The 57,671-nt window shown below is 61.0% G+C and carries 46 protein-coding genes (1 of these 46 only partly in view); 21 read left to right on the forward strand and 25 right to left on the reverse strand.

Annotation, left to right across the window (positions count from 1 at the left end; all coding sequences use genetic code 11):
• The 8 genes from lysA to OOT55_RS13625 all read right to left on the reverse strand — a co-directional run.
• Positions 1–1,012 carry the 5' portion of a diaminopimelate decarboxylase gene (lysA, locus tag OOT55_RS13590; protein WP_265366392.1) on the reverse strand. Its footprint begins 242 nt before the window's first position, so only the first 1,012 of its 1,254 coding nucleotides appear in the window; its start codon is at positions 1,010–1,012; its stop codon lies off the left edge, out of view.
• 20 nt (positions 1,013–1,032) lie between these two features.
• Complete coding sequence (gene lptM, locus OOT55_RS17870; protein ID WP_416140960.1) at positions 1,033–1,188, reverse strand: LPS translocon maturation chaperone LptM; 156 nt, start codon at positions 1,186–1,188, stop codon at positions 1,033–1,035.
• Between the two features lie 86 nt (positions 1,189–1,274).
• Complete coding sequence (locus OOT55_RS13600) at positions 1,275–2,279, reverse strand: alpha/beta fold hydrolase (RefSeq protein WP_265366393.1); 1,005 nt, start codon at positions 2,277–2,279, stop codon at positions 1,275–1,277.
• A 115-nt stretch (positions 2,280–2,394) separates the two neighbouring features.
• Complete coding sequence (locus tag OOT55_RS13605; protein WP_265366394.1) at positions 2,395–2,958, reverse strand: gluconate 2-dehydrogenase subunit 3 family protein; 564 nt, start codon at positions 2,956–2,958, stop codon at positions 2,395–2,397.
• The gene (locus OOT55_RS13610) at positions 2,958–4,643 is read right to left on the reverse strand and encodes a GMC oxidoreductase (RefSeq protein WP_265366395.1); all 1,686 of its coding nucleotides are present in this window, start codon (positions 4,641–4,643) and stop codon (positions 2,958–2,960) included. Before OOT55_RS13610 ends, OOT55_RS13605 begins: the two co-directional genes overlap by 1 nt.
• A 198-nt stretch (positions 4,644–4,841) precedes the next feature.
• The gene (locus OOT55_RS13615) at positions 4,842–7,700 is read right to left on the reverse strand and encodes a class I adenylate cyclase (protein ID WP_265366396.1); all 2,859 of its coding nucleotides are present in this window, start codon (positions 7,698–7,700) and stop codon (positions 4,842–4,844) included.
• Positions 7,700–9,454, reverse strand: a complete 1,755-nt coding sequence (locus OOT55_RS13620) for a response regulator (RefSeq protein ID WP_265366397.1) — start codon at positions 9,452–9,454, stop codon at positions 7,700–7,702. Before OOT55_RS13620 ends, OOT55_RS13615 begins: the two co-directional genes overlap by 1 nt.
• 658 nt (positions 9,455–10,112) lie before the next feature.
• Positions 10,113–11,378: an IS110 family transposase gene (locus tag OOT55_RS13625; RefSeq protein ID WP_265365638.1), complete on the reverse strand. Its 1,266-nt coding sequence runs from the start codon at positions 11,376–11,378 to the stop codon at positions 10,113–10,115.
• Positions 11,379–11,473: 95 nt separating this feature from the next.
• Between OOT55_RS13625 and OOT55_RS13630 the strand changes: the two genes are divergently transcribed.
• The 5 genes from OOT55_RS13630 (at position 11,474) to OOT55_RS13650 (ending at position 17,464) form a co-directional block, all read left to right on the forward strand.
• Positions 11,474–12,928: an SLC13 family permease gene (locus tag OOT55_RS13630; protein ID WP_265368834.1), complete on the forward strand. Its 1,455-nt coding sequence runs from the start codon at positions 11,474–11,476 to the stop codon at positions 12,926–12,928.
• 203 nt (positions 12,929–13,131) lie between these two features.
• Entirely contained in the window at positions 13,132–13,830 is a 699-nt protein-coding gene (locus tag OOT55_RS13635) for an ABC transporter ATP-binding protein (RefSeq protein WP_265366398.1), read from the forward strand.
• 15 nt (positions 13,831–13,845) lie between these two features.
• Positions 13,846–15,081, forward strand: a complete 1,236-nt coding sequence (locus tag OOT55_RS13640) for an ABC transporter permease (protein WP_265366399.1) — start codon at positions 13,846–13,848, stop codon at positions 15,079–15,081.
• A 6-nt stretch (positions 15,082–15,087) separates the two neighbouring features.
• Positions 15,088–16,353 carry an ABC transporter permease gene (locus OOT55_RS13645; RefSeq protein ID WP_265366400.1) on the forward strand — a complete coding sequence of 422 codons (1,266 nt, stop codon included), beginning with the start codon at positions 15,088–15,090 and terminating at the stop codon, positions 16,351–16,353.
• 34 nt (positions 16,354–16,387) lie between these two features.
• Complete coding sequence (locus tag OOT55_RS13650; protein WP_265366401.1) at positions 16,388–17,464, forward strand: efflux RND transporter periplasmic adaptor subunit; 1,077 nt, start codon at positions 16,388–16,390, stop codon at positions 17,462–17,464.
• A gap of 61 nt (positions 17,465–17,525) precedes the next feature.
• On the opposite strand, the gene argH is transcribed toward OOT55_RS13650, so the two are convergent.
• Positions 17,526–18,932 (reverse strand): argininosuccinate lyase, encoded by a 1,407-nt coding sequence (gene argH / locus OOT55_RS13655; RefSeq protein WP_265366402.1) that lies wholly within the window; start codon positions 18,930–18,932, stop codon positions 17,526–17,528.
• A 132-nt stretch (positions 18,933–19,064) separates the two neighbouring features.
• Between argH and OOT55_RS13660 the strand changes: the two genes are divergently transcribed.
• Entirely contained in the window at positions 19,065–20,117 is a 1,053-nt protein-coding gene (locus tag OOT55_RS13660; protein WP_265366403.1) for a sensor histidine kinase, read from the forward strand.
• Positions 20,118–20,120: 3 nt separating this feature from the next.
• Positions 20,121–20,855: a LytR/AlgR family response regulator transcription factor gene (locus OOT55_RS13665; RefSeq protein ID WP_265366404.1), complete on the forward strand. Its 735-nt coding sequence runs from the start codon at positions 20,121–20,123 to the stop codon at positions 20,853–20,855.
• Here the strand turns inward: OOT55_RS13665 and OOT55_RS13670 are convergent.
• Positions 20,852–21,748, reverse strand: coding sequence for a hypothetical protein (locus OOT55_RS13670; RefSeq protein ID WP_265366405.1), 897 nt, complete (start codon positions 21,746–21,748; stop codon positions 20,852–20,854). The two genes, OOT55_RS13665 and OOT55_RS13670, sit on opposite strands and share 4 nt — an antisense overlap.
• A gap of 228 nt (positions 21,749–21,976) precedes the next feature.
• On the opposite strand from OOT55_RS13670, the gene hemC reads away from it, so the two are divergent.
• From hemC to OOT55_RS13710, 8 genes are all read left to right on the forward strand, one after another.
• The gene (gene hemC / locus OOT55_RS13675) at positions 21,977–22,912 is read left to right on the forward strand and encodes a hydroxymethylbilane synthase (RefSeq protein ID WP_265366406.1); all 936 of its coding nucleotides are present in this window, start codon (positions 21,977–21,979) and stop codon (positions 22,910–22,912) included.
• On the forward strand, positions 22,909–23,763 hold the full coding sequence (locus OOT55_RS13680; protein WP_265366407.1) for a uroporphyrinogen-III synthase: 855 nt from the start codon (positions 22,909–22,911) through the stop codon (positions 23,761–23,763). The genes hemC and OOT55_RS13680 overlap by 4 nt, the downstream gene beginning before the upstream one ends.
• Positions 23,756–24,970, forward strand: a complete 1,215-nt coding sequence (locus tag OOT55_RS13685) for a uroporphyrinogen-III C-methyltransferase (protein WP_265366408.1) — start codon at positions 23,756–23,758, stop codon at positions 24,968–24,970. Before OOT55_RS13680 ends, OOT55_RS13685 begins: the two co-directional genes overlap by 8 nt.
• Complete coding sequence (locus tag OOT55_RS13690; protein WP_265366409.1) at positions 24,967–26,226, forward strand: heme biosynthesis HemY N-terminal domain-containing protein; 1,260 nt, start codon at positions 24,967–24,969, stop codon at positions 26,224–26,226. Before OOT55_RS13685 ends, OOT55_RS13690 begins: the two co-directional genes overlap by 4 nt.
• Before the next feature lie 89 nt (positions 26,227–26,315).
• Positions 26,316–28,415 carry a di-heme-cytochrome C peroxidase gene (locus OOT55_RS13695; protein WP_265366410.1) on the forward strand — a complete coding sequence of 700 codons (2,100 nt, stop codon included), beginning with the start codon at positions 26,316–26,318 and terminating at the stop codon, positions 28,413–28,415.
• 279 nt (positions 28,416–28,694) lie between these two features.
• Positions 28,695–29,849 (forward strand): serine hydrolase domain-containing protein, encoded by a 1,155-nt coding sequence (locus OOT55_RS13700; protein ID WP_265366411.1) that lies wholly within the window; start codon positions 28,695–28,697, stop codon positions 29,847–29,849.
• Entirely contained in the window at positions 29,846–30,988 is a 1,143-nt protein-coding gene (locus tag OOT55_RS13705) for a GNAT family N-acetyltransferase (RefSeq protein WP_265366412.1), read from the forward strand. The genes OOT55_RS13700 and OOT55_RS13705 overlap by 4 nt, the downstream gene beginning before the upstream one ends.
• 66 nt (positions 30,989–31,054) lie before the next feature.
• Positions 31,055–31,915, forward strand: coding sequence for a CPBP family intramembrane glutamic endopeptidase (locus OOT55_RS13710; RefSeq protein ID WP_265366413.1), 861 nt, complete (start codon positions 31,055–31,057; stop codon positions 31,913–31,915).
• Here OOT55_RS13710 and OOT55_RS13715 read toward each other — a convergent pair.
• From OOT55_RS13715 to OOT55_RS13735, 5 genes are all read right to left on the reverse strand, one after another.
• A complete protein-coding gene (locus tag OOT55_RS13715) occupies positions 31,897–34,338 on the reverse strand; it encodes an EAL domain-containing protein (protein ID WP_265366414.1) in 2,442 nt (813 codons plus the stop codon). The genes OOT55_RS13710 and OOT55_RS13715 overlap by 19 nt on opposite strands.
• A gap of 88 nt (positions 34,339–34,426) precedes the next feature.
• Entirely contained in the window at positions 34,427–35,245 is an 819-nt protein-coding gene (locus tag OOT55_RS13720) for a response regulator (RefSeq protein WP_265366415.1), read from the reverse strand.
• A gap of 212 nt (positions 35,246–35,457) precedes the next feature.
• Positions 35,458–35,844: a TfoX/Sxy family protein gene (locus OOT55_RS13725; protein ID WP_265366416.1), complete on the reverse strand. Its 387-nt coding sequence runs from the start codon at positions 35,842–35,844 to the stop codon at positions 35,458–35,460.
• 149 nt (positions 35,845–35,993) lie between these two features.
• Positions 35,994–36,767, reverse strand: a complete 774-nt coding sequence (gene yaaA, locus OOT55_RS13730; RefSeq protein WP_265366417.1) for a peroxide stress protein YaaA — start codon at positions 36,765–36,767, stop codon at positions 35,994–35,996.
• 72 nt (positions 36,768–36,839) lie between these two features.
• Positions 36,840–37,325 carry a DUF4265 domain-containing protein gene (locus OOT55_RS13735; protein WP_265366418.1) on the reverse strand — a complete coding sequence of 162 codons (486 nt, stop codon included), beginning with the start codon at positions 37,323–37,325 and terminating at the stop codon, positions 36,840–36,842.
• 88 nt (positions 37,326–37,413) lie between these two features.
• On the opposite strand from OOT55_RS13735, the gene OOT55_RS13740 reads away from it, so the two are divergent.
• The 6 genes from OOT55_RS13740 (at position 37,414) to OOT55_RS13765 (ending at position 42,524) form a co-directional block, all read left to right on the forward strand.
• Entirely contained in the window at positions 37,414–38,700 is a 1,287-nt protein-coding gene (locus tag OOT55_RS13740; RefSeq protein ID WP_265366419.1) for a M48 family metalloprotease, read from the forward strand.
• A gap of 87 nt (positions 38,701–38,787) precedes the next feature.
• Complete coding sequence (locus OOT55_RS13745; RefSeq protein WP_265366420.1) at positions 38,788–39,372, forward strand: TRAP transporter small permease subunit; 585 nt, start codon at positions 38,788–38,790, stop codon at positions 39,370–39,372.
• Positions 39,366–40,736 carry a TRAP transporter large permease gene (locus tag OOT55_RS13750; RefSeq protein ID WP_416140961.1) on the forward strand — a complete coding sequence of 457 codons (1,371 nt, stop codon included), beginning with the start codon at positions 39,366–39,368 and terminating at the stop codon, positions 40,734–40,736. Before OOT55_RS13745 ends, OOT55_RS13750 begins: the two co-directional genes overlap by 7 nt.
• Before the next feature lie 44 nt (positions 40,737–40,780).
• A complete protein-coding gene (locus OOT55_RS13755) occupies positions 40,781–41,173 on the forward strand; it encodes an acyl-CoA thioesterase (protein WP_265366421.1) in 393 nt (130 codons plus the stop codon).
• 166 nt (positions 41,174–41,339) lie between these two features.
• Positions 41,340–41,906 carry a cytochrome b gene (locus OOT55_RS13760; RefSeq protein ID WP_265366422.1) on the forward strand — a complete coding sequence of 189 codons (567 nt, stop codon included), beginning with the start codon at positions 41,340–41,342 and terminating at the stop codon, positions 41,904–41,906.
• Between the two features lie 36 nt (positions 41,907–41,942).
• A complete protein-coding gene (locus tag OOT55_RS13765; RefSeq protein WP_265366423.1) occupies positions 41,943–42,524 on the forward strand; it encodes a YceI family protein in 582 nt (193 codons plus the stop codon).
• Between the two features lie 62 nt (positions 42,525–42,586).
• Here the strand turns inward: OOT55_RS13765 and OOT55_RS13770 are convergent, their stop codons facing one another.
• The 10 genes from OOT55_RS13770 to OOT55_RS13815 form a co-directional block, all read right to left on the reverse strand.
• Complete coding sequence (locus tag OOT55_RS13770) at positions 42,587–43,393, reverse strand: MipA/OmpV family protein (protein ID WP_265366424.1); 807 nt, start codon at positions 43,391–43,393, stop codon at positions 42,587–42,589.
• A gap of 31 nt (positions 43,394–43,424) precedes the next feature.
• Positions 43,425–44,600, reverse strand: coding sequence for a TRAP transporter substrate-binding protein (locus OOT55_RS13775; protein ID WP_265366425.1), 1,176 nt, complete (start codon positions 44,598–44,600; stop codon positions 43,425–43,427).
• 46 nt (positions 44,601–44,646) lie between these two features.
• On the reverse strand, positions 44,647–46,845 hold the full coding sequence (gene uvrD, locus OOT55_RS13780; RefSeq protein ID WP_265366426.1) for a DNA helicase II: 2,199 nt from the start codon (positions 46,843–46,845) through the stop codon (positions 44,647–44,649).
• A gap of 147 nt (positions 46,846–46,992) precedes the next feature.
• Positions 46,993–48,447: a cryptochrome/deoxyribodipyrimidine photo-lyase family protein gene (locus tag OOT55_RS13785; RefSeq protein WP_265366427.1), complete on the reverse strand. Its 1,455-nt coding sequence runs from the start codon at positions 48,445–48,447 to the stop codon at positions 46,993–46,995.
• A gap of 9 nt (positions 48,448–48,456) precedes the next feature.
• Positions 48,457–49,785, reverse strand: a complete 1,329-nt coding sequence (locus OOT55_RS13790; protein ID WP_265366428.1) for a DASH family cryptochrome — start codon at positions 49,783–49,785, stop codon at positions 48,457–48,459.
• 42 nt (positions 49,786–49,827) lie between these two features.
• Entirely contained in the window at positions 49,828–50,793 is a 966-nt protein-coding gene (locus OOT55_RS13795) for a sensor domain-containing diguanylate cyclase (RefSeq protein WP_265366429.1), read from the reverse strand.
• Positions 50,790–51,812: a response regulator gene (locus OOT55_RS17790; RefSeq protein WP_322113812.1), complete on the reverse strand. Its 1,023-nt coding sequence runs from the start codon at positions 51,810–51,812 to the stop codon at positions 50,790–50,792. The genes OOT55_RS13795 and OOT55_RS17790 overlap by 4 nt, the downstream gene beginning before the upstream one ends.
• 120 nt (positions 51,813–51,932) lie before the next feature.
• On the reverse strand, positions 51,933–55,421 hold the full coding sequence (locus OOT55_RS13805; RefSeq protein WP_265366430.1) for a HEAT repeat domain-containing protein: 3,489 nt from the start codon (positions 55,419–55,421) through the stop codon (positions 51,933–51,935).
• A gap of 169 nt (positions 55,422–55,590) precedes the next feature.
• Positions 55,591–56,358 carry a TlyA family RNA methyltransferase gene (locus OOT55_RS13810; RefSeq protein ID WP_265366431.1) on the reverse strand — a complete coding sequence of 256 codons (768 nt, stop codon included), beginning with the start codon at positions 56,356–56,358 and terminating at the stop codon, positions 55,591–55,593.
• Position 56,359: 1 nt separating this feature from the next.
• Positions 56,360–57,409, reverse strand: coding sequence for a metal-dependent hydrolase (locus tag OOT55_RS13815; RefSeq protein WP_265366432.1), 1,050 nt, complete (start codon positions 57,407–57,409; stop codon positions 56,360–56,362).
• Positions 57,410–57,671 lie beyond the last annotated feature (262 nt).

The following is a 57,671-nucleotide window of genomic DNA, read 5'->3' on the forward strand; positions in this document are numbered from 1 at the left end:
CCAGGTCCCAGGTTTTTACCTCACCCCCATGCTCCCGCACCGGCACAATGTTCTGCCACGCCTGGTACAGGGAAGGACGGATGTTGTCGTTCATGGCCCCGTCAATGATGGCAAAGTTCTTGTGCTCGGTGGGCTTGAGGTAGAGCACCCGGGTCAGCATGACGCCGGCATTGGCGGCAATGGAGCGGCCCGGTTCAAACATCAGGCTGAGTTTGCGATCGCCGAGTCTGGCCTTGATCGCGTCCATATAGTCACTGACCGGCGGTGGGGATTCGTCCCGATAGGTCACTCCCAGGCCACCGCCCAAGTCCAGATGATGGATGTGGATGCCTTCACCCGCCAGCTCGTCGACCAGCACCAACAGGCGATCCAGCGCGTCCATAAACGGGGCGAGCTGAGTCAGCTGGGAGCCGATGTGGCAGTCCAGCCCCTGCACGGACAACCCGGGCAGCTCTGCGGCGCGACGGTAGACCGCCGGAGCGCGCTCAATATCGATGCCGAACTTGTTTTCTTTCAGCCCGGTGGAGATATAGGGGTGAGTCTGGGCGTCCACATCCGGGTTGACCCGCAGGGAGATATTGGCGGTTTTGCCAAGCTCACTGGCCACCTGTGAGAGCTGCTCCAGCTCCGCCTCGGATTCGACATTGAAGCAGAAGATCCCGGCGTTGAGCGCCCGGGTCATTTCCTCGCGGGTTTTACCCACCCCGGAGAACACCACCCGCCTGGGGTCGCCACCGGCGCGCAGAACCCGCTCCAGCTCGCCACCGGAGACAATATCGAACCCGGCGCCCAATCGGGCCAGCAGGTTCAGCACCGCCAGGTTGGAGTTGGCCTTGATGGCATAGCACACCATACCCGGGTGATCACCCAGGGCCTGGGCGTAGGCCAGGTAGTGCCGGGTAAAGGCGGCGCGGCTGTAGACGTAGGTGGGCGTGCCGAACTGCTCGGCGATGCGGGCCAGGGGGACGTCTTCCACAAACAGTTCGCCGTCACGGCGTTCAAAAGGCTGCATATCGGGTCTCAAATCGGGGGTTATTCGCTCTGGCTGCCTTCCGGCGCGGGTTGCTCGTTCCGGGGTTCACCGGAGTCGGCATCTTCGGGCAAGTAGAGGGGGCCTTTCTGACCACAGGCTGCCAGCCATAAGGTGGACAGCAATACCGCACTCAAGGTGGCGTAACGGGGGGTCATGGGCACTCCTGCAGGGCTCGGGCGAAACAAGGCGGGCAGTATAACCCCGGGGTAGTCGGGGCTCAACAAAGCCCCCCAACGGGGGGTCAGGGTGCCGGGAAGATTTTGTCGAGTTTGGCCGCATAGCGCTCGAAGGCTTCGAACTGCGGCATGTGCCCAATACCGTCCAGCTCGTGGAGGGTGGCGTCCGGGATTGTGTCCGCCGCCGACTTACCCAATCGGTCGTAACGCCCCAGCTCATAGTCCACACCCGGTTTTTTCCACCCGCGCCCGGGGCCGGTGGTATCGCGAGTACCAATGATCAGGTGAGTGGGTACGGCAATCTGGTCAAATTCGTTGACCACCGCCCCGGTGAAAATCAGGTCGTAAGTGAGGGCATTGTTCCAGGCAATACGCTCCCAGTTCGGCCCATTGAGCCAACCAGCGTGTATCTGGATAAGCGCCTCGTAGGCATCGGACCACTTGCCATCGTAATAATGTTTGCGCTGATAGGCCCGAACCTGGTCGATGGTCTTGTCCTGCTCATTGGCGTAAAAAAATGCCGGATCCCGATATTCAACGTAGCGCAGATAATCCTCCAGACCAACCGGATTGACCAGGACGAGTTGTTCGGCGCTGTCGGGGTATTGGAGTGCAAAGCGGATGGCCAGCATGCCGCCCATGGAGTGGCCCATCACCACAAGCTGTTCCAGTTCGAGCGAGTCTGCCAGCTCGCGAGTGTTGGCCGCCAGAGCTTCGAAGGAGAACTGGTAGTGCTCGGGTTTGGAGGATTTCCCAAAACCAACCTGGTCCGGCATCAGTACCCCGTAACCTTTTTTCTGTAGATGACGGGCGGTTCTTTCCCAATAGTCGGCGGCGAAATTTTTCCCGTGTAACAGCAACACCGTAGGCCGGTCCGGTTCCCCCGGTAAATGCATGTAGGCCATTTCCAGTCGCTGGCGCTGGCTGTCAAAGGCGAAGGTGTGAACCTCGAAGGGGTAGGGGTAGCCGGTCAGCCGGGCATCGTATGCCGGGGCCTGATCGTCGGCCAGGGCATGGCCGGCCGCCGTAATGACTATGGCGGTAATCAGGCAATGGATCCAGCGGTACATGAGGCGACTCCTTGAAGGCCGGGGTGAAGCTATGACCTTAAAGGGATTCGGGAGAGGGAGCAACGGTGGATGACGGGCTATCGTCCTTATCCATCCACCGTTACCTGACCCTGAATCAGGTCGCCCAGGCCCGATCACCTTCCTCGTAAGGCATGCAACCGTCGTAGCGGCCCGGAATGGCGATGTAGCGCAGCACCTGGGTGGCCCCCACCTGGGAGGTGAAGAAACCGAACAGGGTCAGCTGCTTCATCATGGTGAAGTAGTGCGGCGGGGTGGTGCCGGCGGCGGCCACCGCTTTGGCCTCGGCATCCAGCGCCCGGATGAATTCGGTGCGCTGCTCGCCGCTCAGGTTCATGAAGTCGCGGCCGTACTGCTCGTTGGCCGCGGCGTTCAATTGATCCATGCCGCTGTGGAAGATCGCCTGCTCGGCCTCGGTGTAGCAGTCCCGGACAAACACGGTCATGAACTGGCCCACTTCGGCGTCTTTGGCCCCCGGAGTGTCGGTGCGCGGCAGGATGGTTTCCGCCACTTCATCGAGCAGGAACACGTCCTGTTCGGTGAAGCTCAGGCTCGGGGCCGCCTCCTCTTTGGAGGCGCAGCCGGCAAGGACCCCGGTACTGCCGATCATGGCGGTACCGGTGGCGGCGGTGATCAGTTTGAGGAGTTCACGTCGATTCATCACAGATTCCCCTTCTTCAGTTCATTCACCGCGTGGTCCACGGCCCGGGCGGTCAGCGCCATATAGGTCAGGGACGGGTTCACACAGGAGGCGGAGGTCATGCAGGCGCCGTCGGTGACGTAGACGTTGGGTGCGTCCCACACCTGGTTGTGGGCGTTGAGCACCGAGGTTTTCGGATCGCGGCCCATGCGGGCGGTGCCCATTTCGTGAATACCCATGCCCGGAGCATAGCCCCAATCGCCGCCCTGAACATTTTTCACGCCCGCGGCTTCAAGCATGTCCACCGCGTCCTGAATCATGTCCTTACGCATTTTTTTCTCGTTGTCCTTGATCTCGACGTTCATTGCCAGCACCGGCAGACCCCAGGCGTCGGTGACGCTGTGGTTCAGAGAGATCCGGTTATCGTGGTAGGGCAGGATTTCGCCGAAGGCGGTCATGCCGATCGTCCAGGCACCCGGTTCGCTGAGTGTCTGCTTGAGATCGGCACCAATCTCCAGCTCGGCCACATCCCGATTCCAGTTCTGGCGACTGGCGGAACCCTGGTAACCAAAACCGCGCACGTAGTCGCGTCGATCATCGCCGACGTTGCGGAAGCGCGGCACATAGAAACCGGCGGGGCGTCGGCCGTAATAGTATTTGTCATCGTAGCCTTCCACTACGCCGCTGGCGCCGGCCCGGAAATGGTGGTCCATGACATTGTGGCCCAGCTCGCCGGAGCTGCTGCCCAGCCCGCCGTCCCAGACATCCCGGGCGGAGTTCATCAAAATCCAGGTGGAGTTGAAGGCCGAGGCGTTCAGGAACACCACATCCGCAGTGTACTCGTAGGTCTGGTTGTTTTCGGTGTCGATCACCTCCACGCCCTTGGCCCGCTTCTTGTCCTTGTCATAGAGGATTTCCTTCACCAGCGAGAAGGGCCGCAGGGTCAGGTTGCCGGTTTTCATGGCCGCCGGCAGGGTGGAAGACTGGGTGCTGAAGTAGGCGCCGAAGGGACAGCCCAGCCAGCACTTGTTGCGGTACTGGCAGTTGACTCGGCCCTGCTCGGGCTTGGGTTCGGTGATGTTGGCGGTGCGACTGTGGATCATGTGCCGCTTGCCGCCGAATGCCTTCTCGATACGCGCCGCCACGTCTTTTTCCACACAGTTGAGCGGAATCGGGGGCAGGAACTGGCCATCGGGCAGGATATCCAGGCCCTCCCGGGTTCCGGCGATGCCGGCGAACTTCTCGACATAGTCGTACCAGGGGGCGATGTCGTTGTAGCGGATCGGCCAGTCGATCGCGATGCCTTCTTTGGCATTGGCTTCAAAGTCCGCCGGCGCCAGGCGGTAGCTCTGGCGACCCCACAGCAGGGAGCGACCGCCCACGTGGTAGCCGCGGAACCAGTCGAAGCGCTTTTCTTCCACATAGGGGTTTTTCTGCTCATCCGCCCACATACCGAAGGTGGATTCGTTGAGCGGGTAGTCCCGGCTGAGGACCGGGTAATTTTCGATCATTTCCTGGGTCGGCTTATCCCGGTGCGGATAGTCCCAGACTTCCTTGGTGGCGTTCTTGTAATCCTTGACGTGTTCGATATTCCGACCGCGCTCCAGCAGGAGCACTTTCAGGCCTTTTTCGGTCAGCTCTTTGGCGGCCCAGCCGCCGCTGATGCCGGAGCCGACCACAATTGCGTCGTAGTGGTTGTCTGCCATAATTACATCTCTGTCTCGTTATATTATTGACCCGGCGGATCAAACATCGCTAATACGAATTGCCGATCTGAGCGATTCGGTGACTCTGCGTGAGTACCCCGCAGGGGAGGGCCGTCGTACTTGTATGACGAGCCCCCGCGTAGCCTACCCTGCGCCCGCGAAAATTTCCACGGGCCTCACGGTTCTTAACATAAACGTTTACAGATCCAGCAACGCCCCATTGAGCCGCTGCTCCAGTTGGGCCTTGATGTCCAGGTAGTGGCTGAGCTGAAGTCCCAGTTGCGGTGCCAGCAGATCCCGGCACTGGCTGAGATCCAGGTCGGTGATGTAGCAGGGATAGCGCTCTTTGGCACGACGCATGGACAGGATGTAGCGCGCCACTTCGATGAACAGCTCGTCCCCGTAATCCAGCGCGGAGAACTCCCGGTCATTGCAGTACACGGTGTACAGAATATCGCCATCTGGCGCCGGCTCGGCAATCACCTGAATGTTGGTGAAGGTCAACCGGCTGAGGTCTCCGGCACTGGCCCGCTCCTCCAGGTAGCCGCGTCCCTGGTCCACCCGGCCACACAACTCGAACAACCGGACCGGCGGATTGGGCGAATCGCCGCCCTGATCGGGGCTCGCGCTCTGGCGGGCCACGACGGAGCGCAGAAAATGATGCAGGGGCCGCAGTAGCGTGGTGTGGCTGAAAAACGATAGCCGGATCACCAGCAGAGATCCCAGCTCATCAATCAGCGTCACCTCGGCCTCCTCTCCCTGCACCTGATAAAACAGATAGACCCCCGGCTCGCGAGCCTGGTCGGCCATCAATTTCAGAGGACGATTTTTCAGCGCGTGCCGATCGACCACGATGGGGCTGTATTCCAGTTGCGCGTTGGTCAGCCTGTCGATCAGGGCATCGTAGCTGCCATAGCGGGTGACGTGGGGTTGCTGCTGCAGAAACTGGATCAGCACATAGCCTTCGGCGGTCTCCAGCACATAGCGGCTACTGGCCGGACGGGTGCCGGAGTAATAACAGCCGACCAGGTCTTGCCATAGCTCTTCCAGACGCTGAACCACCAGACTCCCCTGTGAGCCCAGACAACGGATCGTCACCTCCGGCGGAGCCAGCCCCCGCCCCGGAGGCGCCAGACGCAGGTAGTACTGAAGGCCGTTGATCAGCGCATCGGCGTCATAGTGACGGCACAACACCTCGCGCCAGCTATTGATCTGGACCAGATCCAGGGTCAGCACCAGATTGTCGCGCAGGCCGCTGAAATCAAGCGCATCCCGTTGGGCGCTGAGCATCTGCAGGCCCCGTTCGTGAAGATTGGCCTGGGGTTCGACGCCCAGATTGAACAGCAACAGCAGGCGTTCCGCGCGAGCGGCCCGCTGAAAAGGCTCGTGGGCCCGGGTCACCAGCGGCAATGGCAGCCACTGATGCAGCCATTGCCAGAGCTGCTGGCGCTGGGGGGCCGTCAGGCTGATCCGCTCGCCCTGCACATCAAACCAGGCACCGGCGCCGAGCACGCCATTGCCATAGGTCCACAGCAGCAGCTCCCCCAGATAGCGCGCCCGTTTGAGCGGCGCACCGTCCGGCTGGCCTTCACGGCTGCGAAACACGGCCCAGAAGCGGGATCCTTCGGGGGTTGCCTCAGGCTCTTCGACAAAGATCAGCGCCGGCTCGGCGATGTCCTGGGAGATATCGGGGTTGAGCCATTCCACCTTGCCCGCCTTGCGCTCAAACGCCGCGTGCAACTTGCGCCCCAACACCATCAATTCATCGTCGCTGATTCGGGTTTCGGAGGACTCCTTGCTGATGGCATTGATCAGTCGGTAACTGGCACTGAGTTCCGCGACCAACTGGCGTCGCTCCTCCATCACATCCGGCACCTTCCAGTGTCGACGCTGATCCAGCCGCTCCAGTTCGGTGCGGCTCCATCCCCACTCTGCCACCATTTGCTCGAGCTGCTCCCGCTGCCAGGATTTGCGCCCGCTACGGGGCGGGCGCGTCAGCGGTTTGTCCACTTTGAAATACAGGCAGCGCCGGGCCAGGTTGAGGCGCTCTTGCGCACCACCCGCTTCGGTCAGGTACTGCTCCAGGCGCCGATAGATCATCACATAGGCATCGAGGCGGTCCGGATGAGGGGTGTGCTGATAGACCGCCTCCTTGAAGGCAAGCGCCAGCGGGCGCCGGTCCCGCCCACGCAGGTAGGCCTCCAGAAGCATCAGTTTCAACACCGATTTGTGGGGGGATTCAATGCCTTTATACAGATGCCAGATGCCCGCACCCACAAATTCATCGGTGGGAATGTCCGGCAGGCCACCGAAGTCGATCACCTCATCGGCTCGCAGGAACCGCTGCCCGAGCAGAGTCTGGGTATAGGCGGTGTACTCGCGCTCACAGGCACTCGGGACAAACCACCACAGAGGCAGTTTGCCCCCCAACCACAGGGCGGTACGGTAGAACTCATCCAGCAAGAGAAACCGTTGGGCTGAGCCACTGCCTTCGGTGCTGAGCTGACCGAGTTGACCCGTGCGGAACGGGTCGGGCTCCATCAGAAAAAAGTGTACCTCCAGGCGTACCTGCTGTTCCGCCCAGAGAGACAGCTGGCGACACTTGCGCCGGAGCTGATCGCGCGCCTCTCGCTCCAGGCCCGGTCGGTGGCACACCCAGACGTCCAGGTCGCTGCCTTCGCTTTGGGCGATGGTACCGACGCTGCCCATGACAAAGAGCGCATCAATGTCACAGGTATGAGCGCTGACATCCCGCTGATAATGAAAACTGCGGGTCAGCCCGCGCGCGCGGCGCACCTGATCCCGCTCGGGTTCATAGTGACTCAGACCGGCGGGGGTGGCGCCCGAGACGTAGCCGGGGAGCATGGGGTGATTGACGTGAAACAGCAGGGGCAACAGAACGACCAGATCCTGCTGTCGGTCGCTCAGTCCTTCGAGCATGCGTTGATGGCGCGCCCGATTGAGATCGAGAAAGCGCTGTCTGAGCCGTTTGAGCTGTTTCCGGTCGAGCCCGCCATCGCTATGATCAAGCTCAATGACGTCTGAGCGTAGGCCCATCACTTTCCCTGGGGTGTGGTTGCCGCCTGAACCACCTCGAACAGGGTCTGGTAGAGCAGGGCCGGTTTGATGGGTTTACTGATGTAATCGTTCATGCCCTCGGCCAGGCAGCGTTCGCGGTCGCCCCGCAGTGCCTGGGCGGTCAGGGCCACAATGGGGATGTCCGGCCTCTGATCGCCGGCGCGAATCCGTCGGGTCGCTTCATAGCCATCCATTTCCGGCATTTCCAGGTCCATCAAGATGACATCAAAATAATCGACGTCCCGATAAAAGTGATCCAGGGCCTCTCGCCCGGTCGCCGCCAACGTGACCTCGACGCCACGCTTGCGCAGAATGCCCTGGGCAACCTGCTGGTTCACTCGATTGTCCTCCGCCAGCAACACTTTCAGCCCATCCAGCGAAACCTCGGCAGCGGACGCTGCCGCCTCGGCCCGATCGTCCAGACGACCGCTGAATAATTGACTCAGGGCATCGAACAGGCGCGACTCGCTGACCGGTTTATTCAGGAATCCGTCGACCAACTCGGCGTTCTGCTCGCCGTCAAAGATTTCATCGCGATGATAAGATGAGATCAGCAGGACCTGCGGTGTGTGGACCAGCGCGGGGTCGGACTTGAGTGCTTCGGTGGCTTCCAGGCCGTTAACCAGCGGCATCTGATAATCCATCAGCACCAGGTCGTAAGGTCGGCCGGCCCGCTCGGCCGTGCGCAGTTGCTGGATCGCTTCGTCGGCGGACGCGGCGCAGTCGGCGCGAAGCTGCATACTGTGCAGGGTTCGCGCAATGATCTCCCGAGCCAGAGCGTTATCGTCGACGATCAGGGCGCGAAGGTGCTCGAACTGGTCGGGGCGTTCTTTCAGTGTCCGGGCCCCGATCTGGCTGTGTTCAAACCAGGCGGTAAAGCTGATCCGGCAGCCCCGGCCCGGCTCGGTATGAATGTCCAACCGGCCCTGCATGAGCTTGATCAGGTGATAACAGATGGTCAACCCGGTGCTGGTGGCCAGACCCACTTGCCGGGGAAAGTCGCCCCGGGCCATGGCCTCGAAACTCGCTTCCAGCGCCGCCACCTGTTCCGGGCTCATCCCCACACCGAAATCGGTGATGCAGAATTTGAGCTCAACCCCCTCTGGAGCCGCTTTGATCTGGCGGACGCTGAGCAATACCTGATCACTGGTGGAGTACTGCATGGCGTTATTGACCAGATGGCTCAGTATCTGACTCAGGCGGGCGGTATCGCCCCTGAGAAAGCGGGGCACGTCCGGGTGAAGGTCATAGGTGATATCCACCTGCCGGTGGATGGCGCTGACCTCGAATAACCGGGCCAGCTTTTCGAACACCTGCTCCAGATCGAAATGAGCGGATTCCAGCACGATTTTGCCGGTTTCAATCTTGGAAAAATCGAGCACCTGATTGATGATATGAAGCAGCGAGTCGGCCGCCGCGCCCATGCTGTCCAGATAGCTGCGCTGCTGGTCATCCAGCGGCGTATCGCCCAGCAAGTGGCCCAGACCGATGATGGCGTTCATGGGTGTGCGGATTTCGTGGCTCATGCGGGCCAGAAACTCACTTTTGGTGCGGTTGGCCAGGTCAGCCTGGGTCTTGGCGGCAATCAGGGCGTCCTGGGCGCTGGAGAGCATATCCGGTGCCTGCGAGCGAGCACCGTCGGGCTCTGAGGAAGCCACTCGGGCTTTCAGCTCTGCCAGTTCCTTCTCCAGCGCGCGGATGCGCTGTTGCACAGAGGGGTCATGTGTCGCCATTACCAAGGCACCGCTGGCTATTATCGGATAGGGCGGCGCCAGCGCCTGCGCGCTTCAGACGGCCCGAAGCGCCTACAGGGTATATACTTCGAGAGCCGTCGGCGGTCTGCTGTCGCCCGAAAAGCCCGCCCAGACTACGCTGGAAACGGGACCACAGCCTCTAAGGCTAGTGCATTTTTGACGCTATGCCAAAGAAAAAATCAATGTCCGGTTATCACCACTCAAAGAGGCCCGTCTTGCCCGATATCCGACCTCTCATAACTCAGTCAAGTCCCTTTATTTAATCATTTTACCTGCCTGTTGGGCACACGAGTCTGCTGGCATTGCCTGAGTCGTTGACGCACATGCCGGTGGTACTCGTGTGTTTAGCCTGTGTGCCAGCTCGAAGGCCTCCCGGATGAACGTCCATGGGGTCAACCGAACCTCTCGCATCGGATGTCCGCCTGGCGGCATCAACTCAGTTACCTTGGGTATCGCGTTCCATGGATCATCCCGCGGGCTGCCTCTTGACTACTTAGGAGCCTCAAGACTGGGCTAGAGGTCGGATCGAAGGTCAGCCCGAAGGAAGACTCGTTGCCAGCGTGTTACGGCTGGATTAACTCATTGCTCGCTCCTGTTGCTCGTCTCTGTTCGTCCTCATCGGTCGACTCGGTGGTGCTTATGCCACTTCGGCCCGGGGTGGCTCGGCAAAGAGCTTGGCCGGATCGAACCGCTTGCCTTGAGCCACATGCCACAGCGCCTTGGCCAGCTTGCGCATCAGCGCGATGATCAGTTTGCCCTTGGGGCCTCGGTGTCGGGCCAGCTTGGCGTCATACCAGGCTCTGGCCGGGCCTGATTGACGTATCAGGCGAAGGGCGGCGAAGTACAGGTAGTGGCGCACCACCCCGGGCCCTCGCTTGGTCAGCTTCAGCTGCCCTTTGTGTTTGCCGCTGGAGCGCTCTTTGAGGTTCAGCCCCGCCGCTTTCAGATAGCTGGCCGCACGCGGGTAGTCATTGGCCGAACCCAGGGCACAGTAAAGCACCACCGCGCTGTTATGGCCCAGTGCCTCGGCCATCCAGGCCAGCTCCCGGGTGTGCTCGACGTGCTCGGACAGCGCTCGCTCCAGCTCGCGGGACTGCGCCCGTGTGTCCAGCATCTCCTGGGCCAGGGCCCGGATGAGTTCGTGTTCGGTCTCGACCACCGGCACGCCCAAGGTCGTGGCGGCACTGCGCAGCAGGCCTTCGCGCTTGGACGTCTTAAGCATGTGCCCACCGACTCGGCGCAGCAGTCGGTCCGCCTGCTCCGGCTGTGCCGTCACCCGAACCGGGTCGCCGTACTCGGCCAGCAGGTGCAGCAAGCTGGCGCTCTGCAATGTCAGCCAGCACAGCGCCTCCGGCCAGTGCCGGGCCAACAACGCTTCGAGCCGATTCAGTGCCCGCTGGTGGCGCTCCTGTACCTGCTCCAGCCGATTCAGTAAGGCTCGCAGAGCTCGACGCGCTTCACTCGGCTCGCGCCAGCGCTGACTGATGCCATCCAGGTGCAGCCGGCCGATCAGGTAAGCCGCCTTGGCGTCGTGCAGGCTCGGGACCCCGTCATACACTTCAGCGGCGTCGTGCACCCGCTTGGGGCTGACCCGGTAGATTTCGGCACCCAGAGCTCTCAACTGGTAGCGCAAGGCGTCGCCATAGGTACCGGTCGGCTCCATGACCGCCTCCAGGCGCTGAGCCTTGAGGTTCGCCAGTTCCCGCAGCAGGGCCGGGCTCTGTTGCGGATGCTCCCAGCGGATGGTCTTCAGAACCGTCCGGTCCGGCTTCATCAGCGCCACGTAGAAGTCCTTCTTGGCCACATCAATCGCCAGAATCAACCGCTCGCCCGCCGTCTGCTCACGCAGTTGATCCCAGTTCACCTTCTGGAAATTTTGGGCACGATAGTTATACTTGCGCATAAGGGGACACCTCCAATGCTCTCGGTTCTTCGCACCTTGCTGTTACAGCAAGTTACCGAGTTATGAGGGTCCCCTTTCTTTTTTCTACCTTATAACTGACTGCTCAGGGGAAATGGCTCAGTTTACTGCTCGGGACCGCCGGTGTGCTGTTGGTGACCCTGGTTCCAGCCCCCGGCGATCTCTCCACTGACGCCTGGCGCGCTCTGGGGCTGGCATGGCTGATGGCCGTGTTCTGGATCGCCGAAACACTGCCTCTGGCCGTCACCGCGCTGCTGCCCATCGTGCTCGGGCCTCTGCTCGGCCTGACCAACCCGGGGGTCGTGACCCGTGACTATGCCCACCCGCTGATCTTCCTGTTTCTCGGCGGGTTTGTGCTGGGCCTGGCCATGGAACGCTGGCGCCTGCACGAACGAATTGCCCTGTGGATACTATCCGCCATGGGCGGCACGCCAGCCCGGGAGCTGGCGGGTTTCATGCTGGCCACCGCCTTTTTGAGTATGTGGGTCAGCAATACCGCCACCGCCATCATGATGCTGCCCATCGCGCTCTCCGTCATTCAGGTGAAAGGCGTCGACGATGCCCGCTCGGGGAATCCCTACGCGGTGGCGCTGCTGCTGGCGATTGCCTACTCCGCCAGTATCGGCGGTATTGCCACCTTGATCGGCACCCCGCCCAACGCCTTGCTGGCTGCCTACCTGTCCGAGCAACATGGCATTGAGCTGGGGTTTGGTGAGTGGATGATCATCGGCCTGCCCATCAGCCTCGCCATGCTGGCCGCTGCCTGGCTGTGGTTGGCTCACGTTGTGGCCAAGGGGCGGACAGCGGGCACTGGCAACGCGGAACATCATCCGGCAGACCACAGCCTATTCCGGCAGCGCCTGGCCGAGCTCGGGCCCATGACACCGATGGAACGGCGGGTCGCGGGGGTGTTTGTCGTGACTGCGGCCGCCTGGATCTTTCAGCCCCTGCTGGCCCGGTTACTCCCCGACAGCGCGCTGACCGACACCAGCATTGCCATCGCCTGTGCCATCGGATTGCACGTACTCCCCGCCGGCGATGGAAAAGGCTCACGCCTGATCGATTGGGAGACCAGCCAGAAACTGCCCTGGGGGGTATTGCTGCTGTTTGGCGGCGGGTTGGCGCTGGCCGGCATCATCCAGGACTCGGGATTGGCCGAGGCGATTGCCTCGGGTCTGGAGGCACTGGACCGTTGGTCCCCGGCCCTCATTGTTCTGACCGTGACCGCAACCATCATCTTCCTGACCGAAATCACCAGCAACACCGCCACCGCGGCGGCTTTTCTGCCCTTGCTCGGCGCGCTGGCCATCGCTCTCGGCCTACCGGTCGAGGCGCTGGCGGTACCCGCGGCCATCGCCGCCAGCTGTGCCTTCATGTTGCCGGTAGCCACCCCGCCAAATGCCATCGTGTTTGGCTCCAATCAACTGTCGATAAGACAGATGGCGTCCGCCGGGCTGGCGCTCAATCTGATCGGTATCGTTCTGGTGGCGGCGCTCGGCACGGCGCTGATTCACTGGCGGTTGTTCCACTGACGCTCACTGGTTACCGAACCCAAAAAGGGATATAGTCGCGCTGACCGGATGACAATAATTAACCTCGTCTGAATCCAAACCCGTTGCTGCCAGCGTCCCGGCATTCAGCGAGACGGGTGTGCCAACCGCCAGCCTTCCAGGGCGGTTGGCATAGCGACTTCAGTACGGGCTACTCAGCCAGGAAGCCACTAACGGACAGCGTCATGATCAAACTCGACAATATCCACAAGTATTACGCCACCGGCGATCAGCGCCTGCATGTGCTCAAGGGCATCAACCTGCACATTCGCGAAGGCGAGCTGGTGTCGATCATGGGCTCCTCGGGCTCCGGAAAATCCACCCTGTTGAACATTCTGGGCATTCTCGATACCCACGACGAAGGCGATTACTTTCTCGCCGGGCGAGAGATTCGCCACCTGAAGCAGAAAACCGCCGCACAACTGCGTAATCAACTGCTCGGTTTCATTTTTCAGTCTTTCAACCTTCTGCCCTTCAAGAACGCTCTGGAGAACGTGGCCCTGCCACTGTACTACCAGAATGTCGGGCGCAAGGAGCGCAACCGGACCGCCGCCCGCTACCTGGAGATGGTGGGGCTGAGTGACCGCGCCCTGCATATGCCCAATGAGCTTTCCGGCGGCCAGAAGCAGCGCGTGGCCATTGCCCGCGCACTGGTCACCCAGCCCAAGGTCATTCTTGCCGACGAGCCCACCGGCGCACTGGACAGCAAAACGACCGAAGACATCATGGCGCTGATCAAGGAAGTGCACAGCCTGGGCAACACCATCATCATCGTCACCCATGAACAGGATGTGGCCAACCAGACCGAACGGCAGATTGTGCTCAAAGACGGCCAGATCATTACTGCCGCCGCTCTGCACAGATCGGCCCTGGAAAACGCGTAAGCGGCGGGGCGACACATGGACGGATTACAGGAAATTCTCTATACCCTCCGCCAGAACAAGCTTCGCACGGCGCTCACCGCCTTTGGGGTGTTCTGGGGCATTTTCATGCTGATCCTGTTGCTCGGCGCCGGGCGGGGCATGCAGAACGGGGTGTACGACAGCTTCGGCACCGACGTGCGCGATTTTATCGTGATCTGGTCCGGTGAGACCTCAGTGGCCCATCAGGGCATGTCGGTGGGTCGGCGCATTCAGCTCACCACCGCCGATCTCACGGAGATCAAACGCCAGATTCCGGGCGTGGGGTTTATCGCTTCGGAGAACCGAATCAACAACGCCAGTATTCGCGCGGGCAACAAAACCGGCAGCTTTTCCCTGCACGGCATTCCCGATGATTTTTTCCGGATCAAGGGCGTGGAGCCTTTTGATTTTGGCCGCGAGTTGAACCGCTTGGACCAGGCGCAGCTGCGCAAGTCGTGCCTGCTCGGACGCACCGTGGTCGAACGGTTGTTCGGCCCGGGAACAGATCCGGTCGGTCAGGAAGTCACTGTCAACAATGTGGTGCTGACCGTGGTGGGTGTGTTCTACGACCGGAACAATCGCGGGCAGGATTCGGAGCGCATTTATATCGCCGATACCACTTACCGCACGGTCTTTGGCGGCGGCGACAACATTCAGACGCTGTGGCTTCGGCCGGCACCGGGGCACGACGGCGTTCAGGTGGAGCAGCAGGTAATCGAGTTGCTGAAGCAGCGGCATCAGGTGGCCGACGAGGACCGGCGGGCGATTCAGTCTTTCAACATGGCGGGCCCCGCCAAAATGGTCAGCGGGCTTTTCCTGGCGATCAATGCCTTCATCTGGTTTGTCGGGCTGGGCACGCTCACCGCCGGTATTGTGGGTGTGAGCAACATCATGATCATTACGGTAAAAGAGCGCACCCGGGAAATCGGCATTCGCAAAGCCCTGGGCGCAACGCCGTTCAATATTGTGAAAACCCTGCTGCTGGAATCCATTCTGGTCACCAGCATCGCCGGCTATGCCGGGCTGGTCTTGGGCGTGGGCCTGATCGAACTGATGGCCTTTGGGCTGCGCTCGGTGGGCGCCAACCTGCCGTTCTTTCAGAACCCAGAAGTCAATTTCCAGGCGGCGATCACCGCCATCGTACTGCTGGTGATTGTGGGTGCCCTGGCGGGTCTGGTGCCGGCACTGAAAGCGGCCCGGATCATGCCCATTGAAGCCATGCGCGCGGAGTAGCCACCAGTGATTATCGATACCCAAAAGTGGCAGGAAATTTTTATCACCCTGCGCCAGCACAAACTGCGCACCGGGCTCACCGCCTTCGGGGTGTTCTGGGGCATTTTTATGCTGACCGTGCTGCTCGGCGCGGGCAGGGGACTCGAGAACGGCGTCATGGAAGGCTTCCGCGGCGTGCCCAATGCGGTTTGGATCTGGTCTCAGGGCCGCACTCAGGTGCCCTATCAGGGTATGCCCATCGGCCGCCAGATTATGCTGCGGCCCGACGATCTTCCGGCGATTCGCGACAATATTCCCACCGTCGATCGTCTCTACCCCCAGAATAGTGTGGGTATCTGGGGCGGCTCACCGGCCTACACCGTGTACGAGCAGAACAGTGGCAGTTTTTCCGTGCAGGGCGCCATGGCCGGTATGGCCGGAATTTATCGGCAGCGGGTGGTCGAAGGGCGCTACCTGAACACGCTCGACGACCGGGAACGGCGCAAAGTGGTGATCATCGGCCAACGGGTCAAGGACCAACTGTTCGCTCCGGGCGAAACCGCCGTCGGACAGTATCTGACCATCGATGGCATCAGCTTCCAGGTGGTGGGTGTGTACGCCAGCACCTCGACCGAACCCGACAGCAGCGAGGAAGAGCGCATTTACATGCCCAACGATACGCTGCGTCAGACCTTCAATCAGACCAGCTGGATCGGCAGCATGGTGGTGATTCCAAAACCGGGCGTTCACGCCGCCGACGTCGAGCAGCAGGTCAAAGCATTTTTGCACGAACGCAAGCAGGTGGCGCCCGATGATGTCGGCGTGCTGGGCAGCTTCAACCTGCAGACCGAGTTCGACAAGTTGAACGGACTGTTTACCGGTATTCAGGTATTCAGTTGGGTTGTGGCCATCGGCACGATCATGGCCGGTGCTCTGGGTGTGGGCAATATCATGTTGATCGTGGTCCGGGAGCGCACCCGGGAAATCGGGTTGCGCAAGGCGCTGGGCGCTACGCCAACATCCATCGTGGCCATGATCGTGCAGGAGTCCATCTTCATCACCGCGGTGGCCGGCTACACCGGTCTGGTGGCCGGCGTCCTGCTGCTGGAAGGCATCAACGCTCTGCTCGCGGCGACCGGCGGCCGGGCCGGTATGTTCAGCAATCCGGAAGTGGATTTCACCACGGCACTGATGGCGTTGGCCGTGTTGATCATTTCCGGAGTGATTGCGGCGCTGCTACCCGCCGCCAAGGCGGCCAGTGTCAACCCGATCGTGGCCCTTCAGGACGAGTAATTTTCACAGTTTGCTTCACAACGAGATCGTTACCATGAAAAAGGTATTCACAGTTCTTCTGCTCGGTTTTATCGCTCTGGTGTTTATCAGCACGGCGGTGTTTCTGTACAACAAATCCCAGGCCAAGCCGGTGGTATACGACACCGATACGCCTGTGATCATGGACATTGTCCAGAAAACCGTGGCCACTGGCCGGGTGGTTCCCCGCAAGGAGGTCAACGTGACCTCCCAGGTCTCAGGCGTGGTGGATACGGTGTATGTCACCGCCGGACAGAATGTTCGCAAGGGCGATCTGATTTCGCGCATCACCCTGGCCCCCAGCATGGTGATGCTGAACAACGCCGAGTCCCAGCTCGACTCCGCACGGATCAGCCTGGCCAACGCCGAAGAGGAACTCGAACGCCAGCGCCGCCTGTTTGAGAGCGGGCTGATTCCCGCCTCGGAGTTCAGCCGGTTCCAGTTGGACTACGAGCTCAAGCGCGAAGCGGTTCGCTCGGCGGAGAATCACTTGCTGTTGATCAGCGAAGGCGCCACCAGCGATTCCGATCTGGTATCCAACGTGATCCGGGCACCGGTCGATGGCATGATCCTGGATATTCCCAACAGGGAAGGGGCCTTCATTGTCGAATCCAGCACCTACGGCGCCGGCACGCCGGTCGCCGTGATGGCTGACATGAGCGATATGATTTTCGAGGGTAAGGTGGATGAAGCGGAGGTCGGGAAAATCGAAGAAGGTATGTCACTGATCCTGCACGTTGGTGCGCTACAGGATGAGACCTTTGCCGCCACACTTGAGCACATTGCCCCGAAAGGCGAGGAAGATCAGGGCACCATCAAATTCGAAATCCGCGCCGCCGTGACCCTGGAAGACCAGGTGTTTCTACGAGCCAACTACAGTGCCAATGCGGATATTGTTCTGGCCGAGCGCAAAGACGTGTTGGCCATCAATGAAGGCAACCTGATCATTGAAGGCGATGAGTATTTTGTCGAAGTCGAAACCGCCGATCAGGTGTTTGAAAAACGCCCCGTCGAGGTGGGTCTGTCCAACGGTATCCACATCGAAATCGTCGAGGGTTTAAAGCAGGACGAAAAGATCAAGAAACAGTCCTGATCCACGTAAAGGCAGCAGCCGTCGGGTTACGCGCAGCGCGCTAACCCGACACTGAGCTCAATCAGCTCTGCAAGGTAGCGCGCGCTCGCTGGACTGCGGCGCGCACCTGATCCGGGGCGGTGCCGCCGATGTGGTTGCGGGCCGCCACGGAGCCTTCCAGGGTCAGCACGTCAAACACATCCTGCTCGATGGTATCGGAGAACTGCTGCAGTTCCTCCAGCGTCATTTCCGACAGATCCTTGCCGGTTTTCAGGCCGTAGGCCACGGACTTGCCCACCACTTCGTGCGCGTCACGGAACGGAGTACCCTTGCGCACCAGGTAGTCCGCCAGGTCGGTGGCGGTGGAGAAACCGCGCTTGGCCGCCTCATACATATTGTCTTTACGCGACTCGATGGCCGGAATCATATCGGCGAACGCACGCAGGCAATCACGGACGGTGTCGACGGCGTCGAACAGCGGTTCTTTGTCTTCCTGGTTGTCCTTGTTGTAAGCCAGAGGCTGGGACTTCATCAGGGTCAGCAGGCTGATCAGATGGCCGTTGACCCGGCCGGTTTTACCGCGCACCAGTTCGGGCACATCGGGGTTTTTCTTCTGCGGCATGATGGAAGAGCCGGTACAGAAGCGATCGGGCAGATCGATAAAACCGAACTGGGCCGAGGTCCACAACACCAGCTCTTCACTGGCACGGGACAGGTGGGTCATCAGAATGCTGGCGAAACTGCAGAACTCGATGGCGAAGTCCCGGTCGCTGACCGAGTCCAGGGAGTTTTCGGTGGGCTTGTCAAAGCCCAGCAGCTCGGCGGTCATGGCCCGATCGATGGGGTAGGTGGTACCGGCCAGCGCGGCGGCGCCCAGGGGCGACTGATTCAGGCGGGCCCGGCAGTCGCGCAGGCGGCCGTGATCGCGCTGGAGCATTTCGAACCAGGCCAGCAGGTGATGGCCAAAAGTGACCGGCTGGGCGGTCTGCAGGTGGGTGAAGCCGGGCATGATGGTGTCGGCTTCGCGCTCGGCCAGATCCAGCAGGCCGGTCTGCAGACGGCTCAGCTCGCCGCTGATCACATCAATGGCATCGCGCAGGTAGAGACGAATGTCGGTAGCTACCTGATCGTTGCGTGAGCGGCCGGTGTGCAGCTTTTTGCCGGCAATGCCAATGCGCTTGGTCAGGGCCGCCTCGATGTTCATATGCACATCTTCCAGGCTCACGGACCACTCAAATTTGCCCGCTTCGATATCGGCACGAACCCCCTCCAGGCCCTCAATAATCAGGTCCCGCTCGGCTTCGGTCAGCACCCCAACCTTGGCAAGCATGGTGGCATGGGCGATGGAGCCCTTGATGTCCTGAGCGTAGAGGCGATAATCAAAACCGACGGAGGCGGTAAAACGCTCCACAAAGGCATCGGTGGGCTCGGAGAAGCGACCGCCCCAGGACTGGTTGGTCGACTCGGTGTTTTGATCACTCTGGCTCATGAAGACACTCGCTGTAATTGGACGTAGATAATAATTGGTTCACAAATTGGGCGCGTAAATCGCCCCAGGACGCGCAAAACGCGTAGGATAGCGGCACGAAAGGCGCACAGTATAACGTAATCGAGGCCTACTTTGACGGATCACCCAACAGCCAGACCCGCCTCCGGCGAGAGCACAAGCTTCCTGCCCAACCTGTGTGCACCCCAGGCGGTGCTGCTGCTGGTGTTGGTGGCGGAGCTGCTGGCGGTGTTGCTGGCCATGATCAACCGGGGCTTGGCCCAGCTCAGTTGGGATTCCATCGCCCTGTACTCCTTTCTGGTGCAGTGGATCGTGCTGGTTAGCGCGGTTCTGCTGTGCCGCCTGCAACCACGCCTGAACCGCTGTACCCCAGTGCGGGCCGGCGCTCTCAGCTACGGGCTGGTGCTGGCCGTGACGGTCATTTTCTCCCTGCTCGGGCAGTGGCTCTTGCAGGCCTTTCTGGGTGCCGAGCTTCGGCTCGACGGCTGGCAACTGGCGGAAAATCTGCTGGCCGCCGCCATTCTGGCGGGCATCGGCTTGCGTTACCTGTATCTGCAGCAGCAGCTGCGCAACCAACAGCAGGCCGAGCTGAGCGCCCGGATTCAGGCCCTGCAATCGCGCATTCGTCCCCATTTTCTGTTCAACAGCCTCAACAGCATCGCCAGTCTGATTGCCACGGCGCCGGACCGGGCCGAGCGGGCCGTGGAGGATCTGGCCGGCCTGTTTCGCGCCAGCCTGGCCGAACCGGCCCTGATTCCCCTGAACCGGGAGTTGGCGCTGTGCCGGGGCTATCTGGCCATGGAGCAATTGCGCCTGGGAGACCGATTGCGGGTGGATTGGCATCTGGACGAGCTGCCAGAGAGCACGCCCATACCCGCCCTGTTGCTACAACCGCTATTGGAGAACGCCGTTTTCCACGGCATTGAGCCGCGCCCGGAAGGGGGCGACATCCAGATTCAGATCGCCCGCTCCGGCGACCAGTTGGCAATCCGGATTGACAACCCGCTACCCGCCGACCGCCACCCGGAGCGGGCCCGGCAGACCAACCGCATGGCGCTGGATAATGTCCGCCACCGCCTGCAGGCGCACTTTGGGCCGGCGGCGCGCTTGTCCGAGCGCCGCGAAGGCGGTAGGTTTACCCTGATCATCACTTACCCGACGGAGTGACCCATGGATGTCCTGATTGTCGACGATGAACCCTTGGCCCGCGAGCGTTTGGCTCGCATGGTCGAGCAGTTGGAGGGCTACGCCGTGGTGGCCCAGGCCGGCGACTGTGCCTCGGCCCTGGCGGCCATTGCCCACCACGACCCGGACGTGGTTCTGCTGGATGTCCGCATGCCGGGCGACGACGGCGTCACCGCCGCACACCGGATCGGCGAGCTCGAGGACCCACCGGCGGTCATTTTCTGCACCGCCTTCGACGAGTATGCCCTGGATGCGTTCGGGACCCGGGCCGTGGGCTATTTACTCAAACCGGTGCGCGCCGAGCAATTGCTGGAAGTACTGGAAAAAGCCCGCATGCCCAACAAGCTCCAGAAGCGGGCCCAACAGCACCGTCACCCGGCCGACAGAGAACGCACCCATATCAGCGCCAAAACGCCCCGCGGCGTCGAGCTGATTCCGCTCGATAGCGTGCGCTATTTTATGGCCGACCAGAAGTACGTCACCGTCTACCACGACCGGGGCGAGCACCTGCTGGACGACACCTTGAAGGAGCTGGAAGAGGCCTTCGGCGATCGCTTTCTGCGCACCCACCGCAGCGTGCTGGTGTCGGTCAATCACATCCAGGCCATGGAGCGGGACAATGAGGGACACTATCAGGTGCGTCTGGCGGATACCGACCACCGCCCGCCGGTGAGTCGGCGACATGCCAGTGCGTTGAAGGAGCTGTTGCAAAAAATCTAGGGATTTCTTATCGCCGCATTTTCCAGTCCATGGCGTTTGAGTTTTTCGTACAAGATGGGTACTGAATTATCAAATTCGTCAAAACCCAGCTCAGCTCGCGTTTCCCTCAGTCGCTGATACAGCGTTTCGGCTTGCCTATCTATAGACTCACGATCCGCCTCGCTCAGTGTCATATCAATCTGTTTCATCCGCTGGCGGATTTGTTTCTCATGCATTTCCGGTCCGGGCATATCACCCACACGGCGTCGTGACACGTCGGCCCAGGCCAGAGCGGTCAGTATATGCCTCTTTGCACTGTCTGGCTGATCGCTTTTGTTCTCAGCAACTGACGCTCTCGCCAGTTCGTTATAGACAAGTCGATCCAGGGCGAGAACCGAACCCCGGGCCGCGGCTTCACGGTAGAGCACATCCGCTTTCACAAATTGCTGCTCACCCCAGGCTGCGTGTTCGGCCAGACGCTGCAAGGCGAACATGTCCCCGGCGTCCGCGAGGGCCTTTAGCGTGTCATGATCGTAGTATTCATAGCCCAGCGAATGAGTTTCGAAGCCACGTTCGAACGCCCACCGGCGCGCTTCCGCGTCCTCTTCGGCTGTAACCCCTGCAGCGGCCAACCAATCGGCACGGGTATCAAATACCGGCTCTGAGCCCTCGGCTGATGAGCCAGACGGCGGCTCATCCGCGCCCGACGATGCCATACGCCCCGACAGACGATCACCCAGCTTTTGCCAGATGGCCTCTTCAGATTGAGGGCTCCGATGCTGTGCCGAGTTCGACCCATCCACGGACGAGCCCATCGCGTCGGGTAGAACATCTTCAGAGAGAGGATCAAATAGATAGACCGCTCCCATACTGAACATGGCCAACGAAACGCCAATGGCTACTGTCTTTCGCATCATCAATCCTTTCAGTCGTTTATCGTGCGACGGTTAAGAGACTGAGTGCCAGACTGCGATAAAGCCTCTCGTACTACAGCTCAAGCTCGCCCCTCTAGGGTAACGATACCGCGCAACTCGAATAAAGCAAACGACGATGTGCCGCAGTCATTGCGCCTCATCCCCACTTTTTGCGCCGGCTTGTCTGGTATCATCCCGCACTGACACGCACTCGCAACGGGATGAATTATGTCCGAGACCCTACGCATCGCCACCCGCAAATCCCTGCTCGCGCTCTGGCAGGCCGAATACGTCAAGGCCGAGCTGGAACGCCATCACCCGGGGCTGACCGTGGAGCTGGTGCCTCTGGTCAGCCGGGGCGACAAGATTCTGGATGTGCCCCTGGCCAAAGTGGGCGGCAAAGGGCTGTTTGTGAAAGAGCTGGAGCACGCGATTACCAGCCGCGAGGCGGATATCGCAGTGCACTCCATGAAGGATGTGCCCATGGAGTTCCCCGAGGGGCTGGGCCTGCCGGTCATCTGCCCGCGCGAAGATCCGCGCGATGCCTTTGTCTCCAACCGCTACAACCAGCTCAGTGATATGCCCAGCGGCACCGTGGTGGGCACCTCCAGCCTGCGCCGGCAGTGCCAGATTCTTGCGGCCCGGCCCGACCTGGAGGTGAAGTTTCTACGCGGTAACGTGCAGACCCGCCTGCGCAAGCTGGACGACGGCGAGTACGACGCCATTGTCCTGGCCACCGCGGGCCTGGTACGTCTGGAGTTGGAGGAGCGGATTCGCAGCCGCATCGCCCCGGAAGAGTCCCTGCCGGCGGGCGGGCAGGGCGCGGTGGGCATTGAGTGCCGCACCGAGGATTTGCGCACCATTGAGCTGATCGCCCCCCTGCACCACGAGCCCACCGCCGAGCTGGTATTGGCGGAGCGAGCCATGAACCGGCGCCTGGAAGGCGGCTGCCAGGTGCCCATTGCCTGCTATGCTATACCCAGTGATGAAGGGCTGTGGCTGCGCGGCCTGGTGGGCTCACCGGACGGCACGGAAATGCTCTACGATGAGATTCGTGGCCCGGTCGCCGAGGGTGAGGCGATGGGCATTGCCCTGGCCGAGCGGCTGCTGGCGGCGGGCGCCGACCGGATTCTGGCGGACGTGTACGGACGGGAGCTGAAGTGACCCAGCGCGCCGGAGCGGACACGCTGACCGGCCTGCAGGTGCTGGTCACCCGGCCTGAAACCCAAGCCGAGGCCTGGGCGGAAACACTCCGGGCGCGCGGAGCTCACGCGGTGGTCGCCCCCCTGCTGACGCTGAGCCCGGTGTCGACGCCCGAGGCGAAGCAGGCAATTAAACAGTGCATACTGGATTTCGACCTCTACCGGAAAGCGATTTTTGTCAGCCAGAACGCCGTCGCGTATGCGTTTGAATGGCTGGAGGATTACTGGCCGCAACTGCCCATCCGGATCGAGTATTACGGGGTCGGCGAGCGCACGGCCAGGGCGCTGGAGGCCTATGGCGTACCGGTGACCGCCTGGCAGTCAAACGGCGCCATGAACAGCGAGGCGCTGCTGGCGGCCCCCGAATTGCAATCCGTCGCGGGCGAGCGCATTGTGATTTTCCGCGGCGTGGGCGGTCGGGGCGTACTGGCTGAGACCCTGCGTGGGCGCGGTGCCCGGGTGGATTATTGTGAGCTGTACGAACGTCAGTGCCCCGGGAACGCCGCCATACAGCTGACCCGGGCGCTGGCGGAACTGAACGAAACGCCCTTGATAGTGGCCTTACACAGCGGCGAGACCCTGGAAAATTTCCATCAGGTCCGCCAACAGTTACCGCCCCGTCAGGCCCGGCGCCTTGGCGAAGGGGTACTGCTGGTGCCCGGCGAACGGGTCACCCAGCGCGCACGTGAGCTGGGTTATCAGCGTGTGCTGACTGCCGAAAACGCCACCGACCCGGGTATGCTGGCCACCCTCGAGCGTGCCGCCATCGACCCGACCCTTTTGCAGACAGACGGAACCCACGACTGTGACTGATAACGACCAGACCAACGACACCACCCCTGAATCCACGCCCCCCGCTGGCAAGACACCGGCCACCGCCAGTGACGGCACGGACAAGGGCACCTCCAAACGCCCCGGCAAGAAGGCACCCGCCAGCAAAAGCGGCCGTGCGCGTCGATCGGGCTGGTTGTTGCTGTTTCTGATCTGCGTCGGCCTGCCTCTGGCCGCCGGATACGGCGTCTGGTGGGTCTGGCAGGATCTGGAGCAGCAGCGCGGACAGATCACATCGCTGCAGCAGCGCCTTGCTGAACAGTCCCAGACGCTGCGAGCACAGGACCGCACCCTCGACCAACTGCCCGATCAGCTCAGCCGCGAGCTACGAGCCGATGTGCAAAGCGCCCAACGCGGCCAGGCCGAGATCATCAACCAGATGGAACAGCGCCTGAATCGGGTGGACCGGCGCCTGAGCGCCATCGCCAGCACCGACCGGGAGGACTGGAAGCTGGCCGAGGCCGAGTACCTGCTGCGCCTGGCCAACCAGCGCCTGGTGCTGGAGCGGGACAGCCGCAACGCCCTGGCCCTGGCGGAAACCACCGATGCCATCCTGCGCGATCTCGGCGATGCGGATCTGTTACCGATCCGCCGAGCCCTGGCGCGGGACATCCAGGCACTGAAACTCGCCGACTCGGTGGATCGTGAAGGTCTGTACCTGCGTTTACTGGCGCTCAGTGAACAGGTGCCCAATCTGCCACTGGTGGAGCCCATGCACAACACCTCAAGCGCACCCACTCGGGACGACGCTTCGACCGAGGCGAGCCCCGGGCTCTGGAGCACCATCAAGCAGAGCTTCGCCCGTCTGATCGAACGTGTCAGTGGCCATATCCGGATCCGCCATCACGATGAACCCATAGCCGCCCTGGCCGACCCTCGCGAACAGTTCATTCTGCGCCAGCAACTGCAATTGATGCTGGAACAGGCCCAGGCGGCGCTGTTGCGGGAGCAGACCGAGCTCTATCAATCCAGCCTCACCCGGGCCGCCGACTGGCTCGAGCAACACTACGCGCTCAATCCCCAGACCGAATCGGCGCTGACCAGCCTGCGCGAGCTGGCCGCCGCCGATATCGCGCCCGAGCTGCCGGACCTCAATGACGCCCTGAAGCTGCTCGAGGTACACATTGAGCAACAGCACCGGCTGTCCCCGGACTTTCAGCGCGCACCGGGTGAGGAGTCCGACTCATGAAACGGACGCTGCTGATTCTGATTGTCGCGATGTTGCTCGGCGCGCTGACGCTGAGCGCCATTCAGGCCGACAGCGGCTATGTGCTGATCGCTCTGGGCAATACCAGCGTGGAGATGAGCTTCTGGCTGGCACTGATGCTGCTGGTTGGTGGGTTGGCGCTGGTCTGGCTGTTACTCCGATTGCTGCGCGGTAGCGTCAAGGCCGGCCAGGCCGTCACCGAGCGGCTGTTTTCCGGCACCAGTGCCCGGGCCCAGCGGCGCACGGCCAGCGGTCTGGTCAGTTTTATCGAGGGCAACTGGAAGCAGGCGCAGCGCAAATTACTGCGCGCCGCCCCCAAGTCCGGAACGCCGCTGATCAATTATCTGGCGGCGGCGCGCTGCGCCTTTGAGCAGGGCGATAATCACACCGCTCTGGAGCTGTTGCACAAGGCCGAGCAGAGCAGCGTCAACAGCGAGCTGGCCGTCGCCCTGACTCAGGCGCGTATGCAACTGATGAGCCGACGTTACGAACAGTGTCTGGCCACGTTGGAAAGGGTCAAGCGCAAGGCGCCCCAACATCCCGTGGTACTCGACCTGTTGCGGCAGGTGTATATCGCCCTGCACGACTGGGAATCGCTCAAGCGGTTGATGCCCAGTCTTCGCGCGTACGGCAACCAGGATGAGGCCGCGCTCGAGGCACTCGCGAGTCAACTGCACCGCGCACTGCTCGAACAGGCTGGGCAGCGCGTGCGGGGGTTGGGTCCTGAGCGCGCCCGTGATGCCCTGGCGAGTATCTGGAAAGACATCCCGAGCGCGGTGCGCAAACAGCCCGACGTGGTGCTGCTGTATGCACAACAACTGGTGGACAACGGTCTGCACCCTGAAGCGGAAGCCCTGGTGCACAAAACCCTGGAAAAACACTGGTCCCCCGAGCTGGTTCGGCTCTACGGTCTGATTCGGGCCAACGATGCCGGGCAGCAGTTGATCACCGCCGAAGGGTGGCTGAAAAAACGCCCTGCCGATGCCCTGCTGATGCTCACGCTCGGCCGGCTCAGCCTGCGCAATCGACTGTGGGGCAAAGCCCGCGACTATTTCCAGAGCAGCCTGACCCTGCAGAAGCACCCGGAAACCTGCGCCGAACTGGCCCGCCTGCTGGCCCATATGGGAGAGCACAAAAAGAGTACCGAGTACTATCAGCAGGGGCTGCTGTTGACCACCGAACGGCTCCCGGACCTGCCGCTGCCCAAAGAGCCCGAGCCACACTTGCAGTCATCGTAGGGAAGCGCATAATAGCCGGCGACCAGATCGAATAATAATAGGTTTACATCGAGAAGTAGGGAACCTATAACCGCTCAAAGGAGTTTGCCATGCCCTTGCCGGCTCTGTTGCGGCTCGCGTTTGTCGCGCTGCTCGCGCTTCGTTATCGTCTAAAACTCATCCTCGGCATTCTCGTCGCCGTGGTGGTCGGACTCAGCCTCACCTTCATTTCCGGAAAGATTTACCAGCACCTGGACCGGGACCCCGACCGGGGCGCCATCGCGCTGGAAGACGGGGCCTTCGGGGAAAGCTACTCGACGCCCGTCTACCTGGACCAGGGCTGGAGCCCGGCCGACACTCTCTGGTACTACAACACCACCCAGGGTTCGGCCCTGATGCCCTATGACCTGTTCGTGGCCCTCGAGCAACCCGCCTCGGATGCGCTGTTCCGCTCGGACCACAACATGGACCGCTACCGCTACCTGCCCCAGAAGCCCACCTTCTTCAACCCCGATGGGTTACCGGTGGGTTTTGCGAGGGACAGCTACCGGGGCAAAGACTACCTGGGCTTTACCTGCGCGGCCTGCCATACCGGCCAGGTGAACTATCAGGGCCAGGCCATTCGCATCGACGGCGGGCCCGCCCTGGCCGATATGGATGGCTTCCTGCACGGGCTGGAAAAAGCGCTGTCGGCGGCCCGGGACATTCCCGTCAAACGGGAACGCTTTATCAACCGTGTCTTGCAGCGGGATAACGATTATCGCTCGGCGGAGGCGATCGAGGCGGATCTGGTCCGGTGGACCGAGCAGATCCGTATGTACAACACCATCAACCACAGCCACATTCGTTACGGCTACGGGCGACTGGACGCCTTTGGGCGAATCTACAACCGGGTCCTGCGCCACGTCATCAACCGCGAACAGATGCGGGATCTGTTGCTCGCCGCCGAAGGGCCGACCGGCAATCTTCTGCTGACCGAAGCCGAGGTGGACCGGGTACTGGCGGGTATCGAGCCCACCCTGATTGATGATACCGCCTTCACCCGCATCGTAAGCCGTCTGCAATCGAGCGACGATGGACTGCCGGGGCTGTCCCAGCGCAGCCTGCTGCGTCTGCGCAACCAGTTGCTCAACGAGCCAGACGCACCGGTCAGTTATCCCTTTCTCTGGGACATTACCCACTCGGATTACGTCCAGTGGAACGGCCTGGCCAACAACGCCGAACTGGGCCCCCTGGGGCGCAACGTCGGCGAGGTGATCGGCGTGTTCGCCAAGCTCGATTGGGAAGTCAAAGAACCCGGCTTCAGTCTGTCCGGTCATCTGACCGGGCAGAGCAACAAGCGCGAGCGCATCGCCTTCACCTCCAGCATCGACCTGGTCAACCTGCAGCGCCTGGAGGCGCACCTCGGCCGGCTGACCTCACCGCAATGGCCGGAAGACATACTGGGTAAGATTGATCGGGAGCAGGCCGCTCTCGGCAAGCGTCTTTACGCCCAGCATTGCCAAAGCTGCCATCAGGTCATCGACCGCACGGCCTGGGATCGTCTGGTTGTGGCCGAAATGACGGACATCGAGGTACTGAACACTGATCCAAAAGCTGCAGAAAATAGCGTGAATTACCGCGGAAAATCAGGAAACTTCGAGAATACCTACCAGAACACAACGGTGGGCCCCCTGGTTCTGGAGGCTACCGCTCCCGCCGTGCAGATCCTCACCTCAGTGACCAAGGGTGCCGTCTCAACGCCGGATGCCGACAAGGGTCCACTGAGGCGCACGCTGGACTGGTTTTATGTGCTGGGGTTGTCCTGGTTTGACAATGACGTCAAGTACAGCGTCAAGGCGGGCGATTATCGCCCAGATACCACCGCTCGCCCCTATCAGTCCCTGTTGGCCTACAAGGGCCGATCCCTGAACGGCATTTGGGCGACAGCCCCCTACCTGCACAATGGCTCGGTGCCCACACTTTATGACCTGCTGCTGCCGGCTCGTGAGGAGGGCGATCCACAGGAGGGGGAGTATCGACCCGAGACCTTCCAGGTGGGCAGTCGGGAGTTCGATCCGGTCAAGGTGGGCTTTCGCACCGAAGGCTACGAAGGGTTTACCCAGACCACGCACCGACTCGGGGACCGCAACACCGGTCACGAATACGGCACCAGTACCCTGACCGAGGCCGAGCGTTGGGCGTTAGTGGAGTATCTCAAGACCCTGTAGTGCCCCGGTAGGCAGCGGGCCTGACGAACCCGGCGGGAACCATTGGCGCGAAAAACACACCAACCCCAATGTGCAGTAACACCCTGGTGGGCTGAGCGATACCGAATTGGCCGCGCAGCCGACTTACACCAGGCGGCGGACTGCTTTTGGTGTATTTCGCGCCAACTGCGGTTATCCTGTGGCTGTTTTGAGTGTCGTTTCTTGATTCCACCTGTGATCATGGCTGTATTGCGTTTCCTTCCGGCGGCTCTGCGCGCGCCGCTCACACTAGCGTTGTCAATGTTGTTTCCTCCCGCCGTGGTGGCGGCGGATGACGATCTGGCGCACCGTCCTGTGGATTTCGTGCAGGCCACTGAACAGTATGTGGTGGAAGAGGTCATGCCCCATATCCCGGGGGCAGCGCTGGCCATCATCGCTGATGGGCAGATCGAGCTGCTGCGTGGCTACGGCGTGCGCGAGGTCGGCGGGAATGAGCCCATAAATCGGGACACGCTCTTTCGCCTGGCGTCAGTATCCAAAACCATCGCCGGTACGGCCGCCGGAGTGGCCGTGAATGATCGGGCCCTGCAATGGCAGACACCGGTCAGTCAATTCGTCCCGCTGGACGTCAAAAACCCGGACTACCGGGATAAAATCACCCTGCAAAGCCTCCTGTCCCATACCACCGGCCTGATGCCTCAGGCATACACCAACCTGATCGAAGCCAATGTGCCCTACCAGAAGGTGATCGGGCGGCTTGATGAGGTGGCCTTCATCTGTCCCCCCTCGACCTGCTACAGCTACCAGAACGTGGCCTTCAGCCTGGTGGGAGACCTGCTGATGGCGGCGACCGGCGAGCGCTACGAAGACTTCACCCGCAGACGCCTGTTTCAGCCTCTGGGCATGAAAACCGCTTCTTTTGGTTGGCAAGCCTTTACCGACAATCCCAACCGGGCAACCCCCCACATCAAACGGCGCGGCCGCTGGACGCCCGTCGAGCCGGATCGGAACTACTACAACGTCGCGCCAGCGGCCGGCGCCAATGCCAGCATCGCCGATATGGCCCTGTGGGTCCGCGCCCAGCTGGGACAGCGTCCCGATGTGCTGCCCCACGAGGTACTCGATCAGTTGCACAGCCCACGGGTTGCCACCAGTTACCGCCAGGCGCATTATCGGGCCCATCCGGAGCTTCGCAACATTCACTACGGCCTGGGCTGGCGGGTGTTCGATTTCGGCGAGCACCGCCAGTTCGTCCACCACGGCGGCTGGGTCCAGGGCACCCGAACCGAAGTGCTGTTCAACCGGGAACTGCAGCTCGGGCTGGTATTTCTGTCCAACTCGGAGAACCGTTACGCCCGGGAAGTCGTATACCGCTTTCTCGAGCTGTTCACCGACTACTATCGCCAGGTGGAAGCCCCAATTCTGCTGCAACAGGCCCGACAGGCACCGCCATGACACCCGAGTTCATCGATCGCATTCACGCCGTCAGCCCGGAAGACTGGGATCGCCTGTGTCCATCGGATTTTCCCTTTACCCGCCACGCCTTTCTGGCCGCGCTGGAAGACAGCGGCAGCGTCGGAGAGGGCACCGGATGGCAGCCTCAGCACCTGCTGTTGCGCGACGACCAGGGCGAGCTCAAGGCGGCAATGCCGGTATACCGTAAAGACCATTCCTACGGCGAATACGTGTTCGATTGGGGCTGGGCCCAGGCCTACGCCGAACATGGACTGGACTATTACCCGAAACTGATCAGTGCCATACCGTTTACCCCCTGCGCGGGCCCGCGGCTACTGGCGGCCGGGCAGGAGGCCCGGTATTGGCCGGCGGCTATCGCCGCCCTGCAGCAGCAGACCCGGGCCCTGGGCGCCTCGGGTTGGCACTGCCTGTTTCCCGACGAGGCGCAGGCCGGGGCTCTGCGACCAGCCGGGTTGGCGGAGCGCACCGGCTGCCAGTTCCACTGGATGAACCGGCACTACCAGGATTTCGAGGATTTCCTCGGCCAGCTCAGCTCCCGAAAGCGCAAAAACCTGCGCAAGGAACGTCGTCAGGTGGCCGAGCAGGGCTTTCGCTTCCACTGGAAAATCGGCGCCGATATCGGCGCCGAGGACTGGGCGCTGTTCTTTGGCCTGTATCAGTTGACCTATCTCAAACGCAGTGGCCACGGCGGCTACCTCACCGCGGCGTTTTTCCGTCAACTGGGCGAGCAATTGCCCGAGCAGACCCTGATGGTACAGGCCCGACTGGGGGACGACACGATTGCTGCGGCCCTGTTCCTGTTTGACCGTACCACGCTGTATGGTCGCTACTGGGGCTGCCGGGCGGAGTTTGAATTTCTGCACTTTGAAACCTGTTACTACCAGGGGCTGGACTTCGTTCTGGCCCGGGGCTTGGAGCGCTTTGATGGCGGCGCCCAGGGGGAACACAAACTTGCCCGAGGGTTTGAACCCCGCCTGACCTCGTCCTTTCATCAACTGATCGAGCCGGCGTTTCAGGAGGCGGTTCAGCACTTTGTGGCACGCGAGCGGGAGGAGGTGCTTGGCTATCGCGATGCCGCCCGATCCCATCTCCCGTACCGGCAGCCGGACCGGCAATGACATTCGCAACCGGCGCGTAAATCAGGTTAAATAGCGCCTCTTTGCCACGGATTCGTCGAGCCCCCCATGCCTCAACCGTCTCTCACAAGGTCCCGACCGTTTCTGCATCCCGGCCGTGTTCTGGACTGCCTGGACGAGATCGATCAGAGCCCCGATTCCTATCAGCTGAGCCGCCCCCGGGCCCTGCGCCGGGTATTCATGACGCTCGCAAGCGTCAGTGTCTGTCTACTGATTCTGCATTACGCGAAAAACTCCTACCTGATGTACGAGCTGCTCGGCTGGCTGGCGCAGTTGCGATCCCTACCAACCGACCACTACACGGACGGACTGCTTCAGTCCCCTTGGCGACACCTGCTCGGGTATGCCTGGTGGACCGGGTGGCACCTGTTCTGTTTTCTCGTGATTCCGGCGCTGGTCATCCGGTATCTGTGGCGCGAGCGGGTAGTGGATTTCGGCTGGCGCTGGGGCGAAACTCAGCGACACTGGCAGGGCTATCTGCTGCTACTCAGTCCGATCCTGGTGTTTGTGGTTCTGGTGAGTCAGGGGGAAGACTTCGTCAACCACTACCCGTTTTACCCCCATGCGGGGCGTAGCTGGCTGGATTTCCTGGCCTGGGAAGCGCTCTATATGACCCAGTTCGTGGTGCTCGAATTCTTCTTTCGGGGTTATATGCTGCGGGCGGTGCAACCGGCGCTCGGCGCCAATGCGATCTGGATCATGTGCGTGCCCTACCTGATGATCCACTTCCCCAAACTCTGGCTGGAAGCCACCGGCGCCATCCTGTTCGGCCTGTTTCTGGGCATACTGGCGCTGCGCTCACGCTCAATCTGGGGCGGTGTGCTGGTGCATGCCGGGGTCGCACTGAGCATGGACATCGCCGCCTTGATCCAGAAAGAGCAATTGCCGACTCAATGGTGGCCGTTCTGAAGCAGGCGAGCACCCGGCTGGGTTGACTCGAAGCAGCGACCGGCCTGATCGGCCGACAGCGGACGCGCAAAGTAATAGCCCTGCCCCAGTTCGCACCCGAGTTCCGCGAGGGTATGTGCAACCGCTTCACTTTCGATTCCCTCGGCAATCACCCCCAACTCCAGCGCGTGCGCCATGGAGATGATCGCCCGCACCAGATGCAGCCCGGTGCTTTCCTTGATCTTGGCGGTAAAGCTCTGGTCGATCTTCAGAACATCCAGCGGAAACCGCTGCAGGTAGCTCAATGATGAGTAGCCGGTGCCAAAATCATCCACCATGATGCCACACCCCATGGCCAGAAGCTGGCGCATCCGGTCAACGATCTGTGGGTTGTCGTCCACCAGAATACCTTCGGTCAGCTCGAGTTTGAGTTGACCGGGCTTGACGTCATGGTCCCTCATGGCGGAACGGACCGTCCCAATAAGATTCGCCTGGAAGAATTGCACACTGGACAGGTTTACACTGACGTAGAAGTCCTGCTCCACACCTTCATTCTTCTGCCAGTGACCAATCTGCCGACAGGCCTCGCGCAACACCCAGTCACCGAGCGGATTGATCAGTCCGGTTTCCTCGGCCAGTGCGATAAACTCGCTGGGGAGTACTCGGGAGCCATCGGGTTTCCGCCAGCGAATCAGGGCTTCAAACCCGGCCAGTTCACCACCCGGCAACCGGACGATCGGTTGATACAACAGCTCGAACGCCTCGTCCTTCAGTGCCTGGCGCAGATCCCGCTCAAGCACCAGACGACTCTGGGCGCTCCGGTGCATGACCGCATCAAACACACAACTGCGGGTCTGGCCCTGCTGTTTGGCCCGCTCTTTGGCGAGAGTCGCATCCCGATAGAGCGCTTCGGCGTCGCGATAGCGGGGATGGAACAGGGCGATACCCACACTCAGAGAGAGAAAGAACTCCTGCTCCCCCAACCGAAACGGCTGCTCGAACGCCTGGTGCAACCGTTCCGCATCCCGCTCGATCAACTGGACCTGGGGCGCGCCCTCGAACAATACCGCAAATTCATCGCCGCCCACCCGGGAGACCAGCCCGGACCGGGGCAGGGCCGACTTGATCCGCCGGGCGATGACCTTGAGCAACTGGTCGCCCTTGCTCATACCAAAGTTGTCATTGATCAGTTTGAACCGGTTGACGTCCACAAACATCACGGCGAAGGGCGGTGTCGGTGGAGCTGGCTGAGGTCGATTCGCCCATTCATTGATCAGTGCGCTCAAGCGGTTCATGAAAAATTTGCGGTTGGGAAGGTCGGTCAACGGGTCGTTGAATGCCAGGTAGCGAAGTTCCTGCTCCATCTGTTTCCGTTCGGTAATATCGAAGGCGCTGCCCAAATAGCCACCGGCGTCTCCCTGCAGGCGCCCCAGTGTCACATACAGCCATCGATGATGTCCCTGCTTGGTGGTGACAAAGGTCTCCCGATACAGATGTTCCTCCACAGAGCGATGGCTGAACTCGGCTTCAGGATCAAAACCAAACAGGTCGGAGACCGGCATTTGGTACAGCTCGCCCTCGCTGTAACCGGTAATGACGCTCATCGCCGGATTGATGTAGTCAAATGACTGGTCACAGGTGAAAATTCCGCTTTCACTGGTTTCCGCCAATAGCTCAAAACGCTTTTCACTACTGCTCAGAGACGCGCTGATCAGACTGAAACGGCGATCGAGCAGCACCGCCAGAAACAACAGCGCAATGATGATGGTTACCGCCACCGACACCAGAATGCTCAGCACCTGATAGTCCATGGCCAAGCCGGTGACAGGGCTCTGTTGACTGGGCAGGAACACGGTGGCGGCCATGGCCACGTAGTGCATGGCGGAGACCGCCATGCCCAGCACCGCCGCACCGATCAGATAGGCCCAGATCCGACGAAAGCGCCGCAGAAGCCACAGGTTACTGGCCAGCCCCAACCAGGCGAACCCTACCGCCACAACCAGAGAGAGCACAAACAGACCCGGCCGGTAATACATGCTGACCGACGCCATCAGTGCTTCCATGCCCACGTAGTGCATCGCTCCCACACCCAATCCCAGTGACAGGGCAGCCATCCAGAGGCGGTATTGTCTGGGTAACGGCAGGCGGACACAAAGCAGGGTGCCAGCGGCACCCATCACAATCGGCACCATCGACAGGAAGGTGATCCCGGGCGCGTAGGTCACCGGAATGGGCAGGCGATGCGCCAGCATGGCGGTGAAATGCATGGCCCAGACACCACAGCCCATGGCCAGCGCACCGGCCAATACCCAACCCCAGGCCGACCGGAGCGACGCGGCGGACCGGCAACGCTCAAGGACCGGCAGCAATGTCGAGGCGGCCAAAATGGCCAGGAGTATCGCCAGAAGTACCAGCCCCAGGTGATGTTCGGCCATCAGGGGCATACTGTCTTCTGGAAGAGGTTCAAACCGCCACATCATACTGCTACTCGTCATTATCGTTATCGCCGTAAGGGGCGTCTCATCGCGATCCCTACAGTCGCTCCAGATAGCGCTTCAACGCGGATTGCTTCTCTTCGTCCTGGTCGACAAAGCGCACTGTCACCCGAACCACCTGGGTGTCCGGGTCAATCTCGGCGGCCTGGAGGCTGTGCATGTAGCCATTGAGCTGCGACGGAGCCTCGCCATCATCGGATTCGATATCCACCACCACCGCGTCGAACAGGCGGGGCAGGGCGTCGGTCCGCTGTATCAGCCCGGTCAGAGCTTCAGAAGACAACTCCCGCATCACACAGCGCACCCCCTCGCCCCGATTACCCAGTCGCAACTGGGCCCGCCCCTTGAGCTTTTTGGTCTTGGCCGAGGTCTGTCGGGGTTCCGGGCCGGACGGGCGCGACGCCCCGCCAGTCAGTACGCTGACCGAGTGAGCGGCCACCCCCTGAGCCGCGCTGTGGGCACCGCCTTTCGGCACTTTGCCCACGCGGGCCAATTGCTTGGTCACCTTGCGCATCAGCTCTTCGGGGGTAAAGGGTTTGACCAGATAATCCGAGGCGCCGGCTTCGACCGCGGCCACCACATGGTTGCGGTCACCCCGGCTGGTGACCATGACAAAGGGCACATCACCACCTTCGGTTTGTTGGCGCAGGGTGCGCAACAACTCTTCACCGCTCATGTTGGGCATTTCCCAATCAGACAGAATCAGATCAACCGTCTGGTTTTTCATGGCCGCCAGCGCCCGATTGCCATCCACGGCCTCGAACACTTCCACTCCGGGAATGCGTTCACGCAGGTGTTTTTTTACCATGTCCCGAATAAAGCTGGCGTCATCGACCACCAGAATGCGAATTGCCATTCAGTCACTCTCTTGTTGTTCTGACTTTACTGTCCTGACGAACCGGCTCTGAAATGCCATCGAACCCGTTGCCGACCCGCACACTATAACAATGATCGCCAAAGGAGGGGCTCAAAGGAGGGTATAGTAAAGGAAAGAGGCACGACACGTGTCGCCCAAAACATTCCCAATCGAGGCTAAGAGTAGCCGATTATGACGCCAATGGGGAATGCTCAGCCGGCAGAAAAGCGGCGTACGGGCGATTGCGTGGGGGCGGTTACGTAAGCCGGCTCCGGCAGTGGCGCCTGGCTGGCCTCTACCGCGGCCCGCATCCAGAACAGCAGTTCGGAGGAATCTTCAAGGACGGCGTCGGGCAATTGGTAGAAATGACTGACGGAAGAACCGGCGCCGCGCGGCTGAAGAGCGGGCATGGCTCGGTCAAGGTAGGGTTGGCGCGAGGCGTCATCGACCCGGAAGTAGAGCCGGTCGTCCGCCATGATCGCGAACAGGTAGTGCTGATGATAGAGCCCAATACCCGCAAAAATGCGCCGGTAGGACACCGGTGCCACTTGTGACAAGTGGTGCAAGGCGCGACTGAGTGCGGGCTGGCTGACAGACAAGGATCACTTCCTTTGGTTAACAGGTGGCTTTAAGCCGCAGGTAAAACCGTTAGACGGCGCGAGTGTCCTGACTCGCAATTCAATTTTACGCGCCCTGCGGAAGGATGTAAGGGCGCGTTAAGATCTTTTTGTTGTTTCGGACGTTGTTTTTATGCGCTATCGCGAGTAAACACCCACTGGGCGCCCTTGGACAGGGCATCATTATAGGCATAGCCATCGACATCGAACGCCTTCAGGTCCTCAGCGTCCTGGATACGGTTCTGAATCGCATAGGCCGCCATCAGTCCGCGAGCCTTCTTGGCGTAAAAACTGATGATCTTGTACTGGCCATTCTTCCAGTCCTTGAACACCGGTGTAACGAGCGATGCCGAGAGTTTCCCGGGCTGAACCGATTTGAAGTACTCGTTGGAGGCGAGATTCACCACCACGGAGCTCTTCAATGTATCGAGCTGTTGGTTGATGGCCCGGGTCAGGCGCTCTCCCCAGAATTGATACAGGTTGTCTCCGCGCGGATTCGACAGCCTGGTGCCCATTTCCAGACGGTAGGGCTGAATCAGGTCGAGCGGGCGGAGCAACCCGTAAAGTCCGGACAGAATCCGCAGATGTTTCTGGGCAAAGGTGAAATCGCCCTCCTTGAACTGTTCGGCATTCAGGCCGGTGTACACATCCCCCTTGAACGCCAGAGCCGCCTGTTTGGCATTGCCCGACGTGAACGGCGTTTGCCATTGGTGGTAACGGTCGTAGTTGAGCTGGCCGAGCTTGTCGCTGATACCCATAAGGCTGGAGATATCCTGGGGCGCCAGATCTCTGAGTACACCGATCAGCTCTTGTGATTGGTCCAGAAAGTCCGGCTGGGTCGATCTGTCGGTGACCGGTGCGGTTTCAAAATCCAGGGTTTTGGCAGGGGATATCAACATCAACATAACGCAAACGCTCACTGTCGGTAAGGCGGTTTAGTAGGGCAGGCACTCCTGCCGTTTTGCGGCTCCAGCTGACTACTCTGGCTTTAACACATCCAGCCACCAGTTCAGGGGCGTCGAGCCATCGCTTGGGTCGTAGACATTGCCGTACATCCAGGTGCTGTCCGGGTCTTTGCCCAATACCTCGTTCATGAGTTTTTCGATGGTTTCAAACCCGCAGCTGACGTGGATGGAGATGACCAGCATACGATCATTGTGCAAGTCCAGTTCACCGCCGAGTTTTTCCAGCGCGGGCACCAGAGCATCGGCAATCGGCGTCATATCCCCTTTGGTAAACACCCGCAGACTCAGGTTGCCGCTGCGGCGTACCAGTTCGATTTCCTGAGTCTTGGGCAGCAGGCGCACCGTGTCGCCGCTGGCGATCCCCTGAGCGAAGGCGGGGGAGCGCACCAGTTGCAGGTCACCGGACTCCAACTCACTGACCGGCAACTGTTCCACAATCGGCTGGCCGTCCGGACGGGTGCCGGCAAATAACTCGATGGTGCGCAACGCTTTCTTCATTCGGGTCCCCCTGCTATAAAGGACAACATTATACACACTGAGCCCATTGAACCCGATGGGCCCACGCCGTCACTGGAGGACCTCTATCATGAAACGCTGTCTGTCTCTGCTGGCCGCGACCGGGTTGTTGCTCGGCGCCACGGCCTGCTCCGTCAATCCGGTCACCGGGGAGCGCCAACTGACCCTGATGTCCGCCGATCAGGAGTTGGCGATCGGCGCCGAGAACTATCAGCCAAGCCAGCAATCCCAGGGCGGTCGCTACGTCGTCGATCCCGAACTTGGACTGTACGTCAGCCAGGTCATGGACAAGCTCGCCGCGGTCAGCGATCGCCCCGGTCTGCCCTATGAAATCGTGGTGCTGAATAACGGCGTTCCCAACGCCTGGGCTCTGCCCGGTGGCAAGATGGCCATTAACCGCGGGCTGCTGGTCGAACTGGACGATGAAGCACAGCTGGCGTCGGTACTCGGCCACGAAATCGTCCACGCTGCCGCCCGTCACAGCGCCTCTCAGCAAACGCGCACTGTGCTTCTACAGGCCGGGATGCTCGCCGCAGGCGTAGCCGCCTCGAAGTCTGATTCCGACTATGCCGGGCTCGCGATGGGTGCGGTCGGCGTCGGTGCCATGGCCTGGCAGGCCAAGTACAGCCGCAGCCACGAACTGGAATCGGACCGCTACGGCATCCAGTACATGGTTGAAGCCGGTTATGACCCACAGGCCGCCGTGGAACTGCAACAGACCTTTGTTCGGCTGTCGGAAGGTCGGCAGAGCAGCTGGCTGGACGGCCTGTTCGCCAGTCACCCGCCCTCTCAGGAGCGCGTGAACGCCAACAAGGCGCTGGCCGAGCAGTACAGTGGCGGCGTGCGCAACAAGGCGGCTTTCGATCGGGCCATGGCCCAGCTACGGCGTGATCAGCCAGCCTATGAACAGTATCAACAAGCCCAGAAAGCCGCCTCGGAAAAACAGTATGATCGGGCGCTGACCTTGGTGGAACAGGCCATTGACCACCAGCCCAAAGAAAACCTGTTCTGGGAGCTCAAAGGGCAGTTGTTGATGCAGAAAAAGCAGCCGGGCGAGGCCATTGCCGCCTTTGACCGCTCCATTGCGGCCAATCCGGAATTCTTCCGTCCACTGGTCTACCGGGGTCTGCTGCATAAGCAGCAGAACAACACCCGTCAGGCGCGAGCGGATCTGGAGCAGAGTCGCAAGCTGCTGCCGACCCAGCTCGGCAGTTACCATCTGGGTGAGCTGGCCCAGCAGCGGGGCGATCGCGAAGCGGCCATCGGCTACTATCGCGAAGTGGCCTCTGGCGGCGGTGATCTGGGCGAAGCGGCCCAGAGCAAGCTCTCGCAGCTGGGCGTGCAGGCCGGGTCCTGACCTCCAGGGCCTGAGGAGCCGGGCTCACTCCGGCTCCTTAATTCGGTATACTGCGCGCTTCGACGCTTTCTCAACCCTATAATCATAATGCCTGAAGACGCCCAGACTCCTCCGCCACCCGCCCTCATTCGCGCCCTCATTCGCGGACTTGATGCCTGTACCGAAGGGCTGGGTCGCACCGTCGCTTGGCTGGCCCCGGTTATGGTCGGTATTACCTGCGCCGTCGTGTTATTGCGCTACGGGCTGGGACAGGGTTCGGTGGCACTGCAGGAGTCCGTCACCTACATGCACGCCGCGCTCTTTATGCTCGGGGCGGGCTACGCGCTCAAACACCATAAACAGGTTCGGGTCGATATTCTCTACCGTCGCTTCAGCCCCGAGGCGCGTGCCTGGGTAGATGCCCTGGGCAGCCTTGTGTTTCTCATTCCGCTGGCCCTCTTCATTGGCTGGATCAGCCAGGACTTCGTCCGCAGTGCCTGGCGTATCCGGGAAGTCTCTGCCGACTCGGGCGGTCTGCCCTGGGTTTATCTGCTTAAGAGTCTGATCCCCCTACTGGCCGCGAGCCTGCTGTTGCAAGCGGTCGCTGAGGTGCTGCGCAACCTGCTGCGACTGATGGGCTACGCCGCCCCCGACGGCACGACGGCAGACGAATCGGGAGAGGAGGAATGCTGATCGAACTGATTCCTCTACTGATGTTCGCCGCAGTCTGCGCGGTGTTGATGCTCGGCTACCCGGTGGCCTTTACCCTGGCCGGCGTTGCATTGGTTTTCGCCGGGTTCGGCATCGTGACCGGCGTATTTGAGCCCAACCTGTTGCGCACCTTTCCCAGTCGAATCTACGGAATCATGGCCAATTACACGCTGGTAGCCGTGCCTCTGTTTGTGTTTATGGGCACCCTGCTGGAGAAGTCCCGGCTGGCGGAGGAACTGCTGGAGAACATGAGCCGCGCCTGCCGCAGCCTGCCCGGGGGACTGGGTTTATCGGTGATTATTGTCGGTGCACTGCTCGCCGCCAGTACCGGAATCGTCGGAGCCACCGTGGTGACCATGGGGCTGATTTCCCTGCCCACCATGTTGCGCCAGGGCTACCACCCATCGCTCGCCGCCGGCACCATCTGCGCCACGGGAACCCTGGGGCAGATCATTCCGCCGTCCATCGCTTTGGTACTGCTTGGCGATGTCCTCTCCAACGCCTACCAGCGGGCGCAACTGGCCCAAGGTGTATTCAGCCCCGATACGCTCTCGGTCGGCGATCTGTTTGTCGGCGCTCTGATTCCCGGTCTGGTACTGGTGAGTCTCTACCTGCTGTACATGCTCTTGATCGCCCGTTGGCGGCCGGTGCTCGCGCCCGCAGCACCCAGCGACGGCCCGATCTCCACCGGTCGTCTGTGGCTCAGCCTGGTGCCGGTATCGGCGCTGATCATTCTGGTACTGGGCTCTATCCTGTTGGGCATTGCGACACCGACCGAAGCGGCCGGGGTAGGCGCGCTCGGCGCTGCGCTACTGGCCCTGTTCAAAGGCAAGCTGGATATCGCCCGGCTCAAGGACGTGGCCCGCAGCACGACCATGACCAGCGCCATGATTTTCACGATTCTGATCGGCGCCTCGTTATTTTCCCTGGTGTTCCGGGGTTTCGGTGGGGAAGAGCTGGTGGAAGGTTTCTTCCATCAACTGCCGGGCGGGGTATTCACCGCCATGCTGGTGGTGATGGTGATCATATTTCTGCTGGGCTTTATTCTCGACTTTATCGAAATCACCTTTGTGGTTGTACCCATTGTGGGCCCGGTGCTGCTGGCCATGGGGGTCGACCCCATCTGGTTGGGCATCATGATTGCCCTGAACCTGCAGACCTCTTTCCTGACCCCGCCGTTTGGTTTCGCACTGTTCTACCTGCGTGGCGTAGCGCCCTCCTCGGTGGCCACCAGTGCCCTGTATCGTGGCGTGATTCCGTTTATTGTGCTGCAATTGCTGGTACTCTGTGCTCTGGCGTTATGGCCTGGGCTTGCCACCTGGCTACCGCAGCAACTATCCCTGTAAAATCAGCGTTCTATTATTGAATCAGAGGTACTGAGTTCATGGCCATGCAAGGCATTGATGAGGATCCCACCCCCCACGGTGAGTTGACTCTGCAAACCCTGTCCATGCCCGCCGACACCAATCCCTACGGCGATATTTTCGGTGGCTGGCTGATGACCCAAATGGATCTGGGTGGCGCAATTCTCGCCCAGGAAGTGGCCAAAGGACGGGTTACAACGGTGGCCGTGGGAAGCATGGTGTTTTTGCGGCCGGTGCCCGTAGGCGCCACCGTCAGTGTTTATGCCAGTACACTGGACGTGGGGCGTACCTCCATTCGCACTCTGATCGAGGTCTGGATCAAGGAGTGCGGTAATCGCGAAATGACCAAAGTCACTGAGGGCGAATTCGTTTACGTCGCCATCGATGACAATGGCCGGACCCGGCCGGTACCGAAGTAACCCAGCTCCCAGGATGCGCGACTTTACAGTCGCGCCCGCCCAACCCTTCCAGAATTCCGCGCTTACAGGACTTTACTAACAAATCTTAACCGCTGCCTTTACAGTATTCTGCTAGTTTTTAAGGGCCAAATTGGTTCGTGAAAGTCGGTTGAAGGAAGACAGGTCCATGATTAAAGATGACGCCCAACGTTACGGCTGGTTGTCCATTACGGTGCACTGGCTGTCTGCACTACTGGTCATTGCCATTTTTGGCATCGGATTCTACATGGTCGACCTGACTTACTACGACAAAGGCTATCACGAACTCCCCAAACTGCATGTCAGCCTCGGGCTGTTGCTGGCCATGTTGTTGGTTGTGCGAATCGGATGGCGGGTCAGCCAGCGGGGCAACCCGCAGCCGCTACCCAACCACAGCCGCAGAATCCGGATCGGGGCGGCCGCCATGAAGCACCTCCTGTACCTGTTGATGGTGGTTATGGTAGTAACCGGCTATCTCATCAATACCGCCAAAGGCGATCCCGCAGATTTTTTTGACCTGTTCAGTATTCCAGCCACTTGGCAGCTGAGCTCCGACGGCGTCGATCTGGCGGGCGAGATCCACGAAATCGCCGCCTGGTTACTGATTCTTCTGGCGCTCGCCCACGCCGGGGCGGCGCTCTGGCACCATTTTGTGATCCGGGATCGGACCCTGCTGCGTATGCTTCGTCCCGGTAAATCCGATCCCAACCCGTAAGCCACTTTTGTTTCTCAACCGTTAAGGAGTAAGACCATGAAAAAGACCCTCGCCGCATTGACTCTGAGCAGTATTGGTTTGGCCAGCGTTCCGGCCATGGCCGCCGACTATGTGATCGATACCGAAGGCGCTCACGCCGCCATCAATTTCAAAATTCAGCACCTGGGTTACAGTTGGCTGACCGGTCGTTTTAACGACTTTGAAGGCCGCTTCAGCTACGACGCGGACAAGGTGGAAGACAGCCAAATTACCGTCACGGTCGACACCAGCAGCATCGACAGCAATCACGCCGAGCGGGATAAACACCTGCGCAGCGATGATTTTCTGAGCACCGACAAACACGGCGAAGCCAAGTTTGTCAGCAAGCGTATTGAGAATGTCGAAGACAATGGCGAAGAGTTTGATGTCGTGGGCGACCTGACCCTGCACGGCGTCACCAAGGAAATCACCATTGAGGTCGAGAAGGTCGGCGAAGGCGAAGACCCCTGGGGTGGCTATCGGGTAGGCTTTGAAGGCGAAGCCGAGCTGACCCTCAAGGACTTTGGCATCGACTATGACCTGGGCCCCGCTTCTCGCGTGGTTCATCTGGAACTGCACGTCGAAGGGGTTCGTCAGTAAGCCCGTTGCGGAGGCGGTCACTGCCGCCTCCGCATTGCTTGCTGCCGGGCCAAACAGATTGATCAGTACAGAATCCAAGTGATCGCAAAACCACCGCTGCCCCCCTGATCGACCTCCACCAGCGGACTGTCCATAAAATGGGCTCCGTTGAGATTGTAATAACGCACGAAGAACCCGTACCAGAGTTTATCGGTACGGCGACTCACCGCCAGTTGGGTATTCAAGCCACTGTAGCCGCCCCGGGCATCGTACCGCGGGCGATCGGGCCGGACATGGCTCGATTCGACGCCATAATAGTATTCGTGGTAGTCGTTGCTGGCGAAAGACGGGCCCATCCGAAAGGTCCAGTTCCACGAGCCGCGCCGAAAACGATAGGACAACTGTGGCTCGGCCAACCAACCAATGTGTTCCGGCGAGCCCTGTCCCAGGGTGATCACCGCCCGCACCGGCAAGGTCAACATCCACTTTTCCCGAAGGGTATCACCGGTCACATTGATGTTCAGCGCCGGTCCCAACTCAAGCGTAGAATCCAGGCCCGGCATATCGACGCGTCGCTCGTTTTTATCGCTGTCTGGCTGGATGGAAGCAGCCAGACTGAGGGTAAACTCCAACTGATCACTGCGGAACAGATCGCTGCGCACACCTTCGCGATCAGAGCGTAGGATTTTGCCCCGATAGATCACATAGGGCACGGGAGCCACGTAATTCCGGTAGGTTTTGGAGCCACGATAATCCGGCGTCACCAGGGCACCCACCCCGAGTCCGACTTCCAGCCGCTTTTCGGGAGGATTCGAAGGCGCAACCGCCGCCGCCATCGAGGCATACAACCAGAGCAAACTGAGCGCCCAGTGGCGCTGGCGGCCGGTCAAGGGGTTACCTCCCGCTCCGGCCAAGGCACACTCAATCGTTCCCTTCGCCGGCGCTCGCCGTGTCTTTTTGCACCTGCTCCCGAACATCGTAGTAGGTGTGCTCGGTGATTTTGTGGTAGTCCGTCACCTCCGCCAGGAATGCCCGATAGGAATTCCACACTTTACGGAATAGCGGATCCCGTTCAGCCTGCTCCTGAAAAATGTCGCGTGAGAGCGTGTACAGGCGTTGAATCACATCATCCGGCAGGCGCCGCAGTTCCGTCCCCTCCTTGGCGACCATATCGTTCAGCGCCCGGGGATTGCGGGCGGTGTATTGGTCCAGCATGTCCTGGTTGGCCGCGCGTGCCGCGTGGGTAACGATGGCCTGAAGGTCTTTCGGTAACGCCTCGAAGGCGGGCTTGTTGACCAACAGCTCCAGGGTCGAACCCGGCTCCTGCCAACCCGGGTAGTAGTAATACCGGGCGATCTGATCAAAGCCGAAGGCCTGATCGTTGGACGGCCCCACCCATTCGGCGGCGTCGATCACCCCCGTCTGCAATGAGGTATAGAGTTCGCCGCCGGGGATATTCACTGAGCTGCCACCGGCGCGATTAAACACATCCCCCGCCAGCCCCGGAATACGCATTTTCAGCCCGCGCAGGTCCTCAATATTGTTGATCTCCTTGTTGAACCAGCCGGCCATCTGAATGCCGGTGTTGCCGCCGGGAAAGGGAATGATATTGAAGGGCGCGTAGACTTCGCGCCACAATTCCAGGCCGCCGCCGTGATGCAACCAGGCGTTCATTTCCTGCGCGTTCATCCCAAACGGAATGGTGGTAAAAAACTGTGCGGCGGGGGCCTTGCCACGCCAGTAGTAGCTGCCACCATGGCCCATTTCTGCACTGCCATCCGACACCGCATCAAACACCCCCATGGCGGGCACGATTTCCCCGGCGCCGTAGACACGGATCTGCAAACGGCCGCCGCTCATGGATTGCACCATATTGGCAAATTCCTGCGCGGTGGTGCCCAGGCCGGGAAAGTCCTTGGGCCAGGTGGTGACCATACGCCAGCGGTAAATGCGCTGCTCCTGCACTTCGCCATCGACCATCACTGCCACCTTGTCAGTGGCCTTTTCCATGACCAACAGGGAAAACAGGATTGCCACCAGGGCAACCAGCGTCAGGATGATCAGCGGGGACCAGTGCGGTTTTTGAGTCGTCGTCATAGTGTTTGCGCGTATTGTTATGGTTTTTTGGCAGGACAGGCCTGCCCTACATGGGTGTCAGTTTAGCGTATTGCAGCACCAACCACTTGCTGCCTTCATCGTCAAAGTTGACCTGGACCCGGGCGTGGGCCCCCTGGCCTTCAAAGTGCAGGATAACACCTTCGCCGAATACGCCGTGGCTGACCCGTTGGCCCAAATGAAACCCGGTGTCTTCACCGGAATCGGTCAGGCTGACGTTATTGGCCCGGCCGTAATCGCCCTTACCATAGCCCATGGGCCGGGTGACGGTGGTTTTCAGGCGCACTTCGTGAATCAGTTCCGCCGGAATTTCCCGCACGAAGCGGGACAGGGCGTTGAAGGTTTCCGCGCCGTACAGGCGACGGGTTTCGGCGTAGCTGATGTAGAGTTTTTCCATGGCGCGGGTGATACCCACATAGCACAGGCGCCGCTCTTCCTCGAGTCGGTCCGGGTCCTCCATGGACATTTTGTGCGGGAACAGATTCTCTTCCACCCCGGCCAGAAACACCAGCGGAAACTCCAGGCCCTTGGCCGAGTGCAGGGTCATCAATTGAACCGCGTCTTCAAACTCATCCGCCTGGGTTTCGCCGGCATCCAGTGCGGCGGTGTCCAGAAATTGCTGCAACACCGACAACTCATCGTCCTCGGCGGCATCGAACACCCGGCAGGCATTGACCAGCTCCTGCAGATTCTCTTCCCGGGCCTGACCTTTTTCACCTTTTTCCCTGCGGTGAAACTCCAGCAGCCCGGTTTCGTCCAGCACCAACTGGGCGACTTCATCCAGGGGCTTTTCCGTACTGTGATCGGCAAGCGAGTCGATCAGCTGCATAAAGCCTTTGAGCGCATTCGCCGCCCGGGCGGGCAGGGCATTGTTGGCAATGATCTGTGCCGAGGCCTGCCACAGGGACAGGTTCTGATTCCGGGCGCACTCGCGGATCGCATCCAGGGTTTTGCCGCCAATACCCCGGGTGGGCGTATTGATTACCCGCTCGAAACCCGCATCGTCATCGGGGTTGGCAATCAACCGCATATAGGCCAGGGCGTTTTTGATTTCCAGGCGCTCGTAGAATCGCTGGCCGCCATAGATGCGATAGGCAATGCCCTCGCGCAACAGCGCTTCTTCCAGCACCCGGGACTGGGCGTTGGAGCGATACAGAATGGCAGAGCTGGAGTAGCTGTTGCCCTGCTTGACCCAATCTTCGATGCGCTCGACGATAAACCGGGCTTCATCCTGTTCGTTGAACGCGGCGTACAACGCGATCGGCTCGCCATCGTCCCCCTCGGTCCACAGCTGTTTGCCCAGGCGGCCAAAGTTGTTGGCAATCACCGCATTGGCCGCCTTCAGGATGGTGCCGGTGGAACGGTAGTTCTGTTCCAGGCGGATGGTCTGGGTACCCGGAAAGTCGTCGGTAAAGCGCTGGATATTTTCAATCCGCGCACCGCGCCAACCGTAAATGGACTGGTCATCGTCGCCCACGGCGGTGACCTTGGCCGTCGTCCCGGCGAGCACCCGCAGCCAGGCGTACTGAATACTGTTGGTGTCCTGAAACTCGTCCACCAGGACGAACGGAAAACGGCGTTGGTAGTGTTCGAGGATGTGGGGCTTGTGCAACCAGAGTTCATGGGCACGCAGCAACAGCTCGGCAAAATCCACCAAGCCACTGCGCTGGCAGTCCTCCTCATAGGCGCGGTAGATCATCAGCATGGTGCGGATAAACGGATCGCCGCTGTCCGGGATGTGCTGCGGACGCAGGCCTTCGTCTTTCTGACCATTGATGAACCACTGGGCCTGACGGAACGGCCATTTGGATTCATCCAGTTCCAGGCGCTGGTATACCCGTTTGATCAGACGCAGCTGATCGTCGCTATCGAGAATCTGGAAATTCTGGGGCAATCCGGCATCCTGCCAGTGCGCCTTGAGCAAGCGGTGCGCCAGACCGTGGAAGGTCCCCACCCACATGCTGCGGGTGTTCACCGGCTGGCCGGTGTCAGACAGCAGGGTTTCCAGGCGCGCGCGCATTTCCCGCGCCGCCTTGTTGGTAAAGGTGACCGCCATGATGGAGTAGGGCGAGACCTGCTCAACCTGAATCAGCCAGGCGATCCGGTGCACCAGCACCCGGGTCTTGCCACTACCCGCACCGGCCAGAATCAACTGGTTATGGGCGGGAGCGGAGACGGCCTCGCGCTGGGCGTCGTTCAGATCGTTAAGCAGGGCGGATACATCCATGGGCAGGTCGCTGGTTGGTGACTGGGGGTTCTGATGCCGTAAATCGAGCGCAACAGTGTACCGGTTTTTGTGTCCATTTTCAGGCCGGAAGCGCCTCGAATCTGGATAAACGTACAGGCTCCCCCGGGGATCGTCAAGGCGTGTCCCCTAGGAGGGTCGCACGTGGCGCCCCAACACACGCTGGCCTTCGCGCCTCACCTCGTCCCGGCTTCGCCAGCTCCACAGACGCTCCCGGGCGGACCGGGCCGCCTGGGTCACGTCCAGAATCGGTTCCGGGTAGGACAGATCGAACATCAAGCGCTCCATCGGTGCCCGCTCCCAGGGACGATGAAGCAACGGCACCGGCAACTCGGCCAACTCCGGCAACCATCGACGGATGAAGACGCCCTCGGCATCCTGCTCCTCCGACTGGCGGACCGGGTTGTAGATGCGGATGGTGTTGATGCCCGTCACCCCGGCCTGCATCTGGAATTGGGGATAGTGGATGCCCGGTTCAAAGTCCAGAAACAGACGGGCGAGGTGAGTCACGCCCCGGCGCCAATCGATGTTCAAGTGGTGACACAGCACGCTGACCAGCATGGCACGCATGCGGAAATTGATATAGCCGGTCTGGTGCAGACAACGCATGCAGGCATCCACCAATGGGATGCCCGTCTGGCCCTCGCACCAGGCTTGAAGGTCGTCGTCGACCCGATCGTCGGTCCGGTAGGGAAAGGCCTCGTAGGCCCGGTTGACCGGCCGGTGTTCCATGGCGCACTCACTTTCGAACTTCTGGATGAAGTGGCAGTGCCAGTGCAATCGGGAGCTGAACGCGGTCAGGGGGTAGCGCCATCCCGGCGCCTGCCGGCGCTCCAGCGTGGCCTGATATACCTGGCGCAGGCTGAGATTCCCCCAGGCGAGGTAGGGCGAGAGCCGGGAACAGTGCTCACGGCTGGCGGAGGGGCTGGAAATCGCCCGACGGTAATCCCGCCCCCGATGCTCTAGAAAACTCGCCAGGGTCTGGCGGGCGGTCCGAATGCCGCCGCGCTGAAAGGCCGGATTCTCCCGGCACCACGACTCGGGCGCGGTACCTGAACCCAGATCCTCCGGCAAAACGACCCACCGGATGCGTTCCAGCTCGGGATCCTGCGGGGGGGCGCGCATCGTCCGAGACCAGTCTCGATCCCAACGGCGGCGATCGGGCAAGCCGCGCTGAACGGCGCCCGTCGGGAATTCCCGCCAGGGCACAGCGCGCGCCCGACACCAATCCGCAACCGCCCTATCCCGTTCAAAGGTCACCGCCAGACCGGTTTCTTCATGGCTGAACAGGCCCGCCACCGGTCGGGTTCGATACAACGCCTCCAACAGTGCGGTTACCGATCCCCAGAGCCGAACAACTTTGCCACCCAGGGGCGCCAGCACCCGATCCATGTCGTCCAGGGATTGCCAGATAAACCGCCAATGACGCTCGTCATAGTGGGGGTCTTCAAGCAGTTCGGGTTCAAAACAGTAGATCAGCAACAGGGGTTCCGGTCGGGTCGCGGCGTCGGCAAGCGGGGCGTGATCGGTCAGGCGCAGGTCGCGCTTCAACCACACCAGATTAATCGGGCTATGTTGGCTCACAGGCTCGGCTCACGAATGGGCAATAGGCCAGTCGGCGGCATCCACCGAATCGAGCGGGGTCAGCTCGCGGTTGTCGCCCCATCGGCGCACGTATTCACCGTCGGGGTCGAACTGGGCGGCCTGTTTCTCCAGATTGAAGTGCCGACCACCGCGGGGGTCGGCGCCCACCCCGGCAATGTATTGCCAATTGCCCCAGTTGCTGCCGACCTCGTAATCAATCAACTGCTGTTCAAACCAGGCGGCGCCATAGCGCCAATCCACCTGCAGCTCGTTGACCAGGGCACTGGCGACAATCTGGCGGGCCCGATTGGACAGATAGCCGGTGCGGTTCAACTGGTTCATGGCGGCATTCACCAGCGGGTAGGGCGTGGCGCCCTCACACCATTTGCGAAACCGCTCGGGATAAAAGCTGGTATTGAGCGAGCGCCTCGGCCGGCCGCCAAACCGATAGAGATCCGCGCCATAGGCGCGGGCCATCCACTGAAAGTATTCCCGCCACAACAGTTCGAACCGAATCCACTCGGTGGATTCATTCGCCCCATAGTGCCGCTCGTAGTTCGCCAGCGCGGTATTGATCTGTCGCGGCGACTGGCAGCCTCGGGCCAGCCAGGGGGAGAACTTGGTGGAGGAGGCCCAGTCGTCCAGCGCATTGCGGGTGTGTTTGTAGTGGGCCGGCGCGTCGCTGTCAAAGTAGCGAATCCGGTGCATCCGGGCGGCGTCTTCGCCGCCGCGAAAGGGGCAGCCATTGCGCTCGGGCGGAACCGGTAACTTGCGGCCCTCCGCCGGGCTCGGCGGCAGGTTCGCGACGAAACCGTCCGATTCGGGAATGGAGCATTGTTCAACGCGCCGGCGAAACTGCGAGAAGGTTGTCGGCAGATCCGTCAGGCTAAATCCCAATTGCTCCGCATTGAACAGGGTCTGATTCTGAATATCGACGAACGTCAGTTGCGGATAGTGGTCGCGCAGCCACTGCCAGTCACGCCGCTCGTAATAGCCCGGGTGATCACTGTGATAGCAGTGGGTGATGCTGTAGCGGGAAATCAATGCCGGTACGATGTCCAGCGGACGCGCCCAGATGACGTTCAGATGCTGGCCCAGGCTGCGCAGACTGGTGTCCAGAGCTCGCAAGGCTTCCAGTAAAAACCGTTCCCGATGGATGCCCAACGGCCGGGTCAGCGCCAGAGAACCTGGCCGGAACCAGGCGGAGTCCACCACATACAGGCAGATCAACTGATCCACTTCCGCTGCGGCGCGGGTCAACCCCGGCTGATCCGATACCCGCAAATCATCTCCGAACCAGTACAATCCGATGCGCCGCACGGCAGCCTCTCCCGACATTCACTCCTGGAGGATTGGGTACGGGAGTGGACCGGAGTCAGATCATTCGGGGGACGGCGCAATCACCACCTGGTTACGGCCCTCCCGCTTGGCGGCATACAGGGCCTGATCGGCCGCCCCGAGCCACTGGTCGGCGTCCTGGTAGGCAAGACTCCAGGGCGCTATACCCAGGCTGGCGGTGACCCGGATGGTTTGGTCCAGGCATTTGAGCGGCTGCTGCTCGATCACTGAGCGTATCCGCTCAGCAAAGCACTCGGCCCCCTCGAGGTCGGTTTCGGGGAGGATAATGGCAAACTCTTCTCCCCCGTAACGACCGGCAATGTCCGGCTGGCGCAAGTTGAACTTGATCAGACTGGTCACCTGCCGGAGCACCTCGTCTCCCACGAGATGACCGTAAGTGTCGTTGATCGGTTTGAAGTGGTCGATGTCCAGCATGACCAGAGCCGCTTCGGAACCGTAGCGGAAATGCCGCTCAAACTCGGTCTGCAGGAACGACTCCCAGGTACTGCGGTTCAGTAACCCGGTGAGTCCATCCGTCTGGCTGAGTCGCCTGAGCTGGGCGTTGCTTTTTTCCAGTTGACGTCGGCTGCTCGCCATATCGGTCACGTCATACACCAGCAGACAGACCCCTTCGACCGCGCCGCGCTGATCGGTCAGCGGGAAGAAGGTGATGTTCTGGAACATGTAGGCTTCGGTGCCGGTAATCGGGCGGCGATTGCGGAACCGGAACAGATAGGGTCGCTGCTCCCAGACGCTGAAGGTTCGGGTGTTCAGCAGGCGGACCGTGTGCAGCTTGCGCTCCAGCCACTCCCGGGGCAGGTCCGGAAACAGCTGAAACAGATCCGCGCCCTGGGCCTCGTCGGCGCGGATACCGCTGTGGTTTTCCATAAAACCGTTCCAGGAGCGCACCCGGTTGTCGCCGTCGAGCACCACGATTCCCACCTCGATGGTCTGCAACAGATCCATCAGCCAGTGCACATCGCTCAGGGTAAACTCGGTGCGGTTCACGAAGCGCCCTCCGGATCGGGCCGCAGGTAATCCAGTGTTTCCTGCAGCCGGGGAATCGAATCCTCGGTAAACAGTAGCAACAGATTGCCCAGAATATTGTGGTTTTCCACCGCAAAGGACACTTCGATGCTCAGCATCTGCTCCCAGAGGTGGCTATTGTGGTGCAGCAGATCGTCCATGGTGACGTGGGTGCCAAGCACCACCGGCGGCGTGATTCTCGGCGACAGGTGCAACTGCTCCCCCAGGCCTTTCAGGAAGGCGCCCGCCAGAATGCCGGACAGGTCCATCAGGACTTCGAGCTCTTTGTGGGACGCGTTGTCGTCCTGATAACCGAGCAGGGCACTCATGTCCTCCACGCTGCTATCACTGAACAAGAGCAGCGCTTCCCCGCCCAGGCCTCCGCCCACGAATCCCTGACTGACGCCAGACCACTTGTGGTGGCTGCTGCCAGCGGTCAGCGCCATATTGAGCTCACTGGCCGCGAGCATGCTGACTTTTGGCACCGACAGCTCCACAAACACCCCCAGCAAGCGGGCCAGCAAGTCACCGGCCTGGCCCATGGCGATATTGGCCTGTTCCTGCAACACATCATGCCAGGTGGTACTGCGATCGGGGCTTTCCGGGTGCACCGCCAAGCGGCGATCCTCAGAGGGATCGTAGAGCCCGAACTCCACCAGAACCGCTTGCAGTTGCACCGGATCCATAGGCTTGCGGATCATCTGAACGGCGCCGAGATCCCGCACGCGCTGTTCCGCCTCCGGCTGAATATCCCCCGAGACGACGATCACCAGCGTCGGCCAATCACGGGCCCGAATTTCCCGCAGCACGGCGTATCCGTCCAGCACTGGCATGTTCAGATCGAGAAACAGGATGTGGCCCCGATCGGCCTCGAGGTAGCGTAGACACTCCTCGCCATCACAGGCAAAGCTGACCAGTACATCCCAGTCGGGAGGCAGGGCGCGGAGCATTTGCTTGCGAGCGACCAGGGAGTCATCACAAATCAGTAGCGGGGTGGTCATAGGGACCTTGTTGTCGTTAAAAAAGACCTATGACCGGAGTATATCAGTTGAAGAGAGGCACCACAGGGGTGCCGATGGCGGAGGCGAGCTGAAGGCGCCTCCGCCAAAAACGCCTCAGGGTCAGTGCCCCTCGGCTTCCTCTTCGGTGGGCAGGGTCACCAGGTAGGCGACGATATCGCGCAACTGGCTGCGATTGAGCAGTTGCCCCATGGGCGGCATACCCGAGCCGGAGTACTCGGTGGACACCACCTCGGCCTTGGCCACCTCAATGCGCTCCTCGCCATCGACAATGGTCATACTGTCCTGACTCTCGGCCTCAAAGAAACCGCTGACCTTCTGACCATTGTCCAGCGTAACCGACACCCGACCGTGGCCGGCGGGAACCCGGGCGCCCGGGTCCACCAGCGCCTCCAGCAACTGTCGACGAGTCAGTTGATCACCGATCGTCGTCAGGTCCGGGCCGACACGGGCACCGCGATGGCCGACCATATGGCAACGAATACACTGGGCACTGTTGCTGTAGCGAAACAGATTCATACCCGCGTTCGGGTCGCCGCCCTCCAGGGCTTCCCGATACACCTCGAGGGGTTTATTGCGGTTCTTGCTCGCCTCGTAGGCTTCCAGCTCGGCGATCAGGGTCTCGTTGCCGGTGGCCTGAGCCGCCTCGATCACATCCAGTTGCACGGCGGCGGGCAGCTCACCCGTGCGCAGGGCCGCCAGAGATTCCCCCAGTAACTTGTGGGCACTGGCATGATCGACATTCGCCAAGGAGCGGTAAGCGGCCTGTTGCTCGGACAGGGAGCCGTTATTCAACAATACCCGGTGCAGCTCAACCACCTCCTCTGTCGGAAGATCCAGCCTGGGCAGCAATGCCAGCGCAGCCATGCGCACATCGGTATCGGCGTCGTTGGTGGCGGTCAGAGCCGCCTGGCCCATATCCGGGTAGTCCAGAGTGAACAGCGCTTCCAGAGCCGCGGCGCGAACCATCGGGCTGGCGTCGTCTTTCAGCGTTGCCGCCAGGGCGTCGCTGGCGCCCTCGATGCCGAGCACGGCCAGCGCACTGGCCGTGGCCGCACGCACCTCCGGGCTGCCATCTTGCAGCAACTCGCTCGACAGGGCCATCAGGGGCTCGCTGGCCTGCTCGCTCGGGTGAGATACCACTCCGCGATGGCGCCCCGTCACCCGATCAAAGGCCGAGCTCTCCGGCCAGACCGACAGGGTGTGGAGGGCCTCGGCGCGCAGGACCCCGTCGATGTCGTCGCGTTGGGCGAAGCCCAGCAGGCGCTCCACCGAGGCGTCGCCACCCACATAGAGGTTGGCGTTGATCAGGCGGCGCAGCAGAGGCTCATTGGTAAATTCCGTGGTTGCCAGCAGCTCGGCCAAGGCCGGCAGCGCTTCATCCACGTAGTGGTCATCGCTGATGCCGCGGGCGGCGTTGGTCACTACAAACTCACTGGTATCATCCAGGAAGCGGGCCAGTTCCGGGCTCTGCAGGCGTTTCAGCGCCACCACGGCGGCAATGCGCACCGCTTCGGAGGCGTGAGTCTCCAGGTTGCCCAGCGTCTCGGCATCGCCCATGCGAGCCAGGGCAATCGCCCCCGCCTGACGCAGGTAGACGTCTTCATCGTCGTTCGCTTCCAGCATGGCAATCACCGCCGACTGATCCTCGGGGTTGCCGATGCGACCCAGCGCCTGGGCGGCGAAAAACCGCACCCGGGCACTGTCATCGGCCAGCAGGGGCGCCAGGTCCGGGCGGGCATCGGCAAAGGCCACATCTCCCAACACCTTGGCCACCTGGGCACGAATTTCGGGATCTGTATCGCCCAGCAGAGGCAGCAGCACGGCCGCACGGCTCTGATCCTGACGGGTGAGCTGGCCAATGCCCCAGAGAGCGTGAATGCGGGCCAGTTGATGGTCGCTGTTTTGCGCGACCTCCAGCAGGCTGGCCTGATCTTCACGGGCCGCCAGCGTCAATTGGGCACGCTGACGCACACGCATATCGGGGTGGCTCAGGTGCTCTACCAGCTCATCGGCGCCCAGTTCGGCGAAGTTCGCTTCCAGAAGTGCCTGAGTATTGTCCCGCTGAGCCTGATCGACGCCTTCGGTGACATCCATTTTCCAGATACGGCCCTTGCCGTTGAGGCCCCAGCCTTCGATCCAGTCGCTCATGAACAGGGAGCCATCCGGGCCAAAGTCCAGGCCGGTGGCCTGTACGCCGCGGAAGATGTTCTGGTCTGACGCCAGCTCGAACGAGGCGCCTTTGGGCTCCAGGGTAAAGGCGTTGATGCCGGAGCGGGCCGCCGAGCCGACAAACTCCACCACGAAGAAGTGGTTGTTCCAGCGCTCGCTCAACGCCGTGCCCGGGTTGTACACCATGCCGGTGGGGCCGGCGTGATAGGGGGCAATAGGGGGCAGAATGTGGGCGGACTGGTCTTCAAAGCGGGGTTTGAAGTAATCCTCGTCCATCCACACCTTGTAGGTGTTGTTTTTCGGGTCCTTGTATTTGCCCAACTGCCAGTTGGTGCGCCAACCGGTGTCGGAGCCATCGATCAGGTAAACCACCCGCTCGTACTCGCCATCGTGGTCGCCGTCGTTATCGACGGTGATCAGGTTGCCATATTGGTCGAAGGTGAATTCGTGGGTATTGCGCACACCGTGGGCAAACACCTCAAAATTGCTGCCATCGGGCTCGCTGCGGACGACCACCCCCTGGTTGGGGTAGGCATACTCGTTGCCATCAACGTCGGTGATATTGGCACCAATGTCGCCGATTCCGTAATAAATACGGCCATCCGGTCCCAGAGTGACGCCGGACATCCCGTGACCGCTGAAACCCACGTGCACGGCGAAACCATCGGAAATGGCCTGCTTGGTATCGGCTCTCAGATCGCCGTCGGTGTCTTTGACCCGCCAGGCATTGGGAGCGACCCCCAGAAACAGTTCATCCAGCTCATTATGGTAATAAATGCCACCGAGCACGTCGGTCACTTCGCTGTGGAAGTCCTTCAGGAAGCGCCGGCTTTCATTGGCCCGGCCGTCACCGCTGGTGTCCTGCAGGAGAATGACTTCCTCTTTGACCACCGCCAGGTCGCGCCAGTCCCGGGAGCCGTCATTGTTGCGGTCGTCCAGCCAGGCATTCTGCCCGCTGTTTTCCGGGGCGAGCTCTTCTTTCAGAAACGCCCGCCGATCCTCGACGCTGGTCCAGGTCATGGAGGAATGTTCCCAGTCCGGATAGCGGCGGATATCAAACTCGGAGTTGTTGCTCCGGTTGGTCACCGCGGCCCACACCCGGCCCTGATAGTCCACGCTGATCGCCACCGGATCGGCCAGCAGCTTCTCGGACGCCCAGAGATCCACCGTCAAGCCATCAATCGGTTCAAGGTTCACCTGGCGCATCACCCGGTCGCGGGCGGAATCGGCTTCGGTATCACTCAGGGCAATCACCGCCGCATCGGTATCGCTGAGCGGAGCCACCGCTTCAGACTGGGCGGGCGCCTGACCTTGTTCCGGAGCCGGCGATGTGTTGTCATCCGGCGTACAGGCCACCAGCAACAGGGAGAGGGACGCCGCAACCAGCGGGCGACCCAAAAGGGGGTCTCGTTGTTTCATTGCCTTCTCACACATCTTTATGGTTTTGGATGATTCATGCAGCTTGGGGCGATCGGTTGGGAATGCCTGTTCAGAAGCCGCGTTTGCATAAGGTGGTATCGACCACGAGGGAGTATAGGGGAGCGCCGGGAAGATTTATACGTCTTATCGGCTAAAAAATGTTTAAATGTTAAAACTCCCCGCGTCGCTTTGTGGCCGACACAAAAAACTCCCGGTTACCATCACCGCCGGTAATCGGGCTCGGAAACCAGGCATTGACGGTCAGCCCCAACGCCTCGCACTGGGCGCGAATTCGCTGCTCCACCTCGATATAGAGACGATCGTCACGCACAATTCCGCCTTTACCGATACCCGCCTTACCCACCTCGAATTGCGGCTTGACCAGGCTTAGCAGATGACCGCCCGGTTTCAGTAGTCCCGGCAACCCGGGCAGAATGAGCGTCTGGGAAATGAAAGACACGTCCATCACAATCAGATCAAAGCCGTCTGGCGCCTCCGCCATCAGGGTGTCCCTGGGCAGATCCCGGGCATTGATGCCTTCAAAAAACACCACCTTGGGGTGCGTTCTCAGAGCGGGCACCAACTGATCCCGACCGACATCCACACCGACCACCCTGGCGGCGCCGGCCTGCAACAGACAATCGGTAAACCCGCCCGTGGACTGGCCCACATCCAGTGCCACCCAGCCCTCGGGCACCAGGCCCGACTGCGCCAGAGCGCCACGTAACTTGAGGCCACCCCGGGATACAAATTGATCCTCATCACCGGGCTCAATCTTCAGTCGCTGGTCTTCCGACACTTTGATGCTGGCCTTGTTCAGTAGGTGCCAATCGCCGCCCACCTGACAGCGGACCCGCCCGGCTTCGATCATCCGCTGGGCCTGACTGCGGGTGTACGCCAGGCCCCGGGTCACCAGAGCTTTATCCAGTCGTTCCACATTATTGCCTTTTGCTGGGCGATTCCTGGGTATGTGAAGACTCACGTTCAGGCGTCTTCACGCGAGGCGGAGGCAGCGGTTGACCCTGAGCCCGACGGACAATCCAGCGCAGGCCGGCACCGATATCCGGGCGCTCCATCTGCAATTGCGGGGGAACCGGTTGCCATCCGCCGTCCACCCGTTCGGCGACCACGAAGTTGAAACTGTAAAAGGGCTCCTGCCCCATGCGCAGGTCGGTAATCCGCGCCAGTCCGTCCCGCTCGCTGACCTTGAAAAAACCTTTGCTGAACCAGGCGATTCGCCGAACCCCCCAATCGTCCTGAAGGGATTCATAAAGCGCTCTGTTCCGCTCGAAGCGATCGAACTCAATGGCACGCTCGCCATCGGCCAGGGCGTAAAAACCCTCGTAATAGTGATCCGGCGCCATGACCAATACCCGCCAGAGCAGTGTGTTGAACGCACTGGGGGTCACCAGGACCCGCTCGACCGGCCAATCCCGCTCCGCCAACTCGCGCTCGACTCGGGTTTCGGCCCAACTCTGCGCCGCCATACTCCAGAGCAGATAACCCGTGGTCAACGCCAACCCCCAGTGGTTCGCCCGGTGCCGACCGCCCAGCGCCAGAAGCAACCCGACCAGCAGTGGCACCGTGTACAGGGGGTCGATGATAAACAGGCTGGCCACCCCGAACGGATAATCGGTAAAGGGCTGGCCGATCTGGGTCCCGTACACCGTCATGGTATCGAGCAGCACATGGGTAATCAGAATCAGCCACAGCGCGGCCCACCATCGTCGGAAGCCCCCGGCGGGCATCCAGCGGGTAATCAGCCAGGCAAACAGGGGAGAAAGCAGAGACAGGTAGAACAGTGAATGACTGGCACCGCGGTGATAGGTGACGTTGCGGATCGGATCGCCGTAGTCCACAAACGAGTCCAGGTCCGGCAGGGTTCCGAAAAACGCGCCCACCAGTGCCGAGCGCCAGACCGGTACCCGCCGGCCCATTACCGCGACACCCACGGCGGAGCCGAGGGTCATTTGTGTCAATGAATCCATCTTGGTCTGTCTGCCTCTCAGATCGGGCTACCGGCCACCTTTGCCAGGCGCGGTATTTTACGCGACTGACGACCGGTTTGTACGCCGGAGAGCCCAAGAGCGACGCCAATCCGTCGAAAAACGGCTGAAAAGCGAGATCAAGGTCGCAATTGCGGCGGGATGACTTTGACGGATTCAGCCATGACGTCTACATTTAGACAACGTTGTCTAAATGTAGACGACGCCTCGCGGACCGCCAGGGAGGCGCATCCCATCGGGCAGC

The sequence above is a fragment of the Marinimicrobium sp. C6131 genome, from assembly GCF_026153455.1.
Taxonomy (GTDB): Bacteria; Pseudomonadota; Gammaproteobacteria; order Pseudomonadales; family Cellvibrionaceae; genus Marinimicrobium.

What these genes read in the sequence shown, in the direction of transcription:
- lptM (WP_416140960.1), bottom strand. Translation starts at nt 1,188, where the DNA reads ATGACCCCCCGTTACGCCACCTTGAGTGCGGTATTGCTGTCCACCTTA.
- OOT55_RS13600 (WP_265366393.1), bottom strand. Translation starts at nt 2,279, where the DNA reads ATGTACCGCTGGATCCATTGCCTGATTACCGCCATAGTCATTACGGCG.
- OOT55_RS13605 (WP_265366394.1), bottom strand. Translation starts at nt 2,958, where the DNA reads ATGAATCGACGTGAACTCCTCAAACTGATCACCGCCGCCACCGGTACC.
- OOT55_RS13610 (WP_265366395.1), bottom strand. Translation starts at nt 4,643, where the DNA reads ATGGCAGACAACCACTACGACGCAATTGTGGTCGGCTCCGGCATCAGC.
- OOT55_RS13615 (WP_265366396.1), bottom strand. Translation starts at nt 7,700, where the DNA reads ATGGGCCTACGCTCAGACGTCATTGAGCTTGATCATAGCGATGGCGGG.
- OOT55_RS13620 (WP_265366397.1), bottom strand. Translation starts at nt 9,454, where the DNA reads ATGGCGACACATGACCCCTCTGTGCAACAGCGCATCCGCGCGCTGGAG.
- OOT55_RS13625 (WP_265365638.1), bottom strand. Translation starts at nt 11,378, where the DNA reads ATGCGCAAGTATAACTATCGTGCCCAAAATTTCCAGAAGGTGAACTGG.
- OOT55_RS13635 (WP_265366398.1), top strand. Translation starts at nt 13,132, where the DNA reads ATGATCAAACTCGACAATATCCACAAGTATTACGCCACCGGCGATCAG.
- OOT55_RS13640 (WP_265366399.1), top strand. Translation starts at nt 13,846, where the DNA reads ATGGACGGATTACAGGAAATTCTCTATACCCTCCGCCAGAACAAGCTT.
- OOT55_RS13650 (WP_265366401.1), top strand. Translation starts at nt 16,388, where the DNA reads ATGAAAAAGGTATTCACAGTTCTTCTGCTCGGTTTTATCGCTCTGGTG.
- argH (WP_265366402.1), bottom strand. Translation starts at nt 18,932, where the DNA reads ATGAGCCAGAGTGATCAAAACACCGAGTCGACCAACCAGTCCTGGGGC.
- OOT55_RS13665 (WP_265366404.1), top strand. Translation starts at nt 20,121, where the DNA reads ATGGATGTCCTGATTGTCGACGATGAACCCTTGGCCCGCGAGCGTTTG.
- OOT55_RS13670 (WP_265366405.1), bottom strand. Translation starts at nt 21,748, where the DNA reads ATGCGAAAGACAGTAGCCATTGGCGTTTCGTTGGCCATGTTCAGTATG.
- hemC (WP_265366406.1), top strand. Translation starts at nt 21,977, where the DNA reads ATGTCCGAGACCCTACGCATCGCCACCCGCAAATCCCTGCTCGCGCTC.
- OOT55_RS13690 (WP_265366409.1), top strand. Translation starts at nt 24,967, where the DNA reads ATGAAACGGACGCTGCTGATTCTGATTGTCGCGATGTTGCTCGGCGCG.
- OOT55_RS13695 (WP_265366410.1), top strand. Translation starts at nt 26,316, where the DNA reads ATGCCCTTGCCGGCTCTGTTGCGGCTCGCGTTTGTCGCGCTGCTCGCG.
- OOT55_RS13700 (WP_265366411.1), top strand. Translation starts at nt 28,695, where the DNA reads ATGTTGTTTCCTCCCGCCGTGGTGGCGGCGGATGACGATCTGGCGCAC.
- OOT55_RS13705 (WP_265366412.1), top strand. Translation starts at nt 29,846, where the DNA reads ATGACACCCGAGTTCATCGATCGCATTCACGCCGTCAGCCCGGAAGAC.
- OOT55_RS13710 (WP_265366413.1), top strand. Translation starts at nt 31,055, where the DNA reads ATGCCTCAACCGTCTCTCACAAGGTCCCGACCGTTTCTGCATCCCGGC.
- OOT55_RS13715 (WP_265366414.1), bottom strand. Translation starts at nt 34,338, where the DNA reads ATGCCCCTGATGGCCGAACATCACCTGGGGCTGGTACTTCTGGCGATA.
- OOT55_RS13720 (WP_265366415.1), bottom strand. Translation starts at nt 35,245, where the DNA reads ATGGCAATTCGCATTCTGGTGGTCGATGACGCCAGCTTTATTCGGGAC.
- yaaA (WP_265366417.1), bottom strand. Translation starts at nt 36,767, where the DNA reads ATGTTGATGTTGATATCCCCTGCCAAAACCCTGGATTTTGAAACCGCA.
- OOT55_RS13735 (WP_265366418.1), bottom strand. Translation starts at nt 37,325, where the DNA reads ATGAAGAAAGCGTTGCGCACCATCGAGTTATTTGCCGGCACCCGTCCG.
- OOT55_RS13740 (WP_265366419.1), top strand. Translation starts at nt 37,414, where the DNA reads ATGAAACGCTGTCTGTCTCTGCTGGCCGCGACCGGGTTGTTGCTCGGC.
- OOT55_RS13745 (WP_265366420.1), top strand. Translation starts at nt 38,788, where the DNA reads ATGCCTGAAGACGCCCAGACTCCTCCGCCACCCGCCCTCATTCGCGCC.
- OOT55_RS13750 (WP_416140961.1), top strand. Translation starts at nt 39,366, where the DNA reads ATGCTGATCGAACTGATTCCTCTACTGATGTTCGCCGCAGTCTGCGCG.
- OOT55_RS13755 (WP_265366421.1), top strand. Translation starts at nt 40,781, where the DNA reads ATGCAAGGCATTGATGAGGATCCCACCCCCCACGGTGAGTTGACTCTG.
- OOT55_RS13760 (WP_265366422.1), top strand. Translation starts at nt 41,340, where the DNA reads ATGATTAAAGATGACGCCCAACGTTACGGCTGGTTGTCCATTACGGTG.
- OOT55_RS13765 (WP_265366423.1), top strand. Translation starts at nt 41,943, where the DNA reads ATGAAAAAGACCCTCGCCGCATTGACTCTGAGCAGTATTGGTTTGGCC.
- OOT55_RS13775 (WP_265366425.1), bottom strand. Translation starts at nt 44,600, where the DNA reads ATGACGACGACTCAAAAACCGCACTGGTCCCCGCTGATCATCCTGACG.
- uvrD (WP_265366426.1), bottom strand. Translation starts at nt 46,845, where the DNA reads ATGGATGTATCCGCCCTGCTTAACGATCTGAACGACGCCCAGCGCGAG.
- OOT55_RS13790 (WP_265366428.1), bottom strand. Translation starts at nt 49,785, where the DNA reads ATGTCGGGAGAGGCTGCCGTGCGGCGCATCGGATTGTACTGGTTCGGA.
- OOT55_RS17790 (WP_322113812.1), bottom strand. Translation starts at nt 51,812, where the DNA reads ATGACCACCCCGCTACTGATTTGTGATGACTCCCTGGTCGCTCGCAAG.
- OOT55_RS13805 (WP_265366430.1), bottom strand. Translation starts at nt 55,421, where the DNA reads ATGAAACAACGAGACCCCCTTTTGGGTCGCCCGCTGGTTGCGGCGTCC.
- OOT55_RS13815 (WP_265366432.1), bottom strand. Translation starts at nt 57,409, where the DNA reads ATGGATTCATTGACACAAATGACCCTCGGCTCCGCCGTGGGTGTCGCG.